Genomic DNA, 57,671 nt, shown 5'->3' on the forward strand with positions numbered 1-57,671 from the left:
CGGCCTTAGCTTTTGCTTGAGTTTCAGCTACTTCTTGAGCTTTAACTGCTTCACGAACTTTAGCTGTATCTTGAACTGTAGTTGTTTTTTCAACTTTAACTACTGGCTGAACTTTAATTGGAGCTTTACCTGTTAAGTAAGGAACATGAACATAAGCTGTTTTTCCGTTATATTCAAATTGAATCCAATCATTTTGTACTTGGTGTGTTGTTTCGATTATATCATCTTTTTTCAACTTACCAAGAATCTCTGAATCTGTGTTTGCACCAGCACGTACGTTTAATACGTTTGCTGTTACGTAGTAAGTGTCTTTTGTATAGTCAGCACTTATGAAAGCTTCTTTACCGCTATTCAATTGAACTTTTGACCAACCATTTTCTGTATGTAAAACATTTACTTTATATCCATCTAATAATTTTCCTACAACTTTTGATTCAGTAGTTGGGTTTTCTCGTACGTTTAGTACGTCAGTCGTTACGATTGTTTCTGCTTTAGCAGATGTTGTGAAAATCCCAAGACCAAAAACCGCTGCTGTTGCTATACCCATAAATTTTTTCATAATAGCCTCCATTGCATTTGTTTTCGTTGACCTCATTATAGCAACCATTATTTTCTTATTTGCGAAAAACATATAATTACAAAGCTTTCGTAACGGAGCATTAATATTCTGTAACAATTCCATAAATATCCTGATAGCGCTTCCTTGTTGTTTTTTGGCGTATCAGGGCATATAAAACACAAAATGAGTAGCATTTCAATTACTGTAACATTAATAATATTACAGTAATGTTTCTTTTGAATGTCTGTAGTGTTACGAGAATGATGTATTTTACTGTTTGAATGAAAAAATAGTTATGAAATGATAATGTTTTTAGGTGTGAAAACATATAAACGAGGTGAAATTTAATAAAATATCGATATAATTGTTACAAAATCAGTCGATGTATGGAAAAAATTACGCCTTGATTTTCGTCTGTTACATAGTATTTTTGCAATAATAGGATTAGATAATAGCCTTAGTACCTATAAATAATGAAGAGTAATAGAATGATAGTTGTAACGTGAAACATATATAATAGAAGAAACTCGATTTAATAGGTAAATAAAAAACGCAGGAGTGTAAACTCCTACGTTTTTGTTTATTCATATCGTAAACATTCAATTGGATCAAGTTTTGCAGCTTTGTTAGCTGGTAGTAGTCCGAATGCAATACCGATCAGCATTGAAATACCTACTGCAAGAAGTCCAAGTTCTTTTGAGACAACGAGTGGCCATCCAGCAAAGATTGAGACGATCCAAGCGAAGAAAATACCGAGCATGAATCCGATGAAACCACCAAGTCCTGTTAAAATACAAGATTCGATTAAGAATTGTGTTAATACTTTACCACGTGTTGCACCAAGAGCTTTACGAATACCAATCTCACGTGTACGTTCTGTTACAGATACGAGCATGATGTTCATTACACCGATACCACCAACAAGTAAGGAGATAGCAGCAATACCACCGAATACCATTTTCATCATACCGATTGATTCGTCTAGTTGTTTCGTAAATTCACCTAAGTCTTGTGCTTCGAATTTGTGCTCAAATTTAGGAGCTTTCAGTTCGTTTAAGACAGAAACGGCTTGTTTTTCTACACTTTTACGTTCTGTCGGAGAGGTCATTGTTAATCTTACGGAGTCATACTCATTTACTCCTGAAATTACAGGTGCATTTTCAAGTGATGTATAACCTTCAGGCATAGGCATTCCAAAGTCGTTTTTCGTTTCGTATACACCGACTATTTTATAAGGCTTTCCTTTTATATCTGTGTATTGGTTTGATTCCCAACCACTAAATAATTTGTTGAAAGCTTCTTCATTTAATATAACAGCAGGGATTGCTTGGTTTAGTTCACTGTCATTTAATTCACGACCGTGAACTAATTTTATTTTCGAATCTTTCATAAAGGCGCCTGTTCCACCTTTTAAATCAAGATTTACATCTTTTGAACCAGCAGATGCTTTTACTTTCATACTTACGTCTGGATATACATCTTTAACGCCTGGTACAGTTTGCAGACGGTTTAGCATATCAGGTGTGATTTTGGCACTATCTGTTCCGTAATCAGGATTGTTGTAGTAAATCGTTACTTCGTTATCTTTTCCTTGGCCTAATTCTTTTTTAAACTTTGCGTTTGTACCATCACCCATTGAAATGATAGTAATAATGGCACTAATACCGATAATAATACCTAGCATCGTTAAGATGGAACGCATTTTATGAGCAAAGATAGAGGAAAGGGCCATGCGTATATTTTCACTCGTATTCAAAATTAACCTCTCCAATCTTGGACGACATTTCCGTCACGAATTACAATTTGACGTGCTGCAGCTTCCCCGATTTCACGGTCATGGGTAATCATAATGATTGTTGAGCCTTGTTTATTTAATTCGTAAAAGAGGTCCATAATTTGTGTACTTGTTTTCGTATCAAGTGCTCCCGTCGGTTCATCGGCTAAAATGAATTTTGGGTTATTTACGATTGCGCGGGCAACGGCGACACGTTGCTTTTGACCACCGGATAATTCGTTTGGTAAGTGAGTAGCGCGATCAGCTAAACCGACTTTTGTTAAAGCGGCTAATGAGCGTTCGCGTCTTTCTTTTTTATCAACTCCAGCGTAAATAAGAGGTAGCTCTACATTTTGAAGTGCTGTAAGTCTCGGTAATAACATGAAGTTTTGGAATACGAATCCGATTTCTTTATTACGAACATGTGCAAGTTCTGTTTCAGACATGTTTGAAATGTTTTGTCCAGCTAGTTCGTACGTACCCGTCGTCGGTTTATCTAAGCAACCAATAATGTTCATTAATGTTGATTTACCAGAACCAGAAGGTCCCATAATAGAAGTGAATTCTCCTTGATTCAGTGTTACGTCAATTCCGTGTAATATTTGAACGGATTCTGCACCATTTTGGAAGGATTTCGTGATGCCTTTTAAGTTAATCACTGGGCGACAACCTCCATACCATCTTTTAAGTCTTTTTCAGGTTTAGAGATAACTTCCTCTCCTTTTTTCACTCCAGAAACTTTTGATTCGCTATCAGTCTCGAATTCAACAGTAACTGCTTGTTCTTTCGCTTTACCGTCTTTTACAACGAAGACAACATTTTTGTCACCTTTTTTCACGATACTGCTTTTCGGAACAATTGTACCAGTTGCTTCGCCAGATTTACTTGTTACGTATACGTGGAAGCCGTTTTGTAGTTCGTCACTATTATCTAATGTGACAGTGAATTGATAGTTAGAAACAGTTTTATTTTCATCCATGCTCTTTAATGGTGTAGAACCGATTTCTGTTACTTTTCCTGTCCAAGTCTTACCAGCGACAGTTTTTGAGGAAACAGTTACTTCTTGCCCAACTTTCATACTAGCAAGCTCATATTCAGAAAGTTGACCTTTTACCTTGAATTGACCAGCGTGACGAAGAGTAATTCCGCTCATACCTGTTTTTTCGTCAGCAGTTTTCACGATATCATCAATTACGCCATCAGCAGGACTTGTTACAGAAAGTGTGTTTACTTTTTCTTTTGCTGCTTTAATCATTTCATCAGCTTTTTCAACTTCAAACTTTTTCATTTCAAGTTGTGATTCTAATTGCCCAACTTCAACTTCTGATGCTTTTAATGCTTCAGAAGGAAGGCCTGCATTTTTATCTTTTTGTAATTTTTGTTTCGCTGCATCAATTTGTTTTTGAAACAACGTTACTTCTTTTTGTGCGATTTTCTTTTGCATTTCTGCTTCTGTTACACCTTGTTTAGCAGTAGGGTCATTGTATTTAAACAGAAGCTGACCTTTTTTCACTTCATCGCCTTTTTTTACAGCTAATTCATATGTTCCTTTTGTTGGATCGAATGAAATAGTTTCAATTCCGTTTGGAATAACTTCGCCACCAAATTTTTGCGCGTTTTGGATTTGTTTTTCAGTTACTTTATATCCGCTATATGCCATTGCTACTTCTGAACCGCCACCACCAGCAAATGCAAAGTATGATCCAGCTGCAATTCCAATTGCTACTACACTAGTAATTAACACTTTATTTTTCTTTTTCATCTATTTATCACCTTTTCGTTCGTTTTAGTATCTACATTAAGTATAGAAGAGGTGAAGAATCTGACAAATCGTTTTAGCTTACAATAACCTTACAGTTTTGTAAGGTATGAATATGTAAATGTAAGGTAGAGGTTGTCCTAGTATAAGCAAATGAATTGACTCGTTGTTTCTTTCTTACAATAATATTGTATGAAGGAGAGGAGGAAGGAAGATGGAAGCTTATTTTAGTGCGCATCCATTAAAATCGTTTATTCCATACTCAAGACAACACGTCCTTATATTATTTATTATGTTGGTGGGGATATTTTTTCTGTATCAATACCAAGATTTATTGCGTCAAAGTGAGTGGAATATAACGGTTCGATATGCGATTGCATTTTTATTTATAGGTAGTGAAATTGGGCTCTATATGTGGGAGTGGAAAGCGGGGATTTTTGAGCTAGCTACTTCATTACCGTTTGAGTTATGTACGATTAGTTTATTATTAGCGTCGATTATGATTGTAACGAAAAGTTATCGCATATATGAGATTGTATTTTTTACAGGAATTATTGGTGCATCACAAGCCATTTTAACGCCGAACTTGCAGTATACTTTTCCACATTTTCGTTTCATTGAATATTTCATCGCACATGTATTGCTCATTTGGGCACCGCTCTTTATGACTTGGGTAGAAGGGTATCGTCCTACATTACAATCTATTAAACGTACGATGATATTTTTAAACATATTGATTCCGATTGTTTCGTTTGTAAATTACAAAACAGGCGGTAATTATATGTTTTTAGCTCATAAGCCAGAAACTGCTTCATTACTCGATATGTTAGGGCCGCATCCTTACTATATTATTTCATTAGAAATAGCTGCGCTTATTGGATGTTACACTTTGTATATGCCGTTTGCGAAAAGAGAGAGGCATGCGCATAAAGAATCACTAGGATCATAGCCTAGTGATTTTTTATCTTTAAAATATTTACAATTCTGAAAATTAAGAATAAAATTAGGGGGTAAATTATATATAGAGAGAAGGGAAAACGTGGTCAAAAAAGTTTTTCTAAATGGAATGGAAGTGACGATTCAATTTCTTATTTCGATTTTGGGGATTATTATTTTAGGGACTTTGCCGAAATTATTTTATGGATTTAAGATGGATGTATCAAAGTACATACAGACTTTAAAAGAAGTGTTTGTGAACTTAATGGATATTTCCAATTTGCAATATGTGAGAGGTAAATTTTTATTTCCACAGTTGTTCGTCCATTATAAAGAAACGATTATTATTTTTTTGGCTGCTTTTTTCATTTCATTATTTGTAGCATTTTGCATTGTTTATGTAATTATGAGTAGTTCACCGCGTATACAACATCGAATTAAATCATTTCTTATCTTCCTAGAATCCATTCCAGATATTCTTCTTATTTTAGTATCACAAATCTTAGTTGTATGGTTTTTTAAACAAACAGGTTTTTTACCTTTTCAAATTGCGTCAATTGGAGGCGAGTCGATTAGAGGGTTGCCAATATTGTGTTTGAGCATCCCGACTACGATTATGTTTGTAAAAATGGTAGTGATTCGTTTTGAAAATGAACTAGAAAAAGATTATGTACTATTTGCTAAGGCGAAAGGACTGGGGCGTTTTCATATTTTAAATCGTCATATTTTACGAAATGTGTTGCTTAGTACATTATTCTTTGCGAAAACGAATATCTTTTTTATGTTATCTAATTTATATATTATAGAATGGATTTTTAATACGGGTGGTATTTTTATGTTTTTGAAATCGTATGAGGGTATTAGAGTTGAGGTTTTCATCGTTAGTATGCTGCTTATATATATCCCGATATTTATTTTATTCAAGCTGTTTCATTATTTCATTCCAACTGCGATGAAGGAGAGATTATAATATGTGGATGTATATAAAACGCGATAAAAGATTTTGGATAAGTATTGGGTTTCTTCTCATATTAGTTCTTTTGAGCATCGGAAATACGTTATGGAATGATGGACACATTAGGCAAGTTACATTGCAATATGATGCAGATGAAAATCCACAAGTGCCACCGTTTTCACCTTCATTACAATTTTTACTCGGGACAGACCGGAAAGGATACGACCTGTTACATTTAGTCATTGAAGGTGCGAAGTGGACGATTGGTATATCTATTTTAATTGCGGCACTTAGAATGGTGATAGGTGTGTTTTTTGGTGTTGTGCTTGGAACATATGTAAAAAGAGGTTTTTCAAAAATTGAGGCTTTCTTTGATAGTTTTACAGTTATTCCAACAGTTATGATTGCGTACTTTTTTCTTCACTTTGCAAATGCATTTGGGAGTGGAGAGGAAACAACAACCTTTTTTGAAAGGGCTTCGTTTCAAGTTTTATTACTTGTAATGCTTGTGATGCCAGTTATTGCACTGTATGTTGCGAAGGAAGTCCGTAAGTTGAGAACCGAAGAATTTATTGAAGCTGCGTGCATATTAGGTGGATCGAGAAGGCATATTGTTATAAAGTATATTTTCCCGCATCTCTATATGACGTTTATACTTGTATTTTTTCAGCAGTTTACGCAAACTCTTACTATTTTACTGCACTTAGGGTTACTAGAAATATTCTTTGGCGGAACAGTTCAGTTTTTAGGACCGATAGAAGAAATAGAATCATACACACATGAATGGTCAGGCTTAATTGGAGTCTATTTTAGATCATTAACAGTGAATCCGTGGATCCCTCTCGTTCCGATTACATTTTTTGGACTTACTATTTTTTCAGGAAATATGATTGTAAAAAGTATAGAAGAGGCGATGTTGAAAGTAAGATTAGGAGGAGAGATAAAGAAGGACGTAGTAGAAGCGGAACAATCTGTTGTGCAGTCAAAAGAAGATTTATTTACTTTTAAACATACGATGTGAAGAGAAAAAGAAGCAAGCATGGATTTCATGCTTGCTTCTTTTTTTTATTTTGTAGAAACTTCACCTGCAGCTTCTGTTTGCGGAATAAAGTATCCAATTATACCACCGATTATTGCTGGAATGATCCAGCCAATTCCTAAGTTATAAAAAGGAATGGTGTGTACGATATTAGCGATAAAATCTGGTATCATTTCCACATTATCAAGTGCATGAATACAGCTAATAATAAACGCTGCGATCATCGCTCCAATGTAGACAGAAGGTTTACGTTTCGTATATTTATCGATAAATGATACGAAAACTAAAATGATCGTAATTGGGTACAAAATAATTAATACAGGTAATGTGATTTTAATTAATAAGCTTAATCCTAAGTTTGAAATAACGAAACTAAAGATACAAACGTATAGTACAAGCTTTTTGTATGAAACATTTGTTAGCACTGTTGTGAAGTAATTTGCAAATGCACTCACAACACCAATTGCCGTTGTTAAACAAGCGAAGATAATGGCGATACTTAATAAAATATTACCGCTTGTCCCAAAGAATTGATACATAACAGTAGCTAATAGCTGCCCACCGTTTTCGAATTGTCCTAAGTTTCCGTTTGAAGCTCCAATATAACCGAGTAAGAAGTAAACAATTGTTAAGAATAGAGCAGCGATACTTCCGCAAATGATTGTATATTTTGCGATAGATTTCTTCTCTTGTATACCATTTTGACGAATTGCATTTACAACAATTGTTGATAGTACGAGAGCCCCAATTGCATCTAACGTTAAAAATCCTTCAAGAAATCCTTTGAAAAACGGGATGTCTTTATAGTCACCGATAGGTTCTGCAAACGTCCCTGGTGAAAGAATCGCTTTTGTTGCCATAATTGCAATAATTACAAGTAAAATTGGCGTTAATATTTTACCGATATGATCTACTAGCTTGGATGGATTTAATGATAAGAAGTAAACGACTGTGAAGAAAATCGCACTAAAAACTAACATAGAATACCATTGATCTGGGAAAAGTGGTGCAATCCCGATTTCATAAGATACAGATCCAGTTCGTGGAATAACAAATAGTGGGCCGATTGAAAGATAAATAATGATAGCGAATACTGCTGCGAATTTTGGATGAACACGGCTCGCTAAAGTGTTAAAACTACCACCAGCAAGGGCAACAGCAACGATAGCAAGTAAAGATAAACCGACGTCTGTAATAATAAACCCTGTAATGGAAACCCACATATTTTCTCCGGAAGAAAGACCAAGAAGGGGCGGGAAAATCATATTACCAGCACCGAAGAAAACTGCGAATAGTAATAAACTAATCGAAAGTATTTGCGCTGGTTTTAAAGTTGTACGCATATAAAGAAAATCCTCCTAATGAGTATTTTTTGTCGAAAATTCAAATAATTTGTCGAGTAACTGTTATTATTTTAAAGGTCTGATGATTAGAAAGCAATAGGGAATTTTGAAAATATTAAAAAATAATGCATTAAATCGAATAAATATACTATTTATATGTTTAATAGGAAGGATTTAACTTTTAACATAAAAAAACACATACCGCTAGGATACATGTTTTAAAAAAATATTTTTTTATCACGTTCTTCTTTTAAAATTTCAACTGCTTCTCGGAAACGTTGTGAATGGACAATTTCTCGTTCACGTAAAAAGCGTAGGCTGTCATTTATATCTGGATCATCTGATAAGTTAATGAGCCATTGATATGTTGCGCGTGCTTTTTCTTCAGCTGCAATATCCTCGTATAGATCGGCAATTGGATCACCTTTAGCCTGTATATAGGTTGCAGTAAATGGAACACCAGCAGCGTTATGGTAATGAAGAGCGCTGTCATGGTCGACGTAATGAGGGTCAAGACCAGCTGCCTTCATCTGTTCAGGAGTCGCATCTTTCGTCAGCTTATAAACCATCGTAGCAATCATTTCAAGGTGAGCAAATTCTTCTGTGCCAATATCAGTAAGAAGGCCAATGACTTTATCAGGAATTGTATAACGTTGATTTAAGTAACGTAGTGCAGCAGCTAACTCGCCATCTGCACCGCCGTATTGCTCAATTAATAATTTTGCAAGTGCTGGATTGCAAGTTCCCACTTTAACTGGGTATTGTAATTTCTTTTCATAAATCCACATAGTTTCTCTCCTTTATATTTGCCATGGCCAAGGACCTTTGCTCCATTCCCAAGGGGCATTAGAATAGCTGTTTCCAAACTGTTGGAGTGGTCCGTATTTTTCTTCCATCTTTTGTTTTAATACTCTCCGTTTATAGGAAAAATCATTAAATTGATTAATCGCAGCGGTGTCATCTGGATGTGTATCTAAATAAAGAGTGAGTTCAACTAGTACAAAGTCCAGTTCTTGAAGCTCCAGTAAAAGCTGATAGTATTCTTCTGGTAGCGATTGAGTCACGTCAGTAGTCACCGCCCTTTTTTATAAGGATTTTCATAATAGTCATAAAAAACAGGCCATAAAGTCCCTTTTTGTAGTGCTTCTTTTGGCGTGAATTGCGGTAAGTTTGGCGGTTGAAAGCCTAAAAATAAATTAGGAGGAGTAGAATAATATTTTTTTCCGATAGGAGGACAAGGATCGAGAGGACTATGATAGGGCACGAATGATCTCATATATTTATTCACGAATAAACCTCCTTAAATGTTCATTACTACGTATTATATTCAGACATAATAGGCCTTTATGACACATATAAAAAAGTAATAAGTGCAGGGGGAATGAATGTGGAGAATGTAAAAAATTTAATTGTGTTAGAAGTAAAGAACTTAAAGGAAACTCTGTATTTTTACGAAGGAATTTTAGGAATAACACCTAGTTCAGAAAGACCACAATTAGATATTACAGGTGTTTGGTATGATGCCGATTCAACGAGAATTAGTTTTGTTATGAATCGCATGTTAGGAGGAAGAGAGAAGAGTGTTACGAATTCATGCGATGGTTTAACATTTTCGATTTCTAACATAGAGAAGTTAAAAAAGAAGCTAGCGTTTTATGAAATTTTATATATGGAAAACAAAAGTGAGAAGAGTATTGTAGTACAAGACCCAGATGGATACAAACTTCAAGTGATAGAGAAGGCCGAATAAAAGGAGGGGATTTAGTGGAGAGAAATTATGAAGAAAGTGCGTTGTTTGAGCATCAATTTTGGCTAAAGGTGCTTACTGATCATTCGCAATTTTTACTTGATGCATTAGCTCCGAAGGAAAAAGAGGATATAAAGAAGGCCGCTTATTTTCTTGAAACATTTACGAATCTTTTAAATAAAGTACATAATGTGAATCTCATTACATTTTCAAAAGAGGCAGAACGAGCCGCAAAGGAAATAAGAATGTTTAAATTAAGTATTATACAGAAACAACTCGAGGGAAAAATCACTATTCATTTTACGCCAACTTTCATCAATCATATGGTAAACGAAGTAGAAGAGTATATAACAGTGTTAGAATTTTTAAAGAAAGGAGAAGTTCCGCCTGTTTTTCATGAATTACATTATCACCTCGTTTGGTTAACAGATGCGGCTGGTCATGCAGGATCTATTTCTGGTGGACTAGATCTTGTTGAAAAAAGATTAAAAGAGAAAAGTGAAGAATTCACGAAGCACTTTGAAAAATTTTACTTAAAGGCAGTTGAGATGACAGGGTATTTACGGACAGAGCTTCATCATTTTCCTGCATTAAAGAAGTTTACAAAAGATGTTTCACTTGAGTTAAAATTATTTTCACATTTTCTCCATGAAGTTGAAGAGCTAGAGTTATCGAATGAAATATTAAGTACATTATCTGCTAGAATGGCGGATCATATGGCAAGAGAAGAATGTTATTACTTATTAAAATTAGCGCAATCATCTGGACTTGAGATACCAAAATGTAATCCGCTTTAAAGAAAAAAGAGGCCAATTTTATTTGGCCTCTTTTTCTGTTTTATTTTCTCTTTTTATTTTCGCTTGTTCAATACTTGCCTGTAATGTCTCCATAATATTGATGATGTTTGGAGTTGGAGAGATTGTTTCGGTTTTTTCCTGTTGTTCAATTTTGTTTTCGATTAGTTCGGTAAGTGCTTCTTTATACTCATCTGTATACATTTCTTGTTCAAAAGGATTTGTAAGGTGGTGGATTAAATTAATTGCTGCTGTGAGTTCTTGTTTTTGAATAGGATAATTTTCATTACTTGGTAAGTTAGGTGTATTTGTTATATCGCGAATTTCATTAGGATAGTGAATAGTTTGTAACATAAGCCCATCTTCAAAGTTACGGATAATAGCTAAATGTTGTTTTTTTCTAATAGAAATATGAATAAGCCCAAGTTTATTTGTACGTTCAAGAGCCTCTTTTAATAATAAATATGATTTTTCATGTCCTGGGGTAGGGCCTATAAAATAAGAACGGTCATAAAGAACAGAATCGATTTCGTTATTTTGGACAAAAGATATAATACGAATGGAGCGTGGTTCGTGAGCTTTTTGTAATTCAGCCAATTCTTTTTCATCTATAATAATGTATTTATGAGGTGCGTATTCATAGGCTTTTACAATATCTGTATCATCGATTTCTTCATCCGTGCAATCGGGAGCAAATTTTTTATATTTAATAGGTGTTAAGCATTCTTTATGGAGACTTAAAAATTTTATATCGTTTTCTTCTACAGCACTATATAGTTTAATTCCTATATTTAATAATCCAAGTGAGAGTGCACCTTTCCATACGGTATGCAAATGAAGTCTCTCCTTTCCTTACAAATGATTATGTATATTATGAGATAGTAAGAAATTTCCTATACGTTTATTTGCTTTTTTAGTGAAGAGTAAGCGGGAGAGCCTGAGATATAAAATATATTGACAAGCCCTTCGAAATATTTTAATGTGAGTGTATAAAATTGTCTATAAAGGGGAGTAACTTATTACAGTAAAGTCGTCATTACAGGGAGAAACCCTCGGCTTTATTGGCAACGTTCCGTTGTTAGTGAGACCTTTACCAGCAATGGTAAAGGCCCCTTATTGTCTTTTTTAGGACCCTTACCATGTTTGGTAGGGTCCTTTTTGTATACAAAGAGAGGAGATATAAAAATGAAAAAACTTATTAGTAGATTAAGAGTTGTATTTCATGTTCGCCGATTTGTTCCATTTCTATTTGACTTTTTCACTTCAAAAGAGGTTTCAATAAAGAAGAAAATTTTATCTATTGCGTTTTTAGTTGGTTATGTTGCGATGCCGCTCGATTTAATTCCAGACTTCTTACCGTTTATCGGTATTTTAGATGATATTGGAATTGTGTTATTTATTTTGAACCGAATTGTAAAAATGGCGCCAGTTCAATTACAAGAAAAGCATAACGTAAACGTAGGATAGGAGTTAAAAATATGGAGCAAATTATTTTAGATATAATCGAGTTTTTAAAGCAGTTTTCTTATTTTGGAGTTGTGTTAGCATTAACGTTTGAATTTATTCCAGCAGAAGTAGTTTTGCCCATGGTTGGTTATTGGGTGTACGAGGGAGATATGAATTTTTGGCTTGCTGTACTAGCCGGAACCCTTGGCGGAACGACAGGACCTTTAACGTTATATGCACTCGGTTATTACGGCGGTCGTCCTCTATTAATAAAATACGGGAAATACTTCTTCATTAAAGAAGAACAAATTCAAAAAGCAGATGATTTCTTTGAGAAATATGGACCGGTTGTAGCATTTGTTGGACGCTTTGTGCCAGGAGTTCGAACGCTTATTTCTGTTCCGTGTGGTATGGCGAAAATGAACATATGGAAATTTAGTATATATACATTTGTAGCAATGTTCCCATTAACGACTTTATATGTTTATTTTGGAATGAAATTAGGTCCTCATTGGGAAAAAGCAGCGGACGTTGTTGGGCAATATATGCTACCGATATTAGGAGGCGTTATTCTTATCGTTGCTAGTATCTTTGTCTATAAATATATGAAGAAAAGAAATAAAACGGAATCTATCTAGTCATTTGAATATTTTTTGAAAATAGATGAATAGTACAGGCAAAAGACTCTGAGGGACATACACATATAGGGAATATAAAAGAGAGAGGGGAAACAACTATGTCTTGTGAGTGCTCAGGGTCAGCATTAACTTGTTGTCCAGATAAAAATTATGTGCAAGATAAAGTGTGTAGTCCGTGGTCTGCTACTGTAGTTGCAACAGCAATTGATAATGTTCTCTATACAAATAATATTAACCAAAACGTAGTTGGTACTGGTTTTGTTAAATATGATGTTGGACCAGGCCCAATTACTGTAGAGGTACTTGATTCTGCTGGGGGTACAATTGATACACAAACATTAAACCCAGGAACGAGTATTGCTTTTACGTATCGCCGCTTTGATAGTATACAAGTTGTGTTACCTGCAACACCTGCTGGAACGTATCAGGGAGAATTTTGTATTACAACACGTTATCCACTTTCATAGCAGAATAGGAGAGGTTCAAAATGGGAATGAGAAGTTCCAGTTTGTCTTGTTGTTCTAATAAAACACTTGTGCAAGACCAAGTATGTACAGACTGGTCTATTACAGGTGCTGGTACTCAAATTGTATATACAAATAATATCACGCAAGAAGTATATGGTTCAGGTTACGTGAAATACGATGTGGGAGCCAACCCGATTACAGTTGATTTTTTAGTAGGGGCAACAGTAGTTGATACAATTACTGTACAACCACAAAGTAGTGGTACTTTCACTGTCAGATATTTTACTACTGTCCGAATTACTACGACAGGAACGACTGTTAATCAAGGTGAGTTTTGTATTACAGTACGTTATCCAATCTCATAAAAAGCATACCGTGAACGGTATGCTTTTTTTGAGAAAGTAATGAAATTGGTATTCTATAAGCAACATGTAAATTCGCAACAGTACTTGCCTTCTAAATATAGTGAAGGATTACTTGTTATATTGATAATACTGACTGACTGTAAGTTTTTTCCTGTGTACGATATTGTATTACCAGGAAACACAGTGAAAATATTGGTTGTGGCTCCAACGATTTGAATTGTAATTGATTCTGTGCTGCTAGTACTATTGTAAACCGAAACAGTACCTGATATAAGTAGTATCCCATCACTTTGCCACAGTATCATTGATTGTGATGCATCTTTGGTAGAAGGAATGGTGTTATTAGTTATAAGGAAATTCCCTGCAAATTCATTTGTTACTCGCTCGCAATTTGGATTTGGAGGAGGGGGCGGTGGACAAGGGGCTGGACAAATAATAGATAAAGGAGCGAAACAGCCGATATTTTTTTTATTCTTCAATACAACCCCTCCTTTTAAGTGGTCTTTTACTACTATTAAATGTAAAAGCATGGCCGATGTGTTAAAAAAAGAAGGAAATATTAAAAATTAAGATTGTCTAATAGGCTTAAACCTTAACTTATCATTAGTGTTATAGAAAAGATTATATGTGAATAGTCATAGGAAAAGAATGATCAGACTCTTTTAGACAAAAGGTGGTTGTATACAATAGTACGAGGAATGTTGGACTTAATTTCTAATTAACTGTATATTTACAAAAATCTAATAAACTTCATTTTTTATTTAAACGACATTAACATGTATTAGATAAAATAGCCCTTGTAATGAATCAATTATTATGAGGAGGATTCACGTGGAAAGAATTGCTTTACGAAAAGTAAAAGGTCTTATTGGATTATTGATGGTTTTTGTATTAGCATTTGTATCATTTCCGTGGAGTACATCAGTCAAAGCGGAAGAGAAAAAGCAAGAAAAGGCACCAAGTGAGAAGAAAATAGTTTTCCCCGTTGTAAGTGATGTTCATATTAAAAATAGTGGAACAGATGATATGTTTCGCTGGAAAAGAGCGATTGAACAGTTCAATACGCTTGCACCAAAGCAAGATGCGTTCGTAATTGTAGGAGATTTTACTGATTCAGGGTCTGTGCAGCAATATGATCGTTTCATGCAAGTGTATAATGACAATGCAAATAAAGATGCGGTACGAATGAATTCTCTAGGTAATCATGATTATTGGAACGGTTTATCAGTAGAGGGAGCACAGAAGCGTTTCTTAGAAAAAACAGGAATGGAATCAATTTATTATCATAAAGTGGTAAAAGGGTATCATTTTATCGTAATGTCTCCAGAAAATGAAACGACACATGGGTATTATTCGGACAAACAAATTAATTGGTTAAAAGAAGAAATGGCAAAGGCGCAAAAAGATGATCCAGAAAAACCGATTTTTGTATTTTTACATCAACATATTAAAGATACAGTGTACGGTAGCCAAGAATGGGGAACGAAGGATAGTGCAAAAATTAATGCAGTATTAAAAGAATATCCACAAGTCATTACGTTTTCAGGTCATTCGCATTATCCATTAGATGATCCAAGATCGATTCATCAAAAGGACTTTACATCTGTTGGTACCTCTTCTGTAAGCTATATGGAGGTAGAGGGTGGCAAAGTGCAAGGGAATATTCCTTCAGAATCGCGTGCATTAAGCCAAGGTTTATTAGTAGAAGTAGACGATAAAGAAGTAACGATTAATCGACGCGATTTCCATACGAATTCTTGGACAGGCGAGCCATGGAAAATTCAGTTGCCATCAAAGAAAGAAACTTTTACACATGTAGAAGATCGTGATAAAGAAAAGCCATCTTTTGCAAAAGATGCAAAGTTATCAGTATCGAATGTAACAGAAAATGCAGCAACAGTAACATTCATGCAAGCATTGGACAACCTTCTTGTTCATTCTTATCGCGTACAAGCTAGAGGTAAGCAAACTGGAGAAATAAAAAATAAATTACTAGCATTTTCAGAGTTTTATCGTGACCCAGTGCCGAAAGAACTGACATTTACACTTGCAGGATTAGATGGCGGGAGAACATATACGTTTGAAGTAGTCGCGATTGATTCATTTGGTAATGAAAGTGTGCAACCGTTAACGGCAGAAATTACTACGAAAAAAGATAACATTGATCCGAATGTGAAAGTACCAAAGGCTGATATTTTTGATGTGAATTTCTCAGATGGTACATTTAAAGACAATTCACCATTTGGTACAAAAGGTGAATTGAAGGGTAATGTGACTATTGAATATGATAAAGCATTGAAAAAGAATGTTATGAAGTTACATGGAAAAGCTAATACATTTGGATATATTCCATTTTCAGCAGCACAAAAAGAGAAAATAGCAAATACGTTTACGTTAGAAACTGTGTTTTCAATGAATGAAATTCGCGGACAAGGTATTTTGCAAAATACAGAGAGCGGCGGAATTGGTTTTGAGTCTACAGGAAGTGGATATGTTGAATTATGGGCTCACATTGGCGGTAGCTACAAACGTGTTGGCGTTCAATTGGAAGCGAACAAAACGTATCATTTAACAGGAACATATAACGGAAGCGAAGTGGCAATTTACGTAGATGGTAAAAAAGTAAATAGTCAGTTAGCTCAAGGAAAAGTTTATAGCCCGAACGTACCATTTGCATTTGGAGCGGATCCTGATAGCAATGGAAATGGCGGCATTCCATTAAACGGTCAAATCGCGCTTGCAAAATTATATAGTAAAGCGTTAAGTTCTTCAGAAGTATTAGCAGCGTACAATGAATTTTCTAACCGTACGAAGTTAGAGCAAGTCAACGCATTATATGAGGAGCTAGGAAAAGTAAAGGAAGTGTTAGATGGTACGTATGAGTTTGGTGGTAAGCCAGGTCAATATTCAAAGGAAGCATTTCAAGAACTAGAAAAAAGCTATAACACTGCTAAGCAAGCATTTGAAAATGTAGGAAGTACTGGGGAACAAATTATTCAAACATATAACGAATTAAAAACAGCTAATGTAACATTCGTACAATCAAAAGTGGCAGAAGAACAACCAAAAACACCGAAAGAAAAATTACAGATCAATATTGAATCTGCAAAAGCAGTAGTGAAGAAAGCGCAAGCTGTAAATGTAACAGATGGTTCAGTGAAATCATTGCAACAAAAAATTACAGTTGCAGAAGCTGTATTAAAAGATGCGAAGGTAAAAGATGCACAGGTAGAAACGATGAATCGTACATTAGAATATGCGATTTCACTCGTTGAAAAAAGTATGAACAAATAAGAGAGAAGAAAAGAAGCTTATCATGATAGGCTTCTTTTTTGTTATACTAAAAGTAGCATAGAAAGAAGGAGCGAATAATTTGGAACAGAAAAAGCTAAAAAGAATTCTTGAATATGTATGGATCGCGGTTGTGCTCCTTGTAGGATATTATTTCTTAAAAGAGAAAAGTATTTGGGTTTTATTTTTAATGACTTTCTTATTAGCAGGACTAGGAACGTTATTTATTAACTTTTTCTTTGATAGTTTGAATGCCTGGAAGAATAAAAAGAAGGGAACGAAGTAAAGGAGGGGATATATGCAAAAGTGGAAGCTCATATATCAAGTAATCATTTTCATAGTGCTTGTAGGTATTGGCGTTTTTAAATATTCTACACCAATAGGAAATTGGGCGTGGTTTACAGCTTGCATCGGCATATTTTTCATTTTACAATCGTTAACGAAAAAATATAATTGTACAGAAAGATAGCTCGCCGCTAAAACGGCGAGCTATTTTGTTATGCTTTTTTCTGTTCATCATTCGTTTTTTCGGTAGCTAAATGGCTATGCTTTCTAGAGTAGAAGAAATAGAAGCATAAACCGACTATAAGCCAAGCTATAAAGCTAATCCATGTCGTTTTAGATAAATTAGCCATCAAATATAAACAGCAAAGAATCGCGACAACTGGTAATACAGGTACGAAAGGTGTACGGAATCCACGTTTTAAATCAGGATGTGTTTTTCGTAAAATAAGTACCGCGCAGCAAACGAATGTAAAGGCTGTTAACGTACCGATGTTTACTAAATTTGCTAGCAAATGTAAATCTAAAAGTCCTGCTAATAAAGCGGCAATAACGCCAGTAATCCACGTATTTAATAAAGGGATTTTTACTCTTTTATTTACACGTGCTAACGCTTTTGGAAGTAGACCGTCACGGCTCATCGCATACGAAACTCGAACTTGTCCATACATAACGACTAAGAGAACGGTTGTCATTCCAGTCATCGCTCCAACAGCGAGTAGTCCTGCAATTGCATCCTCACCAACGAAATGCAATGCAAATGCAACTGGATCAGAAACGTCTAATTGCGTATAAGGAACCATACCTGTTAAAACGAAAGATACGATCATATATAAAACAGTACAAATAAGAAGAGAACCGATAATACCAATTGGTAAGTCACGCTGCGGTTTTTTCGTTTCTTCTGCAGCGGTTGCGATTGCATCAAAACCTAAAAAGGCGAAGAATACAGTGGCAGCTCCGGTAATAATACCGTCGTATCCGAATGGAATGAACGGTGTCCAGTTTTCAGGTTTTACATATTTTGCGCCTGCTACGATAAAGGCAATGATAACAGCTAGTTTAATAAGAACCATAATATTATTAATGCGTGCACTTTCACGTATACCAAAACTTAAAAGACCAGTAATAAGAAGTAAAATGCAGACAGCTGGTAAATCGATGAGACCACCTTTTCCTACGCCGGGGGCCGAGGCGATTATGGCGGGTAGGTGTATATTGAACCCTTGTAGTAATGATTGCAAATAACCAGACCAACCGACAGCTACTGCTGCAACGGCAAGTAAATATTCGAGCATTAAACACCATCCGACGATGAAGGCGACGACTTCTCCGACTGTCATGTATGCGTAAGTATACACACTTCCTGAGACAGGAATAGAAGAAGCAAATTCAGCATAACAAAAGGCTACACAAGCACAAGTAAATGCAGCAATAAGGAATGATAGCATAATACCAGGACCAGAATGTTTTGCTGCAACAATACCTGTTAATACAAAGATCCCTGTCCCAATTACGGCGCCGATCCCTAAAAACGTTAAATCGAGTGCAGTTAATGTTCTATCTAGCTGCTTTGGTGATTCAGTACTAAGCGCTTTTTTTCGTAATAATGACTTCACTTTGGACTCTCCCCCCGTTTTTTCATTTCCATAACTGCGACTATAGTATGAGCCCATTAAAAAAGAGTATGTAAGGAAATGGAGGTACAGTTATGGTATGTAGTTTTTTAAAATTGCTGGATTAATCTTAATATAATTCAGAATATTTTGTCAAATAAAAATATGAAAAATAAAATTCGGATCAATAGGGGAAACTACTTGCAGAAATGAACGGGGGTTAACGACCCACTGATTAAAGTTAAAGTAGGAGCAGATGCTATGTTATTTTATTTTGAACTTGTCGTCATTTTACTTTGTACGAAATTAGCTGGTGACATTAGCGTGAGACTTGGTCAGCCTTCTGTACTTGGTAAGTTAATTGTCGGTATTATTATCGGTCCAGCTGTACTCGGTATTATTAATAGTTCTGAACTAATTGATGAACTGAGTGAGATTGGTGTTTTGTTACTTATGTTTATGGCGGGACTTGAAACAGATTTAGAAGAGTTAAATCGGAATTTGAAATCGTCATTTGCAGTAGCGGCTGGTGGAATTATTTTTCCTTTCATCGGTGGTTATGTAACAGGATTGCTGTTTGGATTAATGCAGTCCCATGCCATTTTTTTAGGATTATTACTTTGCGCAACATCGGTTAGTATTACGGTGCAGACGCTACGTGATTTAGGAAAAATGAATACGAGAGAAAGTACAACAATTTTAGGTGCTGCCGTATTTGATGATGTCATTGTCGTTATTTTATTGGCATTTGTAATGAGTTTTTTAGGAACACAAGATGTAAATATAACACTTGTCATTGCAAAGAAAATTATTTTCTTTGTAAGTATTGTTTTTATTGCTTGGAAAGTCGTTCCTTGGATTATGAAAATGCTTGTCCCGCTTCGTGTAACAGAAGCGTTAATTAGCGCGGCTCTTATTATTTGCTTCTCTTTTTCTTATTACAGTGAAATGATGGGAATTGCAGGCATTATTGGAGCATTTGCAGCAGGAATTGCTATTTCTCAAACAGAGTATAAGCATGAAGTGGAACATAAAATTGAACCGATTGCTTATGCAATATTTGTTCCAGTATTCTTCGTAAGTATCGGAATGGAAATTACATTTCAAGGCATTGGAAGCCAGCTTTGGTTCATTATTATTATGACCCTCATTGCGATTTTCACAAAGTTAATTGGATCAGGTTTAGGAGCGAGATTGACAGGTTTTAATCTCCAATCTTCTATTAGTATTGGCGCGGGGATGGTATCACGTGGTGAAGTAGCACTTATCATCGCAGCAAATGGACTTACGGCGAATTTATTAGCGAAAGAAAATTTCACAGCGATTGTTATTGTTGTTATATTGACGACGATTATTACACCGCCACTTTTGAAGAAATATTTTGTATAGAGAGGAAGGGCTTATCTGATGTAGGTAAGCTCTTTTTTTATTCCAAAAAGCAATGGTCATATAGCATGAAGGGTTTGTAATTATGGTAAAATCTATGTATGTGATATGACAAGGAGAGGGAAGTGTGAAGATTACGAAGGAGAAGGTTATCGGTGTAATCGTACTTATTGCAGTATGTATACCATTTACTGCATGGAAAGAATCAAAAGTGAAAGATTTTCCGGTTTCTATTTTTTCGGAAGAAGCAGATGGTGAGTACGGTCAGAAGCTGAAATATACTGCTTTTTTACCTGATGTTGCGATTTGGATGAACGGTTGGAAAGAGAAGTGGACAGAAGGAGAAAGAACTGTTTATCAAAAAGGGAATCGCATTGTAAATGTGTTTCATCCTCCTGGCGATGATGGTTTTTACCTTCTTGAAGCAAGAGAAAATAAGTGAACGCAACCGTAAGAAGTGGAGGTTAAATAGTGAAAGCTTCAACATTACTATTTAAAATTGAAAGTAATATGGATCAATTTTCACCAGCTGAAAAGAAGGTTGCCATGTACATAATGGAGAATGCAGAGATTGTTCCGAACTTAACGACGAAAGAAGTGTCAACGAATGCAGGCGCAAGTGAGGCGAGTGTCGTTCGTTTTTGTAAGTCGATTGGGATCGGAAGTTTTAAAGCATTTAAGATAGCACTCGTTCGTGAATTAACGATTGCTGATTATAATATTAACGATTTTTCAGTGATGAATACGGAAGATGGACCGTACGATTTGTTTAATAAAGTCACTTATGTGAATAAAGCTGCAATTGAGGCGAGCGTTACTGCGATAGATAAGAAGGAACTTGAGAAAGCTGCAGATCGTATTGTCAATGCGGGCAAAATTATATTTTACGGCGTAGGTGGATCAGCTACGCCAGCAATGGATGGGGCGTATAAATTTACACGGCTTGGATTTACAGCGATGATGCTATCTGATTTTCATATGATGTTGCCGCTTGTGACGAATTTAAAAGAAGGCGATATATTTGTTGCGATTTCAACATCTGGTCGAACGAGAGATGTGCTTGAAATGGCGCAGTATGCAAAGAGACAAGGTGCAACTGTTATTGGAATTACGAAGCTAGATCAATCATCCCCCTTATATAAAGAAGCGGACATTCGTCTTTGTATGCCAGATGTAGAACAAGATCATCGTATTGCAAGTATTGCGTCGAGAATGACGCAACTGAATATGATTGATGCTTTATATGTGATTACTTTCAACCGAATTGGTAATAAAGTATTGGATCAATTTATGGAGACGCGAGAAGAAGCGTTGCGGTTACGGAAGTTAAAGTAGAAGAAAAGATGAGGAGACTCATCTTTTTTATTATCTTTGACACAAATATGTCATGTTGTGAAATTTTATTTCATAAAATAAGAAAGGGATATTGATTTTTAGTTTCTTAAAGTTATAATAAAAGTGTGAAATATAATTTCAAAGAGGGTGACAATATGTTAGAAAATTTATCGACAGAACATCGTAATGAGAAAACAATGAATCTGGATGAAATGAGTATAAAAGAAGTGTTGCAAAGTATGAATGAAGAAGATCGAACTGTTGCGTTAGCAGTTGAAAAAGAGATAGAACAAATTGAAAAGGTTGTACAGACTGTTATTAAATCTTTTGAAGAAGAGGGACGTTTAATTTACATTGGTGCTGGTACGAGTGGTCGTTTAGGTATTCTAGATGCAGTGGAATGTCCGCCGACATTTGGCACGGATGATAAAATGGTGCAAGGATATATAGCAGGTGGGTTGAAAGCGTTTACTAAAGCGGTGGAAGGTGCCGAAGATCGCGAAGAGTTAGCAGAAGAAGATTTAAAAAGTATTGGATTAAATGAGAAAGATACAGTGATTGGAATTGCTGCAAGTGGCAGAACTCCTTACGTAATTGGCGGCTTGAAATACGCACAGAGCGTAGGAGCGAGTACAGCGAGTATTTCTTGTAATAAAAATGCTGAAATAAGTAAATATGCAAAGTTAAATGTAGAAGTAGAGACAGGTGCAGAAATATTAACAGGATCAACGCGTTTAAAAGCTGGTACAGCACAAAAATTAGTGCTGAATATGATTTCAACAGCTTCGATGATTGGTGTAGGAAAAGTATATAAAAACTTAATGGTAGATGTTCAATCCACAAATGAAAAGTTAGTAGAACGGTCAAAACGAATTATTGTGGAAGCAACAGGCGCTAGTTATGAAGTAGCGGCAGAGTATTATGAAAAGGCAGAACGTAACGTAAAAGCTGCCATTGTTATGGTGTTGTTGCAGTGTGAGTATGGGGAAGCACTGGAGAAACTAAAATACGCAAAAGGGTTTGTGAAGAAAGCACTATAAAGTAATAGGAAGGGGGATTCTATTATGAAGAAAGAAGAGAGAATGGCCAAGGAAATTTCGGAGCAACTTGGGGGAATAAAAAATATTCGTAGTATTGCTCATTGTATGACGAGACTACGTTTAACGCTTCATGATGAAAGTAAAGTAAATATGGACCTTTTGAAAAAAGTTGAAGGCGTTATGGGTGTTATAGAAGATGAGACGCTTCAAGTTGTCGTTGGTCCAGGAACAGTAAATAAAGTAGCAGCTGAAATGGAAGGTTTGACAGGACTACGAATTGGTGAGGTAGCAGATCATCACCTTGAAGATATTGGGCAAGAGATGAAATCAGAGATTAAGAAGAAAAATAATACACCGGTGAAAAACTTTTTACGAAAAATAGGAAGTATTTTCATCCCATTAATTCCGGGGCTTGTTGCGTCAGGAATTATAAACGGGGTTGCTAACTTTGCGAAAAATGCTGGTGCTGATCCAAATGCAACGTGGTTACAAATGTTACTACTCATTGGCGGCGGTATCTTTACATTCTTAGGAATTTTAGTCGGCTGGAATACAGCGAAAGAATTTGGCGGGACACCGGTTCTTGGGGCAATTGCTGGTATTTTAATTTTCAACCCGGCGATGGCAAACGTAAAATTGTTTGGTGAAGCATTAGTGCCCGGACGGGGCGGATTGTTTGCAGTTATTTTTGCAGCATGGCTTATGGTTGTAGTGGAAAGACAAGTTCGAAAAGCAGTGCCAAATGCAGTTGATATTATCGTGACACCACTCATTACTGTATTAGTTGTAAGTATCGTAACGATGTTAGCCATTCAGCCATTAGCAGGTTTCTTATCAGATGGTATTACGAGCGGAATTAATGCTATTTTAAATATTGGCGGAGCATTTGCTGGCGCAGTACTTGCGGGAACATTTTTACCTCTCGTTATGGTCGGATTGCATCACGGTTTAACACCAATTCATATGGAATTTATTAATCAAACACACGTAACACCTTTATTACCAGTGCTCGCAATGGCTGGTGCTGGCCAAGTGGGCGCAGCAATTGCGATTTATGTGAAAACAAAAAACAAACGACTTCGAAATGTAATTAAAGGTGGATTGCCAGTTGGCTTTTTAGGAATTGGTGAGCCGTTATTATACGGGGTTACATTACCACTTGGGAAACCGTTTATTACTGCTTGTTTAGGAGCGGCTGTCGGTGGTGCATTCCAAGCAGTTATGCAAACGGCTTCACTTGGAATTGGCGTATCAGGGCTATCTTTAATTCCGTTAATTGCTGACAATAAATATTTACTATATTTCTTAGGTTTAGTAATTGCATATACTTTCGGATTTATCTTTACGTACTTCTTCGGATTTAAAGAAGAAATGGCAGAAAACATATAGAGAAAGGGATTCCTTTCTCTTTTTCTATTAATAGAAAGGGAGATTTATATGATCGGAGTTTCCATTTATCTTTCAAAAGAACGAGTAGAGAAACAAGAAGAGTGGCTAAAAGTGGCGAAGGAAAATGGATTTTTGTCTATTTTTACATCACTTCATATACCAGAGGATGATCCTGGTACGTATAAAGAGTTAATTCAGATACTTGGGAAGCAGGCTCTTGAAAATGAAATGGAGTTAATGGTTGATGTTTCTCCAAAATCGTTACATCATTTAGGGCTAACATATGAAAATGTGGAAGAACTATTGGACTGGGGCATTACCGGTTTAAGAATGGATTACGGCATTGCGCCAAAAGAAATTGCAAGCGTATCTCATAAGATGAAAGTAGCTTTAAATGCGAGTACGATTACAAAGCCATTTTGGAAAGAGTTACTTACAGAACATATACGAGTAGAGAATGTAGAAGCGTTGCATAATTTTTACCCACGTCCAGAGACAGGACTAGCAAAGTCCTTCTTACAAAAACAAAATCAATATTTACAGGAGTGCGGAATAAAAACGATGGCATTTATTCCAGGAGACGCGGAAAAACGTGGTCCGTTATATGAAGGGTTACCAACGTTAGAAAAACATCGCAATATGCGCCCGCTTGAAGCGTACTTAGAACTTGTTCAAGATTGTGGTGTTGATAAAGTATTGATTGGAGATATAAGCGCAAGTTTGGAAAGTATGCAAGAAGTAGCTAGTGCGAGTAGGGGGATTATTCCATTGCGTTACAAATCATTTATAACTGATAAAGAAGTATTAAAAGTGGTGGAGCAAGTGCATACAAATAGACTAGATCCGGCTCGTGATGTTATTCGATCTGTAGAATCAAGGGAAGGAAATAGAGTGGTTTTACAGCCGATGCATACAATTGTAAGAAAGAAAGGCAGCATTACAATTGATAATGAATTGTACGGTAGATATGCAGGGGAGATGCAAGTTGCTACACATGATTTACCTGTAGATGAGAAAGTGAATGTTGTGGGAATGGTTGTGGAAGAGGACGTGTCTTTACTGCCTTATATTGGCGCTGGAAAAATGTTTCAACTTTTTCTATGCGATAGAATAAAAGCTTGAATTAGCGCTATTTTGTAGGAAAACATTATCCGTAAAACGGATAATGTTTTTTATTTTCTTTAAAAAAGTATTTGACGAATGAAATAAAATACCGTATTGTTTTGACTTGTAAATAAAAGTTCACCATAACAAAACAAAAAGGAGAGTTCAAAATGAATCAATATATTGGGAATTTAATTATTCGTATCGTGTTAGGAGTTACGTTCTTTGCACACGGTTTAGCAAAGTTTCAATCAGGTATCGATAATGTAGCAGGATGGTTTACAAGCATCGGTTTACCAGGTGGCCTTGCATACGGCGTAGCAACTGTAGAATTAGTTGGTGGTATATTATTAATTATCGGTTTAGGTGTACGATATGTAGGATTGTTATTCGCTCTTATTTTAGCTGGAGCTATCGTAAAGGTAAATGGAGCAGCAGGTTTATTAGGAGATGGAAAGAATCCAGGATATGAATTAGATCTTGCATTATTATCAATGGGTGCGTATTTATTCGTAGTAAAAGCAGAAGGATATGTAGATCGTTTCTTAAAAGAGAAAGTAATGAAAACGAAGTAAATTTTATTTATAAATTGTTGACTTGAAGAATTATTGTAACTATAATGATTACAACTAATGAATTACGAATGAAACAATTTAAATATTTTTTTACACAAGTTGTAACTACATTGGTTACGTCTTGTGTAAAAATAAATAAACGGGAGGAAGTAATATGCCTAAATCAAATTTAGAAATTATTCAAAGCACGTATGAAGGATCAGCTTCTTCGAATGCAAAGCATTTAGCAGAAGCCTTCTCTGAAAAAGTGGAATGGACAGAGGCAGAAGGTTTCCCATACGGCGGAACATATAAAGGCGTAGAAGCTATAATGGAAAATGTATTTAGCCGTTTAGGATCAGACTGGGATGATTATAAAGCAAGTGTAAATACATATCATGAGGTAGACGGAAAAGATGTAATTATTGCAGAAGGTATGTATTCTGGAGTTTATAAAGAAACAGGAAAATCATTTGAAGCAGAATTTGTTCATGTATGGCAGCTTGAAGATGGAAAAATCGTGAAGTTTAAGCAATATGTAGATAGTCATATTGTTAGGGAAGCGATGAAGAGCTAATGCTTTTTAAATGGATTGTAGGTATATGTATTACCATTATTGTAATCATCTCTTCTATAGTTTGCGGAAAGAAATTGCTTGCATATATGGAAAAAGAAAATAAAAATATTCAAACCGAGCGAGCGGCAAACGAAAAAGAGAAAAAAGCTGCAGAAGAAGTCCCGCAAATTAGTGAAGGTGAAATTATTTCTACCATGCATAAAATGGTGCACCAAAAGGTAAAATCCTCTGAAAAATGGGGATTTGTAGAAATGACAAAAAAGGAAATTTCTAATGTAAAAAGAGATATTGAAAATAGTACAGGTTTTCAATATAAAATGAAGTTATTTTCTATTATAAACAGATGGGAAAAAGGAGATTTTTCTCAAACTGTTGAGGAGCATAACTTTTTATGGAACCTCGAAGGTGGAGATACTGGCAAGGCGACGGAACGTTTATCGCCAGAAGAGGAAAAGCAGTATATAAAAGAAATGAAGAGTAAATAAAAACATCGCCAACCCAGATGACGATGTTTTTTCATTAAGGATGTTTTCGCATTAAAGGTCTAACAGGCTGAACAGCGACAGTTTTGAAATGAGAAAATAAATAACATCCTGTTACAACGACAATTGTCCCTAAAATTTGTATCCACGTTAATTCTTCTCCGAGGAATATGAATGCTAAAATGGCTGTGAAAATTGGATTGAAGTTTAGAAAAATACCTGATGTAGTTGCGCCTAATTTTTGTACGCCAATATTCCAAAATACCATACAAAGAACTGTCGAAATAAGCCCAGTATATAAAAGTGATGTGATGAAAGAAGTATTTATATTTGAAACAGTGAAGCTACCTATGTTAAACGGTAGTAATAAAATAACGCCGAAAATACCAGAGTACAACGTTGCCATAAGTGGTGTAGTTGTTTTTGTTGCCCATTTACTACAAATAGAATAGATTCCCCAAATACAAACTGCTGCAATCATCCATAAATCGCCACTATTAAAATGTAGTGAAAATAAAAGCGAGAAATCACCTTTTAATAGGACGAGGATAACCCCGAAGAATGAAAGAATCATGGATAGGATTTGAAGTGTATTTACTTTTTCTTTTAGAAATAATACTGAAAATAATGCAATTGAAATTGCATTCAAAGTAGAGATAAGACCTACATTCGTAGCGGATGTTTTTTCTAATGCTAAAAATTGAAAGATGTTAAAAAGAGCGACCCCTGAAATTCCCATCAATATTAACGGAAGTATTGCGGTACGTGGTGGAAGGATTTTCTTTTCTTTAAACCATACCATTGGTAATAAACAAACAATCGCAATCATCCATCTTAAATTTGTCAGTGTCATCGGCGATGCATGATCGACGAGTGATTTTCCAACGACAAAATTTCCTCCCCATAATAAGCTCGTTAGTAATAGTAAAAAGACGTAAAAATAAGGCATGATAAAATCCCCTTTTTTGTAATCAATACTTATTGTAAATAATTTTAGCATTTTTCTTTATTGTGTAATATATTCTTTTGTATAATGGTGAAAACTCGATAAAATCTTTAGTGATGAGTGATATTTACGGAATGATATTCAGTTTCGTGTAAGGTATAAGGTGTTTTTTCGAATAATCATCGGTAAGAAAAAAGGGGGAATTGTAATGGAGTCGTCTGTTATTAAAGTGTTGGATGATTTGGATGTACAAATTTTAGATATATTGCAGAAGGAGTCACAAGTAAGTAATGCAGAGCTGGCACGTCGCGTTAATTTATCACCGGCTGCGATGCATGCAAGAATAAAAAGATTGGATGGGGAAGGTTTCATCGATAAGCAAGTCGCGATTTTAAATCAAGAAAAGCTTGGGTTTGATTTATTATGTTTTATTTTTATGAGTACGAATATTCATCAATTTGACAAGTTGGAAGTGTTGGAGAAAGAATTAGAATCGATGCCGGAAGTGTTAGAATGTCACTGTTTAACAGGAGAGTACGATTATTTATTAAAGGTTGCAAATCGTGATCGTAAAGAACTAGAGCAGTTTATTAGAAAGCTGAATAAGCTTGGTATTACAAGGATACAGACAAGTTTAGCACTTCGTGAAATTAAATATTCGACAGTATTGCCGATACGAAATGAGGAACCGAGCATCGATTAGATTGCTTGGTTTTTTGTTTGTATAAATTGATTGACGAGGAGAAAAGAGAGATGTATTATTATATAAAATTATGAATTAAAATTCATTTGAAGTTATAAATATTAATATCGAGGGCAAGGGGATGTAATATGAAAATCTGTAATGCGGTGACGAGTGATGTGAAAGAAATTTATAGTCTTATTGAGGTTTATGCAAAAGAGGGAGTTGTTTTACCGCGATCTCTTTTGTCTCTTTATCAATATTTGCAATGTTTATATGTTATGAAAGAGGACGAGAAAATTGTTGGAGTTGCTGGATTGCATGTATTGGGGGAAGATCTTGCAGAAATACGATCGTTAGTAGTTTCGCATACATATGCAGGAAAAGGGATAGGGCGTATGTTAGTGAACCATGTAATAAATGAAGCAGCGAAAATAAAAGTGAATAGAGTCATTTCTTTAACATATGAAACGGAATTTTTTCAAAAGTGCGGGTTTGATTTTGTGAATAGAGAGGCGTTACCAGAGAAAGTATGGATTGATTGTAGACATTGTCCAAAGGTTGATTATTGTGATGAAGTGGCGATGGTTCGGTATGTTGGGTGAAAGTTTCAGAGAGAGAAAAGTCCCACTATTATTTATGTAATAGTGGGCATCTATATTTTAGGGGAATTAAGAACTTGAATTCGTTTTTCGTACTGCAAAATTAAAAATGGGATTTTTAAGCTCATAGTTATAAGTAGAACCATCGACAAGCCCTACAACTTTATCATTATCATAAAGATCGAGCATAAATTGTGCCATTTGTTTTGCAGTGTGGAATTTTGGTACAACATTATCGTATTGGAATTCATCAATATCAAATGAACGTTTCGCAAATTCTGTTTCAGTTGCAGCAGGAGCTAAAACTTTTGCTTGCAGTTTTGCGCCTTGTTCTTTCAGTTCGTGAGACAGCCCTTCTGTAAAGGCACTTACATAAAATTTCGTAGCGCAATACGTAACAGCATCAGCAACAATCGTGTATCCGCCGCCAGATGAAACGTTAATAAGCTGTGTTCCATCAACCATTGAATAATCTCGAACGAAAAGAGAAGAGAGTATTGTTAGTGCTTCTATATTGACATGCAACATCGTCTCTATTTTATTTAAATTTTGTTCAGCAATTGAGGCGAAATTACCAAAACCTGCGTTGTTAATCCACGTTTCAATTTGAAAAGCTTGTAGGCTTTCATAAAGTTTATAAACATCTTCAGTCACAGATAAATCAGTTTTTCGAATGACAACATCCAACTCAGGATGCATTTCGTTAATTTTCAATTTTAATCCGTTTAATTCTTCTTGTCTTCGAGCTACAAGTACTAAATTTTTTCCGCGAGATGCAAATGCTAAAGCTGCTTCATAACCAATTCCGGAACTTGCGCCAGTAATAACCGTGTATTTCATATAAAATCCCCCTAAATTCAAATTCATTTATGGTTAGATTGTATTTGTTAGAGTATACTCTAAGTCAAATGTTTTTTATAAATTTGATTCGGTCATAAAATATATGAGGGTAAGCATGTGAAGGGAGTTTGAGTATGTACACAATTAGCGAGGTAGCAAAATTATTAGGAGTGAGCACACATACACTACGCTATTATGAAAAGGAAAGTATATTAATTGCAAATCGTGATACAAATGGAAATCGACTTTACGAAGAGTCACATATAAAGTGGTTGCAGTTTGTAATGAAATTAAAACAAACGCAAATGCCAATAGCGAAAATAAGAGAATACGCTAGACTATATACAGAAGGGGAGCATACAACAGAAGCTCGTTTACAGCTTCTAGAAGATCATAGGAAATCTATTCAGATTCAAAGAGAAAACTTAGAAGTTACAGAGAAGATGCTCGAGAATAAAATTAGTGCATACAAAGGCTCATTGGAAAATAAATAGATGTTGTTATGTGATGAAAAATGGATTTGATCTATGAGTATTTCATCATAGTGTGCGGATAAATAAAAAAGAGCAGCTAGCAAAAGCTAACTGCTCCATTCAAGGGATCTCTCCAAGGGGGAGTGGAGAAAATATTATGTTACTAGCATTATTGACAGATTATTAGGAAATATACAAATCTGATGATAGAAATTTTAAATAAACTTTCGGCATTGACAATTTTTAAAATGTTCATGTACAATACATATGAATGACATTCAGTCATTTTTATGTGACAGGATGCATTTAGCTTAGAAATGGAACAAATACAATGGTAAATGAGGATGATAGTTGTTTTTATATAGTATTGATGAAAGAGTATATTTTTTTAAAACAAAAATGACTGATAGTCAGTCATAAGAGGTGAGAGGTATGAAAAATAGAGCTTGGTTATATGTCATATTAACATGTATCTTTGAAATTTTTTGGGTGTTTGGTTTTAATACGGCTAATACTTGGTGGCATTGGATTATTATTTTAGGAGTTATCGCTGTTGATTTTCACTTCCTTTCTAAAGCGTGTGAACATCTTGCAACAGGAACTGTATATGCTATTTTCGCTGGAGCTGGTACGGTAGGTACTTTCTTAATGGATGTATTTCTTTTCGGTGGAAGTTTCAGCGCAGGCAAACTATTCTTCATTCTTATGGTAGTAGCCGGCGTTATCGGTTTAAAGTTAGCTGACAATAAAGAAGAAACTGTGGAAGGAGTTGCTTAAAAATGGGTTGGTTTTTCGTATTTTGTGCTGCAATTAGTGAAATAGTCGGTGTGATAGGACTTAAAATGTATAGTAAAGATAAGACATTAGCCAATGGTGCGATTTATATAGGTGGGTTTGCTACATCCTTCGCATTTTTGTATACTTCCTTCTTATTTTTACAAGTAAGTGTCGCATATGCGGTTTGGATTGGTATCGGAACAGCAGGTGCAGTTTTGTTAAACATGTTCTTGTTTGGTGAGTCGAAAAGTAAAGCGCGTATCATTAGTGTGTTTCTTATTGTATGTGGAGTGACAGGATTAAAGGCACTTTCTTAAAGATATACTGTATCTCCTAACAAGTCATTAGGAGATTTTTATTATAAAAAGTGCACGATAATTGACAGTACAGCTAGTTATTTTATAAAATGAGTGACAGTCATTCAATACGCGTGTGAAAGGGTTTAGATGATGAATAAAAAAGAGAAAATTGTCTATGCAGCTATTGAAGTGTTTCAGGAAAAGGGCGTCGAAAAAACGAAGATTTCTGATATCGTGAAATTAGCTGGCATTGCGCAAGGAACTTTCTATTTATATTTTCCTTCTAAGCTATCTGTTATGCCTGCAATAGCAGAAGTGATGGTTGAAAAGATGATACTTGCAGTGAAAAAAAAAGTACAAAAAGATGTACCTTTTTCAAATAAAGTGGCACAAGTAATCGATGCGGTGTTTCACTTTATAGAGGAATATCGTGAAATACAAGCTTTAATGTATGCAGGTCTTGCATCTACGGAACATATAAAAGAATGGGAAGCTGTGTATGAGCCTCTTTATATGTGGCTAAGTGAATTTTTAAGTGGGGCGAAAGAAGCCGGTGAAATTCGTGATTCAGTTCACGCAGAGCGAACAGCGAAGTTATTTATTGCTCTTGTTGAATCAGCAGCGGAACAAGTTTATTTATATGATCATAAAGATGATGAGCAGGTCGAGCTACAAAAGGCAGAAGTACTAGATTTTTTAACACATGCACTACATATAAAGAAATAGTGAGATGAACCTGTCTGAAAAGGTAGGTTTATTTTTGAGGGGAAATGAATGATAGTCATTCACCTAATATTTATGTATGTGTGGAAGGATAGAGTGAAATTCTAATGAGTGGAGGCATCTCTACTCATGATTAGCCCACAAATAGCAGGATAAAGAAAAAGCTTCTTGGGCATTATTTTTTGAGAGGAGCTTACGGGAAGAGGTGTTAAAAAGTGAAGAAACCGATAAAAGAACAAAAGATGGTATTGGTCATTCTTTTGAGTAATATATTTATCGCTTTTTTAGGGATTGGATTAATCATTCCGGTTATGCCGTCCTTTATGAATGATATGGGTTTAACAGGGAAGACGATGGGATATCTCGTTGCAGTGTTTGCAATGGCCCAGCTCATTACTTCACCTATTACAGGCCGATGGGTTGACCTTTACGGTAGGAAGAAAATGATCATCATTGGATTATTTATTTTTGGTGTTTCAGAACTTCTTTTTGGATTAGGAAAAGATGTATGGATGCTTTATGTAGCAAGGGTATTAGGCGGAATTAGTGCTGCGTTTATTATGCCTGGTGTTACGGCATATGTTGCGGATATTACATCTATTCAGGAACGTCCAAAGGCGATGGGATACTTATCTGCGGCTATTAGTACTGGATTCATTATAGGGCCTGGAATCGGCGGATTTATTGCAGAATACGGTATACGTGTGCCGTTTTTCGTTGCAGCAGTAATTGCTTTTATAGCATGTGTGATTTCGATTTTTATTTTAAAAGAACCGTTAACGAAAGAAGAACTTGCAGAGATTTCTTCTAATACGAAAGAATCAAGTTTTATTGGTGATTTAAAGAAATCATTACATCCAATGTATGCAATTGCATTTATTATTGTATTTGTACTCGCATTCGGATTATCAGCGTATGAAACAGTGTTTAGCTTGTTCTCTGATCATAAATTTGGTTTCTCGCCGAAAGATATTGCAGCGATTATTACAATTAGTTCAATCTTTGGGGTAGTTGTACAGGTATTTATGTTTGGCAAATTGGTAGACATGTTCGGTGAGAAAGTATTAATCCAAATATGTTTAATTGTAGGGGCAGTATTAGCATTCGTCTCGACTGTAGTCTTTAATTATTGGATTGTACTTCTCGTTACTTGCTTCATTTTCTTAGCATTTGATTTACTTCGTCCAGCTTTAACGACGTTTTTATCAAAAGCAGCTGGAAAAGAGCAAGGATTCGTTGCTGGTATGAACTCGACTTATACGAGTTTAGGAAATATCGCAGGACCAGCGATGGGCGGAATATTATTTGATATGAATATTCATTATCCATATGCATTTTCAGGCGTTGTTTTAATAGTTGGTCTCGGCATTACATTTATGTGGAGAGAGAAACAGTTGGCTGAAAGTTTTGCGAAGTAATAAAACCCCTTACGACGGTAAGGGGTTTTTGTTCTATCCTGATTAAAGTTTCATTTTATAAACTTAACCCAAACCGTTTTAATTCAATAAAAATCCCCTCTAATTGCTTTCCTTTATCCGTTAATGTGTACTCTACACGAGGCGGAACTTCTGGATATACTTTTCTCGTTATAATGCCTTGAGACTCTAATTCTTTTAGTCGAAGCGATAATGTTTTTGGACTAATACCATCCATTGATTTTTGTAAATCACTAAAGCGTAATGTTCCTTCGATAAGAAGATCACGAATGATTAAAAACGTCCATTTTGTACTAATTACATCAAGCGTTTTAGCGATGGGACAAGGTATGCCAGGTAAACCTTTCGTTAATTCAACTGGATTTATATCGTTCATGGAACTAGCCTCCATAAAATTTTTTTGGATGAATTTGCTTTATAGTATCACAAAACTATACTTTTGGTAACTATATGAAAAAAATATCACTACTTCCATAAAGGAAGTTAGTGTATATACAATAGTAATACGAAGCAAAAAGGATTTATATAAGGAGGTGGTGATTTCCATGGGGATAAAAAAGTTATTTGGATTTCTTAGTTTGTTTGTTATTTGTATTGTGCTTGTAGCATGTGGTGTGGAACAAAAAACTGAAGTTCAATTATTAAAAGAAATGCCAAAGCCAAAAGCAATGACAATTGATCCCTCACTAAGTAAAAAAGAAGCGACAGAAATGGTTCATGCGGCGCAGCGTTTTTATGCATTTTGGGATACAGGTAAGGAGGAACTTATTCCGCAGACTGTTACTAAAGATTTCTTCGATAATACATTGCCGAAAGGGCGACCACAAGGCATTGAAGGATTAAAGTTTGCAGCGCAAAATTTTCGTAAAGTTGTGCCTGATATACATTGCGAGATTGAAGACTTATTAGTTGTTGGTGATAAAGTAACAGCCCGTCTTTCTTTTACAGGAACACATAATGGTAAGAAAATTAATTTTTTTGCAATTGATATTTTACATGTGAAAGACGGAAAGATAACGGAAGATTGGCATTTAGAAGATAATCTTACACTACAGCAGCAACTCGGCTTAATAGCTGAAGAGTAGATCATATAGGGGAGAGGAAAGCGATGAAAAATATATTTATTATAAATGGACATGAAAAATACGGTACAAAGGAAGGACGATTAAATAAAACGTTAGTAGATTATATGGTTACTGTATTAGGCGAGAATCATCATGTGAAAACAACAACGATTCAAGATGGTTACAATATTAAAGAAGAACAAGATAAGTTTTTATGGGCTGATGTTGTGATTTATCAAACGCCGATTTACTGGTTTAGTGTACCGGGCTTATTTAAAACGTATATGGATGAAGTATATGAATACGGTTTGTTCTTTAAAGGTGCTGATGAATATGGAACAGGTGGTTTATTAAAAGAGAAAGAGTATATGTTCTCTACAACTTGGAATGCACCTGAAAAAGCATTTGGAGATAAGACGAAGTTCTTTGAAGGAGAAAGTTTAGAATCAGCGCTTAGTCATTTACACCGCGTGCAGAAGTTTCTCGGTATGAGTCCGTTAAAGAGTTTTGCTTGTTATGATGTGGTGAAGAATCCGGATATAGAGAAGTATTTAGGGAACTTGAAGAATCATTTAGAAGAAGTCATTCAATAATTAGAGTCATCCCCGTATTTAATGCGGGGATGACTCTATCCATAACTTCGCAAAATTTGCCCAGCCGAATGAATCAGTTGTTACGTTTTTTTAGGAAGGGTGATATGTTATTCTTTTTAAAACGGATCAACTTCAGCTAAATCAGGATTGCTATTTGGGTTTGTTAATAAGACTTTCAGCTCACCTACTTCAGAGAGCGCAACGAGGATATAACCACTAATAAGGACGACGAGTCCGATGACCCTTAATGTTTGCAGTGTGATATCACGGCTATTGTTTTCGGAGTTGTCTTGGGGCGTTGAAGGTGGATTGTTATTCATAAATAGGGCTCCCATCTTTTGTATTTATATATGTGCGAAATCATTATTTAACTTATGGATAGGAATTATATAGTCATTTTCACTATATGAGAACTGCCTATGAAAAGTGATAAGGAATTTTTGGGCGAGAAAAGAGGGGAATCCAAAAGATTATTAAAACTGAACTTTTGGATTCCCCTCTTTTTATTTATCTTGCTATTTGTGGTGGTCGGATTTCCTGCAAACGACCAGTTGGTGAGGGCTAATGAATCAGTGGGGGGATGAATAAAACCCCACTGATTCATTATTTTCATGTAAATAAAAGGAGGTTAGTTAACCAAAGTAGTTATCCTAATATACGCAATGATTCTTTAATAAACGCCGGTATATCTTCTGGTTGTCTACTTGTGACTAGCTGGTTTTGGCATACGACAACCTCTGTGTCATGAAAGTTTCCGCCGGCGTTTTTTAAATCGACTTCAATAGATTTATATCCAGTGACATCACGTCCTTCAAGTGTTTGTGCAGTGATGAGTAGCTGAGGTCCGTGACAAATAGCGAAAACAGGTTTTTTTGCATCCATAAATGCTTTACTAAAGCGAACGAAACGCTCATCTGCACGAAGTATATCTGGAGAAAATCCACCGGGTATGAAGAGTGCATCAAAGTTTTCTGGAGAAACACCATCAATATTTTTATCAATTACGACTTCGCTTTTTTCTTGTTTACCGTGTACCGTTTTACCTTTTTCCATTTCAATAGTTGTTAATTCATATCCCTTCTGTTTAAAAGCTTCTACTGGCTCTGTGTATTCTGTGTCCTCGAAATAATCCGTTATTAAAATAGCAATTTTTTTACTCATTCTAATCCGCTCCTTACATTATATTATCGGTTCCAGAATCGTCCTTGGGCAATGCCTTCTATAAATGACTCAATTGAAGTGTTTGTTAAGTTGTAAACTCCTGCTCCATCCAGTTTAATCTTACTATGGTCCAAAGCATGAGGATTACTAAGAACATGAGCTATCGGTTTAAAATGTTTAAAAGTAGTTTCTGCAAATTCTAAAACAGGGGGGTGAATGACAGACTCACTACTAAACACTAATACTGCATCAAAAAGGGAGGAGTCTGTTGTTGTATAAGTATCAGTTACTTTAATGGAATCATTGAACTGATAAATTTTATTATCTATGATGCTATAGTTAATTCGGTGTTGTACAAAAGCTTGAATCCATTCGGACAGAAGTGAGACGCTTGGGTCACCATTTAATAGAATTGCAACATTTTTGGAATCAGATTTAAAAATAGTATTGGACATACTTAGTGCAGGTGATTTTGCATCTGAATTTACTTCGTGATTTTCCTTAGGTAAAGGAGCTCCAATAATGTTAGCGACTTCTTGTGCTAATTGACGATCGACGTGGTTTAAGAGAGCAATTACATTTGCCTTCACCATGTCTGATTTACACTTCCCAACTTCAAAGCAAAAAGCTTCTTTTATGTGCTGCTTTTCAATAGGGCTCATACTATTGTAGAAAAGTTTAGCCTGAGAATAAAAGTTAAGAAAGCTTTTACTGCGACCTCTAATTTTATGCCCATCAATCTTTTCTTGATAATGTTCATATCCTCCTTGTTCGGCTTGGACGGTTGCAGGTTGATTGTTATTTAATCCATTAGGATGATAGCTTGTTTGACCGCGATGAATCTGCATTTGATGCATACCATCACGTTGATTATTATGAAAAGGACATACGGGCTGATTGATAGGGATTTGATGGAAATTAGGGCCCCCTAAACGAGATAATTGTGTATCTGTATAGGAGAATAATCTTCCTTGCAGAAGAGGGTCATTTGAAAAATCAATACCTGGTACGACATGACCAGGGTGAAAAGCTACCTGCTCTGTTTCAGCAAAGAAGTTATCAACATTTTTGTTCAATGTCATTTTACCAACTAATTTTACGGGAACTTTTTCTTCTGGCCATAATTTCGTTGGATCTAAAATATCAAAATCAAATTTATGTTCATCTTCTTCTGGAATTAACTGTAATCCAAGTTCCCATTCAGGATAATCTCCTTTTTCAATTGCTTCGTATAAATCTTGACGATGAAAATCAGGATTTTTCCCAGCAATCTTTTGAGCTTCATCCCATACTAATGAATGAACCCCGAGGGTAGGTTTCCAGTGAAACTTTACAAAATGGGCTTTTCCTTCTGCGTTAATGAGTCGAAATGTGTGAACTCCAAAACCTTCCATCATTCGTAAACTACGCGGAATAGCTCGGTCGCTCATTTGCCACATGACCATATGAGTGGACTCAGGATTATGCGCAACAAAGTCCCAAAAGGTATCGTGAGCGCTAGCTCCTTGAGGAATATCATTATGTGGTTCTGGTTTAACTGCATGGACAAAATCAGGAAATTTAATAGCATCTTGGATAAAGAATACTGGCATATTATTACCCACTAAATCATAGTTTCCTTCATCTGTATAAAATTTTGTGGCGAATCCGCGTACATCTCTTACTGTGTCGTTGGATCCTTTAGAACCTTGAACGGTTGAGAACCGTACAAATACAGGTGTTTTCTTTGAAGGATTAGTAAGAAAATCTGCTTTCGTATATGTTTCTAAAGATTCATAAAGCTGAAAATAACCATGAGCGCCAACCCCGCGTGCATGAACAATCCTTTCGGGAATTCGTTCGTGATCAAAATGAGTCATTTTCTCGCGAAAGTGGAAATCCTCCATTAAGGTTGGGCCTCTTAAGCCCATCTTTAAAGAAAATTCATCTTCAGCTATTTTTAACCCTTGATTTGTTGTTAAAGCATGTTTGCATTGATTGTCAGTAACGTGATGCTTCAATTGTTCCGTTTTTTTATTCACAATATAGGCCCCTCCTTTACTCTGTTAATTTAATAGATACCCTTTTTATTAGTATGTAAACATGTATTATCGTTTTTGTATGTAAAAATCATAAAATATCGGTTGTTTCAGTGATTCTTGTTTGAGGAAGCAAAATAAAAAAGTCAAGGATAATTTATTTTCTCCTTGGCTTTTAAGATATTTCTTTTCGTTAAAACGAAGAAACGCGTTGCTTCGTTTTTGGTACAATAATAAATTTGATCCAGAGTAACCCGATAATCATAATGATAAAGCTATGTAAAATTTGTCCTGTAGCAATGAGTATAACACTCGAAAATACAATGAGTTGAATACTTAGCAATATAAAGATTAAGCTAAGAAATTGTTTCATTCTTTCTTCAGTATGGATTGGATATAATGCTACAATAATATTTCCCGAAAAATATTTCCACAGTGAACGAAGCTGCATAGAGATCATATATAGAACGATATAAGCGATAGCACCTTTTACGTATATGTTTGGTATAAAATATAAGGCGAAAGCACCGATCAATCCTAAGCGAATATATATACCGAAATAATCATTTCCACGTAAAAATGCTAGTGTATGTAAGTAGAAGAAAGTTGCTCGTTTTTTATGTAATAAAGGTTCAATCCAAGTTGTAAGCCATTTTCTTTTATTTACTTGCTTATTTAGTTGCGGAACATCGGTGAAGATGCTAGCAAATTGATAAAAACGAACGTTCATTTTTTCTTCTTGCTCGATTATGTAATCCCACGGTATTCGCTTTGTAGGCTGTTTTTTCGTATATAGAATTAGGAAAGCAAGTAGTAAGAGTAGTCCGCCCAATATGAGAACATTTGCGGAATAAAACAGCATGTAAATGATTAGGGCGTTACAAGTAATACGAATGATCAGCCATATATTTTTTTCGTGACTATCACGCCACATCCAATGTATGTACATGTTCCAAGCTTTCGTAATCATTAACGCGATAAAGATTGTACATAAAAAAGGTACAGTTAATTGCAATGATTGCATAGCAAGTGGTACGAGAATAAGGAACGTAAATAATAATGGAAAAAGCTGAATGATGTAATTGTATAGAAGAGATTTTTTGAAATAGGATGTTAATTTCTCTTCTAATGCAAGCAAATAGACAGCATCAGGTTTTTGAATAAATGTACGGATAGGGGATCTCGTTATAATGAATGTAAGTACAATCGTGATGAGTAGTAAAGATATTCCTTTAGAAGGAGATGTTTTTAGAAACTGAGCATAGTAGTATGCGCCAACGCATGAAATAAAGATAAAGCTATATAGTAAACCGTTAATCATACGTGCAAAGTATGTAATGATATTTTGAATATGTTGTTGGAAGCGACTGCTCCATAGCGATTCGATTGACATGTTTTTCACCTCTTTGTTCTATTATATATGTTTTACAAAAGAAAAAACGAGCAAATTGCGTTATGCAACTTGCCCGTTTTTCTTTTCGTTATTTTTTTTCTGATCACGATTCATTAATGGATAGAAAGCAAATCCAATTACGAATAAACCAATTCCGAGAAGGAACGTTTTTATATCGGATGCGCCGGTTTTAATAACCCATAGTGCGTAGCAAAGTGCGATCACTGCGACTATACCATCTGTAATTCTTGCCCGCATTTCATTTTTATATGTTTCACCAGTTGCGACTAGTTTTAACTGGAAGATTGGTGAAACGAGATATGGAATGAGGTAGGCCAGTGTTGATACGGTAATAACGAATGTATAAGCTTCCGCAATAGTTCCTGATAATGTTGAGAATAGGAATACTTGCGACATAATGTTTGTTAATCGTAATGAGTAAATTGGACTTCCTTTTTTATTTGTTTTCGTGAAGAAGGAAGGGAAGAAACCTTCTTTTGCTGCTTGATAAGGTACTTCTGAGCTTAATAAAATCCAGCCTAAGATAGAACCGAACAGGGAAGTAAGAGCAAGTAATGCCATAAGTTTCCCGCCGCCATGACCCATTGCAGCGTTTAGTGCATCTGCTAATGGACGTTCCGAAGCTTGTAATTTATCAACATGAAGTACACCCATTGTTAAAATTGTAATTCCTAAGTAAATCGCAACTGTAATAAGTAATCCCGCAACTGTTGCACGTTTTACCGTTTTTGGAGAAACAGCACGGTTTGATAAAAGAACGGCTGATTCAATTCCGATAAACGCCCAAAGCGTTGTAAGAGCAGCTAAATTTACTTGTGAAAGAAGACCGTGTGATACACCTGATTTATCAATCATCGGCGTGTACCATTGTCCAAACTTAGAAGCTTCGAATGCAAATAACGTAACGACGATGAATAAAAGGAATCCAGTTACTTTCGTTGTTGTTGCTAAGAAGTTTAGCTTTCCAGCTCCGCTTACACCATTTGTTAATATAATATGAGTTCCCCAAAGTAAGATGGAACAAATCGTAAATGTAATTAGTTTTCCGACTTCTACGTTAAAAGAACCGATTGAAAATAGTAGTCGCGTATCTTTCATAATTGGGAAGAAGAGCGATAAATATCCCGCAAATGATGTAATGATGGCAACGTTACTTGCCCAGTTTGCAACCCAATATCCCCATACCATACTGAAGCCAGCCATTTTTTTCTTTTTTGGTGTTGAGAATAAAGCATATGCATGACTTTGTGGCCCTGTCGTTAAATCAGGACGACGAATTGCTAAATTACCGAAAACAAGAGCTAGCATTAAAACACCAAATCCTGTAGTTAACCAAGCTAAAGTGACACCGAGTGGGCTTGCTGTTTGTGCCAACGTACTTGGCACCATGAAAATACCAGCGCCAACCATGTTACCGACAACGAAAGCTGTTAGTACCCAAAAGCCCCATTTTTTTTGTTGCATAGAAAATACCTCCAAAGTTAGTATAACCAAGTCAAGCGAGGAGATATGTATGTCTTCCTGAGTCAGGAAGAGAAGTCCCAAACAAAACAAAAAAAGCACGTAATCTGCCGCTACATGCTTTCTATCTTATAAGAAACCCACGACATATCTCTCGATAGCTCTCCACAAACGAAACGTTTGTGACAGTTCTGCACTTATTAAATGCAGACCCAGCAAGCGTGCATGGTGGACACGACTTACTTCGGCAACCATTCCTTTCTCATTCCTTCATCAATGCCACTACATCTCCTGAAATGATACTCTTAATGATTGCAACCTCTACCTCACCGAGATACGAATGAGGATTTAAATATTAAATTAACGTCTTTAAGAGTAACAAATGAATTTTTATACGTCAATGGATATAGTAATAATCAGATTATAGAGAAGAGTTTGTGATTAGGAATGAATAATTATTTGATATAAAAAGAAGCCGATCTAAACTAGATCAGCTTCTACATATAAAATTAAACTAAGTTTAATACTGTTACTTTTTCACGTGTCATAGACTCAAGGCTCTTACGAATACCTTGTGCGCCCATACCTGAACCTTTTACACCAATGAATGGGAAGTGGTCAGGGCCGCGCTCTGTGCGTCCGTTAATTTGTACAGAACCAGTTTCGATTTTGTTAGCAATTGCAAATGCTTTGTTAATGTCTTTAGTGAAGACACTTGCTTGCAGACCGAACTCTGATTTGTTAGCAATTTCAATTGCTTGTTCATCTGAAGAAACACGGATGATTGGAAGGATTGGGCCGAATGGCTCTTCCCAAGCAACTTTCATCTCTTCTGTTACGTGATCGATTAATGTTGGGTAAATTAAGTTACGCTCACGTTTGTTACCGATAACGATTGTAGCACCTTTTTCTACAGCGTCGTCAACTAAACCTTGAACGAAGTCAGCAGACTTGTCGTCGATTAATGGAACGATTGTGCTGTCTTGTTCTGGAGATCCAACTGATAGTTCAGCTACTTGTGCTTTTACTAAGTCAACAAGCTCGTCCGCTACGTTTTCGTGTACAAGTACACGTTTAATAGCTGTACAACGTTGACCAGAGTAAGAGAATGCACCGCTTACGATATGGTTTGCAGCATCTTGTAAGTCAGCATCTTCACGAACGATACCAGGATCTTTACCACCAAGTTCTAATACAAGTGGAATCATTGAAGCTTTTTTCGCTAAATGTTTACCTGTGTTTGTACCACCTGTGAACGATACCATATTGATGCCTTCGTGTTCTACTAAGTAGTCACCAATTACAGAACCGCGTCCTGTAGCTACGTTTACAAGACCTTTTGGAAGGCCAGCTTTGTGAAGTGCTTCCACCATTTTAATACCACTAATTGCACCTTGAGTTGCTGGTTTGAAAATAACAGCGTTACCCATAATTAATGCTGGTGCAAGTTTTGCAGCAGATAAGTTTACTGGGTAGTTAAATGGTGCGATTGCTAATACAACACCAAGTGGTGCGCGTTGGATAATCGCAAGTTTAGATTTCGTTCCGCCAGGGAAGCTATCGCCCATCATGCTTTCTCCGTGCATATGTAAAGCTTCTTCGATCGTGTAACGAATGAAGTCAGCTGTACGAACAACTTCTTTCTTCGCATCTTTATAGCCTTTACCGACTTCTTTCATAATGATATCGGCAATTTCATCCTGCATATTTACGAGCTCATCAGCCCATTTATATAAGTATTTTGCGCGATCTTGTAGGGAAGCTTCAGCCCATGATTTTTGAGCTTCTTTTGCAGATGCAATTGCTTCATCTACTTCTCCGCGAGTAATTGCTTGTACTTGTCCAATTACTTCGTGTAAGTATGGAGATGGAATTTCGATTGTTTCTCCTGAAGAGCTTTCTCTCCATTCTCCGTTTAAATAAAATTTGTACGTATTGCTAGTTGTCATGATTAGTCCTCCTAAAATAGCAACTTGTAAGAGTGAGTATAAGGTGATTGTAGGGGGTTTGATAACATTTTTCAAATGAAATGTTTGTGAAAACGATTTCTTATTCTTTTTTTATTTTGTATGCCCTTTCTTACGGAATATTCTCTTATTTCAAAATGATGTAGCGTATATTTTTATTCAGTTTGTAAAAAAAAAATTGACAGAATACTCAATAAAGTTGTAAGATTATAAATGGAAAATAAATGAAAGGGGTGTGCGTAATGATTGTAATCGTAAATGTAATGGGCTTAGCTCTGTTAAATGGCAGAAAACATTCATATCATTACGCAACCCGTGCGGATATATAAGGCATTCTCTGTCTTATAAGAAGCGTACGTTGCGTATATCGTAACGTACGCTTTTTATGCATTTTTGTGCATATCGTCAAGCGGCGGTATGCTTTTTTTTGTTTATTTTTCCTTGTATGGTTACGATGAAAATTTTGGAAGGTGGAAAAATGTGATGAGATTGTATGGGTTACGAAATGTAAATGTGATGGGTCTGGATAGTGGATAAAGAAGTGAGAGTTAAACGAGAACGAGAAGGGAGAGGTTACATTGTTATCAGTATTACTAAAGCTAAAATGGTTTTTTAAAGAGCATTGGAAGAGATATAGTATCGCTATTGGAGCTCTTTTAATTGTAAATATAGTTGAAGTCATTCCCCCGAAAGTGTTAGGGGTTACGATAGATAATATAAAAACAGGAACGTTAACGAATGCGGAGATTATGCAATTTATTCTCATTTTAATAGGGGTTACGGTAATTGGATATGGTCTTACTTTCGTTTGGCAACACCAGCTGTTTGGGGGAGCATTCGTACTGGAGAAAACGATGCGCTCTAAATTTATGGGGCACTTACTTAAAATGACACCGACGTTTTATCATAAAAATCGTACGGGTGATTTAATGGCGAGAGCGACAAATGATTTAAAAGCAATTGCTATGACAGCTGGTTTCGGTATATTAACGCTCGTGGATTCGAGTTTATATATGCTTACGATTGTCTTTATGATGGGATTTACAATTAGTTGGGAGCTTACATTTGCGGCGCTTATACCGCTTCCGATTATGGCGTATGCGATGAACATATATGGAAAGAAATTGCATGAGAGATTTACAGTCGCGCAAGATGCGTTCGGAGATATGAATGATAAAGTACTTGAATCGATTGCTGGTGTGCGTGTTATTCGTGCATACGTACAAGAGAATGCAGACGAGGAAAGATTTCATCATTTAGGAGATGACGTCTACGAAAAAAATATGAAGGTAGCAAGAATTGATGCATTATTCCAACCAACTGTGAAAATGCTTGTCGGTCTTAGTTATTTAATCGGCTTAGTGTACGGTGCATACCTTGTGTTCCAGTCAAAGGTGACGCTTGGTGAACTCGTTTCTTTTAACGTGTATTTAGGGATGATGATTTGGCCGATGTTTGCAATTGGTGAATTAATCAATGTTATGCAAAGAGGAAATGCTTCGCTTGACCGTGTGAATGAAACGTTAGCGTATGAGCCAGATGTAAAGAATCCAAAACATCCAAAGCTTGTGCAAGATCCGGATTATATTCAGTTTGATGATGTGTCTTTCTCATACCCTTCATCAACTGAAGAAAATTTAAAGAAGGTTTCTTTCACATTAAAGCAAGGAGAAACGCTAGGGGTTGTCGGAAAAACAGGAAGCGGGAAAACGACGCTTGTACGTCAGCTTCTTCGTCAATATCCGCTTGGAGATGGAGATATTGCGGTCTCTGATGTGACATTAGATAAAATAACAAATGAAAATGTACTCGGATGGATTGGGTATGTACCTCAGGAACATATTTTGTTCTCAAAAACAGCGAGAGAAAATATTTTATTCGGAAATAGGGAAGCGACGGAAGAAGAACTTGAGAAAGCAATTGAAATTGCTGCGTTTAAAAAAGACTTAGAGTTTTTACCAGAAGGATTAGAAACGCTCGTTGGAGAGAAAGGTGTTTCTTTATCAGGAGGGCAAAAACAAAGGATCTCGATTGCGCGAGCTGTTATTCAAAATCCAGAAATTTTAATTTTGGACGATTCTTTATCAGCTGTAGATGCTCGTACGGAAGCAGCGATCATTGAAAATATAAGAACAGAAAGAAGCGGAAAGACGACGATTATTACGACGCACCGTTTATCTGCAGTGCAACATGCGGATTGGATTCTCGTTATGGATGAGGGGCAAGTAATGGAAGAAGGTACACATGCTCAGCTTATCCAGAGCGGAGGCTGGTATGCTGAGCAGTTTGAAAGACAACAAGGTGAAAGTGAAAGTGCGGATAGTGGGGTGAAAATATGAGCGTTTCAAAACGATTGTTTCAATATGCGATGAAAGTGAAGGGGACGATTTTTGCAGCGATGCTAATGTTATTTATTTTCGTCATTGCAGAGCTTGCTGGTCCTTTCGTCGCTAAAACGATGATTGATGATCATATCGTCGGGATAGAGAAACCTTGGTATGAAACAGAAAAGAGTGAAGAAGCTGTTTCATATAATGGCGCTTTTTATAAGCGAAGTGATCGCTTTGAACAAGGCGAGACAAAAGATAAAGAAGTACGTGTGATGCAAGTCGGTTTTCAATATTATTTTGTACCGAATAAAGTGAATATTGAAGGGTCACGTACTGTAAAAGGTGATATGATTACCGTTCAAAATGGTAAGGCGGTGCAAGTGTATAAAGCGAAGGCATTAACGAAAGAAGAAGTGTTTGCATTTTATAAACCAGAAATAAACCGTCTATTATTACTTGGTGGTGGCTATTTCGCTTTATTAGTAGTCGTATCATTATTTGCATACGGAAAGCAGTTCTTCTTGCAGAAGGCAGCGAACAAAATTATTCAAATTATGAGGGAAGATGTGTTTTCTCATATTCAAACGTTGCCGATTCGTTATTTCGATCATTTACCGGCGGGGAAAATTGTTTCGCGTGTGACGAATGATACAGAGGCCATTCGTGATTTATATGTAACTGTACTTGCAACATTCGTTTCTAGTATCATTTATATTATTGGGATATTCGCTGCGCTATTTTTATTAGATGTGAAGCTCGCTTCATTATGTTTATTAATTATCCCAATTTTAATTGTTTGGGCGATTCTTTATAGAAAATATGCGTCTGTATATAATCATAAAATGCGTTCACGTTTATCCGATATTAACGGAACAGTGAATGAATCCATTCAAGGGATGCCAATTATTCAAGCGTTCCGTCAAGAGCGTGAAACGAAAAAAGAATTTGAAGAATTAAACGGCGATTATTTTAAGTATCAAAATAAAATTTTAAATTTAAATGCAGCAACTTCGCATAACTTAGTAGCTGTATTAAGAAATATCGCTTTCACAGGAGTGATTTGGTATTTCGGCGGTGCGTCATTAAGTGCTACAGGTATTATTTCACTTGGGGTACTGTATGCGTTCGTCGATTATTTAACACGATTATTCTCGCCAATTACGAATATGGTGAACCAGCTTGCAAACTTAGAGCAAGCGCGCGTTGCATCAGAACGTGTCTTTGAATTGTTAGAGGAAAAAGGAGAAGCGGTAGAAGAAGAACGTATGCCTCGTTTAAAAGGAAATGTAAAATTTGATAATGTATCATTTTCTTATAATGGAAAAGATGAAGTGTTAAAAAATATTTCTTTTGAAGCGAAACAAGGCGAGACAGTGGCACTTGTCGGTCATACTGGATCAGGAAAAAGTTCTATCATGAATGTACTCTTTCAATTTTATGAGTTTGAAAAAGGAAAGCTTACGATTGATGGTCATGATGTAAGAGAAATGCCGAAACAAGCAACTCGTGAGCATATGGGAATCGTACTGCAAGACCCGTTTCTTTTTAGCGGGACGGTCGCTTCCAACGTAAGCTTAGAAAACGAAAAAATTTCAAAAGAGCGCATTGTAAAGGCGCTACGTGATGTTGGTGCTGAAAGATTTGCAAACAATATAAATGAAGAAATTACAGAAAAGGGAAGTACGCTTTCCACTGGAGAACGTCAGCTTATTTCGTTTGCTAGGGCGCTTGCTTTTGATCCAGCTATCTTAATTTTAGATGAAGCAACATCTAGTATTGATACAGAAACAGAGGCGATGATTCAACAAGCGCTGGAAGTTGTGAAAAAAGGAAGAACGACGTTTATTATTGCTCACCGCCTTTCAACAATTAAAAGCGCAGATCAAATTATTGTGCTCGATAGAGGGACGATTTTGGAAAAAGGGTCTCATGATGAACTCATGAAAAAGCGTGGGCGTTATTATGATATGTATAAAACGCAAATGGAAGGCAATCAGAGTGCTTAATAGGTATGGAGGAGAACTTGTGATTTTCACAAGTTCTTTTTTATTGACGAACATGTCGACTCTTTAGCGAATTACGACAGTTAAATAAGAAGTATTGTTTTACCTTTTTCTTTATAAATGCTATATTAAAAAATGTTACTTATTTTTTGTATGTGGCGTTATTTTTCCCTTTTGTTTGATTATGAAGAAAAAGGATAAACTAAATAAGAACATTTTCATTGAAAAATTGTTCAAGATTGCATACAATCAATATAGTTTTTAAATTCCTATCAGAATACTTGGAGGATTACAATCATGAAGAAATTATTTTCAGTGCTTGCAGTAACTACATTAGCGATCGGGATTGTAGCCGGCTGCGGTAAAGAAGAGAAAAAAGATACAGCTAGTCAAGACGCGTTACAAAAGATTAAACAAAGCGGTGAACTTGTAATTGGTACAGAAGGTACATACCCACCATTTACGTTCCACGATTCAAGCAATAAATTAACTGGATTTGATGTTGAATTAGCAGAAGAAGTTGCAAAACGTTTAGGTGTAAAACCTGTATTTAAAGAAACACAATGGGATAGCTTACTGGCTGGCCTAGATGCAAAACGTTTCGATATGGTTGCAAACGAAGTTGGTATTCGTGAAGATCGTCAAAAGAAATACGATTTCTCTAAGCCATACGTTTCATCTTCAGCGGCATTAGTTATTGCAAAAGATAAAGATAAGCCTGCTACATTTGCTGATGTAAAAGGACTAAAAGGAGCACAATCTTTAACGAGTAACTATGCAGATATCGCTAAGAAAAATGGTGCGGAAATTATTGGTGTAGAAGGATTTAGCCAAGCAGCAGAATTATTAGCTTCAGGACGCGTTGACTTCACAATCAATGATAAGTTATCAGTACTAAACTACTTAGAAACGAAAAAAGATGCGAAAATTAAAATTGTAGATACTGAAAAAGAAGCTTCAGAAAGTGGATTCTTATTCCGTAAAGGTAGCACTAAGCTTGTACAAGAAGTAGATAAAGCGTTAGAAGATATGAAAAAAGACGGTACGTATGACAAAATAACGAAAAAATGGTTCGGTGAAAATGTATCTAAGTAGTGCATTGGTTTCAGATCGATTGTCTACTTGGATAGATATTATGCAGTCTTCCTTCATGCCTATGCTGAAGGAAGCTGTTTTTACGACAATTCCATTAACGCTTATTACATTTATTATCGGGATTATACTGGCAACGTTAACAGCGCTCGCACGTATTTCTGGTAGTCGTATTTTACAATGGATTGCTCGTATCTATGTATCTATCATTCGCGGAACGCCACTTCTTGTACAGTTATTTATTATTTTCTATGGTCTTCCAACTCTTAATATTGAAGTTGAGCCATATACAGCAGCAGTTGTTGGATTTTCATTAAATGTCGGTGCATATGCATCTGAAATTATTCGTGCTTCTATCCTTTCCATTCCGAAAGGGCAGTGGGAAGCAGCTTACACAATTGGGATGACATATCCACAAGCATTAAAACGTGTTATTTTACCACAAGCAACGCGCGTATCAATTCCACCGCTTTCGAATACATTTATTAGCTTAGTGAAGGATACTTCATTAGCATCATTAATTTTAGTAACAGAAATGTTCCGAAAAGCGCAGGAGATTGCGGCGATGAACTACGAGTTTTTAATTGTTTATTTTGAAGCAGGTCTTATTTATTGGGTTATTTGTTTCTTATTATCAATCGTACAACAGATGTTAGAGAAGCGTTCAGAACGCTACACATTAAAATAATCCTTTTACAAAAGGAGTTTTTGTTTTTATGATTTCAATTCAGCACTTACAAAAAAGTTTCGGAGATAATACCGTACTAAAGCATATAGATTTAACAGTTGAGAAAGGCGAGGTTGTTGTTATTATTGGACCGTCTGGATCTGGTAAAACGACATTCTTACGTTGTCTTAACGTACTAGAAACACCAAACGCCGGTAGCATTCGCATCGGCAATAAAGAGCTTAATTTTGCTCAAAAAGTATCGAAGAAAGATATTGTAAATCTTCGTACGCAAACAGGTATGGTATTCCAGCACCATAACTTATTCCCTCATTTGACAGCACTTCAAAACGTAATGGAAGGACTCATTACAGTGAAAAAAGTAGGGAAAGAAGAAGCGAAGAAAAAAGCAAACTACTTCCTTGAAAAAGTTGGTTTAGCAGATAAAGTGGATTTATATCCATTTCAATTATCAGGCGGACAACAACAGCGTGTTGGAATTGCGCGCGCGCTTGCGATGGAGCCGGAAGTGTTACTATTTGATGAGCCGACGTCAGCACTTGATCCTGAACTTGTTCAAGAAGTTCTGAAAGTAATGAAAGAACTTGCTAAAGAAGGTATGACGATGGTCATTGTAACGCACGAAATGCGTTTTGCACATCAAATTGCGAACCGTGTTATTTTCATGGATGGCGGTGTCGTTGTTGAACAAGGTACACCAGAAGATGTATTTACAAATCCAAAAGAAGAACGTACGAAGAAGTTTTTACAAATGTTGCAATAAATTAAGGAAGGTCTCAAGGCATATGCCTTGAGACCTTTTTGCCATATATATTTATTTGTGGAATCCGCCAAGGCTTTGCTCAGCCATTGCAACTAGACGTTTTGTAATTTCTCCACCAACTGAACCGTTAGCACGAGCCGTAGAATCTGCTCCTAATTGTACACCAAATTCTTGAGCGATTTCGTACTTCATTTGATCGATTGCAGCTGTTGCACCTGGTACTACTAATTGATTTGAAGAATTTTGGTTTGCCATAGGAATATATCCTCCTTAGAGTTATAAAAGTTTTTTTGGTTGGACTAGCTGGAGTTGAACCAGATTATCGCCCCGGTTGGCGCTAATCCATCGGTAATTAAGTTTGTACTCATAGTATGGATGTTACCTAGAAAGATATACAAAATAATAATTTGTAAATTTTGTCAAAAAAACTTATTGATTTCGTAAATTATGAAATAAGAGTAATCGTTGTATTTTTAAGAAAACAGGCCAAACTAAGGAGGATATTAAATATAATTTTCTCATTGTAGCCTGCTACTTGTAGGCTAATCATTAGCTTCTTATTTATGATTTATTGAAATGAAATCGGTAGCAACTTCATAGTTCTATTTTTAAGTAGGGATGGAGTGACCGCTCCTATGCATGGGTAGGTGCTCTCTTCAATCTAAAAAAGAGAGGCTTTAAACGATAACGTATGGAGGAATCATGATGGGGATTTGCCCGCTTTGCAACGCATTAGAATCACAAACATATTCTTGTCAAAATTGCCAAAGTATACTCCAAGATTATGGGAAGTCTGTAGATTACATAGACGATTATAGTGCCTATATGGATCAAGAATTATTAAATGCAGTAGATGGTTTAACGCATAATAATTCAAATGAATATTGCAATCATATTTTTTATTGCGGAGTATGTAACGTGGAAACAGAGGTTGTAGTAAAACTTGTGTAAATAGAAAACTTCCACCTTATTATCTAGGTGGAAGTTTTTGTTTTTGTATTTGTGAGTGAATCATAGGGGAAGGGATATGTTCGGTATTTGATGAAGCCCCTGATTTTATTTGAGACATTTTTTCTTTTGTATCACGTAAAGAATGTTCAGTTAAGTAGACGGCATATTCGTAAAATAACTGGCGCGTCATTTCACTTTGCTCTTTTAATTTTTCATCTTGGAATACAGTTCGCCCAGGTTTAGAGTTGGCTTCAAAGAGCCACGGATTTTCCTTTGTGTCTAAACCGATATCAAAACCGATTTCTCCAATATTTCCGGTTACTTGTTCATCGAGCGCGTAACTTATTTGTAAGGCAGTATGTTTTAATTTGTTTTCAATTTGAACTTGTTTCGTTGAATCTGGAAAAAGCTCTTGTAGCAATTTTGTATCACCGCCGCTATTTACGTGCGTTGTTAAACTGCCTTTGCCGGCGATTTTGGCGACGATTGCACTAACTATCCAATTACCGAAATGATTTTTATTTGTATGAATGCGGAAATCAACAGGTTGCCCATCGAAGCGAAGTAACGAAATACCTTGCTGTACGATAAATTTTTTTAAATCATGTCCCTTTAATACGTGGTTTAGAAGAGTTTCTAATGATTGATACTTTCTCAGTTTATTTTCTTCATTTTCGCGATAACGACAGTAGTAGCAATTCTCTGTTTGAGAATAAAATATTTGATGAATATTTCTACCAAAGCTCCCGTGTATTGGTTTCATGTACACTGATTTATACGTGCCAAGAAACCGTTCTACTTGTTCAAAATGCTGAAATGCTTCTGTGTTTGGTAATAAGGGTCTAATTGATTCGTCTTTCATAAGAAGTTGATGAACTTCCCATTTATTGAAAAAACCTGGATTAAACCATGGAATGGAGTAGTCTTGTTCTAACTTTCTTTTTGCTCTGACGATTGGTTTGTAATTTTCTGCTTGTCGATTTGGTAATCGATCGTAAATGACATTTGGTAAAGGAACCTTTTTCTTTATCCATTGTTTCTCTTGAAAGAAATATCCTTCAATCGTTTCTTCTTCCCAGTTTATATGTTGAACGCCAAAGACGAATACGAACGGTCGTAATGAGAATGGTGGTGTTAACAACTCACTGAGGGCAATTGAACGATTTCCTAAAGGGATAGAAGAATCATCGTTAAAGCCAGTTGTGAAAATGCCGATTAATGGTCCGAAAATAATTGTTTGGTTTTGTGTGAATGCATGAATAGTGGTTGATTGAGGTAGTAAAAGTTTTTCAGCAATATGTTTTCCGATAATAATTTCGCGAGTAAAGGAATAATGAATTTTCACCTCTTCACTTGCAATGTGACGTATACCGAAGGAGAGGGATGTAATAGGTGGCGTAATAGAAAAAACGTAAGGTAAAGTAATACTATTTGGATGTTCATCTGAAATGTTTAATGTATATATATGTTCTTTCAAAATAGGTTTACCTCCTTTCATTATGGTGTAAAGCGACTGAATTTAAGTGGTCCGTGAAATATCTTTTCAGCTAATGAATCACTATGACGAATGTATTGTTCGTAAGGGGGAATCGTGTTGACATACATAAGCCAAATTGCGCCTTTTTGATCCATAATGGTGGAAAGTTCTAGTTCAAATAACGAAGAATAAGACTGATCTAGTGTTTGGAATACTTCATTTACAATGTCGTGTAAAGCATCTTGCAATAGTTGCACACCCGTACTAGATAGTACGTATTTAATTTTTGAAAATGAATGTAATGAATCATCGTCCGTTGTTGAGGGTAAAAGCTGATTAGGAAATGAGCTTTTTTGTATAAATTGACCGATAACATTCCAAGTTTGTTCTTTGTTTTTTTGCAAAATGGTTCGAATGTGGAGTGGATATGTTAATTGATTTGGTGGTTGTAGCATAGTGTGCGCTATGTAACGGGATGAACGTATGTTAGATTTACACCAAGATATAAATTCGTCTGTCCGTTTGATTGTAATAGAAGTATGGTATTTTTCATTTACTGTATCGATATGAAACGTTTTATTTTTGTAAGCAATTCGATATAAGTTATCCTTAGAATGTATATTAGTGGGGCGTATAATAATATCTTTAGTTTTTAACAACAGTTTGAAAATGTTTTGTATCGTTGCTATTTCAAATTTTGGTATATAAGGAGACAGTTTCTTATTAGTGAGAAATAAATCATGTAGTTCACTTAAATTAATAAGTGTGTTATTTAAAAAGGTAGTGGAAGGACGATTGTGCAAAGAGTGAATAATTGATTTTGCTTTTTCAAAGTCTGTTTCCTCGTGAAAAGAATAACGATCATATATATAAGAAGGAATAGGGAATGTTTGCTCTTTCCATTTTCCTGTATCTGTATCGTAAATAAGACCAGAAACAAGGTCTGTTTTAGGATCAATACAAAATGGCGTAAACTGGACAACGACATTATGATAAAGCCGAGCGCGTTTAGCGATTTCGGTGTAATATGTTTGCTCATAATGAAGTTTAGAAGCTAAAAGACCGAGAACCAACGAAATCACTCCTTTACTACTATTTGCATAATAGGCGAAGCTATATATTGCAAATACGTTTTTATACCATTATACTTTTGTCCGTATGATGATATGCTATAGTTTTGGAGAAGTGAAAGGTTGATTGTAATGAATATATGGTTAAATATGTTAACGACGACAGGACTCGGAGCAATTATTGGGGGATACACGAATCATTTAGCGATAAAAATGTTATTTCGTCCTCATCGCCCTATTTATATCGGAAAGTTTCAAGTTCCATTTACACCAGGATTAATTCCGAAACGTCGTGATGAACTTGCTGTTCAATTAGGGAAAATGGTCGTAGAACATTTGTTAACACCGGAAGGAATCGGAAAAAAGCTAACAAATGAAGAGTTTCAAAAAGGTTTAATCCACTGGGCGCAAGTGGAAGTGGATAAAGTAATTAAGAATGAACAATCACTGCGACATATGTTAGAAAAATGGAATGTAGCGCATGTAGAAGAAGAAGTGACTCAAAAAATTGAATATGTGATTACAGAAAAAATACAGGCATTTTTAGCTGAGTATTATACATATACATGGGAACAGGCTTTACCTCATTCTGTAAATGAAAAAGTAGAGAATGCGATTCCGAATGTCTCGGCGTTTATTTTAGAGCGAGGAATTAGCTTTTTTGAAAGTGAAGAAGGGAAAGGCCGTCTTTCAAAAATGATTGATGATTTCTTTGCTTCTCGCGGAACGCTACTTAACTTAGTCGGAATGTTTTTAGGAAATGTAAGTGTAGTGGATCGTGTGCAGCCAGAAGTTATTAAGTTTTTAGGGCAAGATGGTACAAAGCAGCTTTTAACTGACGTACTGCAAAAAGAGTGGGAAAAGTTAAAAGGAAGAGATGTAAAAGAATTAGAATCGTTTGTAGAGAAAGAAATGATTGTAAGCTCCGTGTTGTCAGCAGTTAAAGTAGAGGAAACAGTGAGTAAGTTTTTAAATCAATCTGTTCAGCAAGTATGTGAGCCAGTTCGAGAAACAATTATTGAAAAAGTGGTTCCAAGCACAGTAACGAAAGGCTTGAAGTGGGGAACAGAAAACGTAGAGAGTATACTAAACAATCTACATCTTGCGGAAATTGTCCAGCAAGAAGTGTCTACATTCTCAACAGAAAGATTAGAAGACTTAGTTCTGTCTATTACGAAAAATGAATTGAAAATGATTACGTATTTAGGAGCATTATTAGGTGGAATAATCGGACTCGTACAAGGATTGTTACTATTGTTTCTTAGATAATAAGGTGAGTACATAGAAATAAAAGTGAAATTTCTTCACATCTCTTGCATAGTTTGATATGGTAAGAAGAGGTGCGTATGTAAATGCACTGAAAAGGCAGTGCGTATGAAAAGCGCTAGCCTTCTAAAGGAGGAAAAATAAAATGACAAAGAACATTCATGATGTTGCATATGAATTACAAAAAGCAATCGCTGAAAACGAAGACTTCAAAACTTTAAAAGAGAGCTACGCAGCAGTTCAAGCCGATGCGGCTTCAAAGAACTTATTTGATGAGTTCCGTACAATGCAACTTAGCCTACAACAAAAAATGATGCAAGGCCAAGAAATCACTGAAGAAGACAACCAACAAGCACAAGAAGTTGTAGCTCGCATTCAACAAGATGCTAAAATTACAAAATTAATGGAAACTGAGCAACGCCTAAACGTTGTAATCGGTGACGTTAACAAAATTATCATGAAGCCACTTGAAGAATTATATAGCGCGCAACAACAAGCGTAATAGTGGAAGACGCTCCTAAAGGGGCGTCTTTTTATTGTTTATGACACAGAGAATCGCGTCTTTTACGTATATAAAAGGTGCGATTTTATATTTTCGTTTACACGCATTTGGATTGCGGTGTCTATAAACGCTCGATTGATTCAGCTAATAATCAGTGTTTTTTCATCGCCACTCACTGTTTATTATTTGAAATTTATATGAATATAGAGCATATTGAGGGAATTCTCTTTCAGCCATCTCCTATCTATTTCGTAGAGGCGCATTAGTATTTCGGTGAAACAATTGTAATTTTTACATATAATGTATGTGCTGCGGAGAAAATTAATAGAGATAAATGGAAGAGGTTAGAATAGATGGAGACCCTTATAGATTTACATAGTTTTAAAACGGAAATATTAGCGAAACATGTACTTCATATGATGATAGAAAATGATTTCTTTTATCAAGGATCGCAATTGGTTGAAAATATTTGGGTAAATGATTCAACTATTTTTATAAATAACGTAAAGATACTTACAAAAGGTATTGAGATTTATAAAAAGAATAATGAATTTTATTTAACACGTCAGCCAGATAGTACTAAAGTAATATTATATTAATATAGTATATATAGTGGGAAAGTAGCTTATAATTCTCAAAAATTTGTGTTATAATTTTTTCCTAATCTAACGATGGTGAGTATATATTTTTATGGGATTCTGATTTTTTAGAAGTGTGTTTAATCTATGTGCTTTTGAAAAATATAGAGCCATTTTTAATGTTTTAGGTGTAAGATAAATAATTCTATATTTATTGAGGAATGAAAAACAAAAAAATTTTAAGAATACCTAGGGAGGGCAATATATATTTTATTTACCTTTGAAAAAATGCGGATTTATTTTCAATGTGAAAGTATAAGGTAAATAATTCTATATTTATTGAGGAATGAAAAACAAAAAAATTTCCTTGGATAATACCTAGGGGGGGCAATGTATATGGTTGCGTTTGCAAAAGGATTTATGCAATGATAGCAAGAATGTGGAAATCTAAGTGGCAGTTGTTGATTCTATTATTTTCACTTATAGTTAGTGTTTATTTCGCTAGTTTAATAAAAGAATATCCTGAGATGGGTATATCTGTAAAAAAAGATTCTAACCAATATGTTATATATGACTTATCAAAATATAGTTGGGCAGGAAAAAGAGATTTCCAAATAGGAGATATTATAGAAAAAATTGATGACGAGTCACCATCTAAACATTTTACAGTTGGATCGTATCATTCAATTGAACAAGCGAAAAAAATCACATTAAATAGGAATGGGGAAATAAAAGAGTATGAGATAAAATATACACCTTATAGTAAGCAATTATTTTATCATTTGTTCATTCCAGTTGGGTTTTATGTAGTATGTTTTTTGATGGCATTCTATCTTTTAATGTTTGTTCCTGAAATGAATCGTAGTACCATTAATCTAGTATATTTTTTAATTTCTCTTGGTGTGAACTTTATTAGTATTATGGCTGTTGAAAGAGATGATATATTCTCTTTTATTGTGGCTTCAATTTCATTAGTATGTTCATTTACTTTCTTTATTCGGTTCATGATGTTGTATTTTTTGAATAATCAAATAAAGTTTTTGATACCAAAGCAATCAAAAGTTTTAAATGCAATATCGATATTCCTTATTATAGTGAGTATTTTCGTATATATAGAACATAATGAATGGGCTAATTTGTTTACGATCATTTTAAGTTTGATATTATTTTGTTGTACAGTATACCTTTTAGTAAGATTTTATTTTAAAAGTAAAAATAGTAGTTACATTAAATATTTAAAAATTATTATTATTAGTTTTTTTGTGTCGGCAACCCCATTTGTTTGTTTATATTTAATTCCAAATTTATATTATGGAGAAGAGTTTATAAGCAGTGAAACAACGGGGATTTTCTTTTTATTTATCCCAGTGTGCTTGTTTTATTTAGTAATTGCAGGGAAGTTGTTTAATTTTAGATTTATTATTCAGCGACTACCGCATTATATTATTTTATCTGTAGGGATTAACATATTTTTGGCAGTATTAACTATGGTAATTTTTGAAGAGAGTGAGGCAAGTCTATTAGAGTGGATAAAATTTAGAATTATTGCTATTATTATCTGTATTTGTTTTTTATATATTAAGGATTATATAGATTTTAAGTTGAGAAAAAGTTTAT

Annotated in this window: 65 protein-coding genes and 1 riboswitch (1 of these 66 running past the window's edge); of the genes, 42 read left to right on the top strand and 23 right to left on the bottom strand. The window is 35.5% G+C overall.

Going from position 1 to position 57,671, the window contains the following annotated elements; genetic code table 11:
* The 4 genes from MR160_RS10635 to MR160_RS10650 all read right to left on the bottom strand — a co-directional run.
* The coding region (locus tag MR160_RS10635) for an SH3 domain-containing protein (RefSeq protein ID WP_242297330.1) at positions 1-682 on the bottom strand (682 nt) is incomplete at its 3' end.
* 457 nt (positions 683-1,139) lie between these two features.
* On the bottom strand, positions 1,140-2,291 hold the full coding sequence (locus MR160_RS10640; protein ID WP_003309116.1) for an ABC transporter permease: 1,152 nt from the start codon (positions 2,289-2,291) through the stop codon (positions 1,140-1,142).
* A gap of 26 nt (positions 2,292-2,317) precedes the next feature.
* Positions 2,318-2,992: an ABC transporter ATP-binding protein gene (locus MR160_RS10645; protein ID WP_000609101.1), complete on the bottom strand. Its 675-nt coding sequence runs from the start codon at positions 2,990-2,992 to the stop codon at positions 2,318-2,320.
* The gene (locus tag MR160_RS10650; protein ID WP_000728803.1) at positions 2,989-4,095 is read right to left on the bottom strand and encodes an efflux RND transporter periplasmic adaptor subunit; all 1,107 of its coding nucleotides are present in this window, start codon (positions 4,093-4,095) and stop codon (positions 2,989-2,991) included. The genes MR160_RS10645 and MR160_RS10650 overlap by 4 nt, the downstream gene beginning before the upstream one ends.
* Before the next feature lie 211 nt (positions 4,096-4,306).
* Between MR160_RS10650 and MR160_RS10655 the strand changes: the two genes are divergently transcribed.
* From MR160_RS10655 to MR160_RS10665, 3 genes are all read left to right on the top strand, one after another.
* Positions 4,307-5,041, top strand: coding sequence for a YwaF family protein (locus MR160_RS10655; protein WP_000388717.1), 735 nt, complete (start codon positions 4,307-4,309; stop codon positions 5,039-5,041).
* Positions 5,042-5,131: 90 nt separating this feature from the next.
* Positions 5,132-5,998 (top strand): ABC transporter permease subunit, encoded by an 867-nt coding sequence (locus tag MR160_RS10660; RefSeq protein ID WP_136804448.1) that lies wholly within the window; start codon positions 5,132-5,134, stop codon positions 5,996-5,998.
* A gap of 1 nt (position 5,999) precedes the next feature.
* Complete coding sequence (locus tag MR160_RS10665) at positions 6,000-7,004, top strand: ABC transporter permease (RefSeq protein WP_079245096.1); 1,005 nt, start codon at positions 6,000-6,002, stop codon at positions 7,002-7,004.
* Positions 7,005-7,048: 44 nt separating this feature from the next.
* Here MR160_RS10665 and brnQ2 read toward each other — a convergent pair whose 3' ends face one another.
* From brnQ2 to MR160_RS10685, 4 genes are all read right to left on the bottom strand, one after another.
* Entirely contained in the window at positions 7,049-8,365 is a 1,317-nt protein-coding gene (brnQ2, locus tag MR160_RS10670) for a branched-chain amino acid transport system II carrier protein BrnQ2 (protein WP_001260933.1), read from the bottom strand.
* A 218-nt stretch (positions 8,366-8,583) separates the two neighbouring features.
* Positions 8,584-9,153 carry a spore coat protein CotJC gene (cotJC, locus tag MR160_RS10675; protein ID WP_000265275.1) on the bottom strand — a complete coding sequence of 190 codons (570 nt, stop codon included), beginning with the start codon at positions 9,151-9,153 and terminating at the stop codon, positions 8,584-8,586.
* Positions 9,154-9,165: 12 nt separating this feature from the next.
* Positions 9,166-9,429: a spore coat protein CotJB gene (locus MR160_RS10680; RefSeq protein ID WP_000194492.1), complete on the bottom strand. Its 264-nt coding sequence runs from the start codon at positions 9,427-9,429 to the stop codon at positions 9,166-9,168.
* An 8-nt stretch (positions 9,430-9,437) separates the two neighbouring features.
* Complete coding sequence (locus MR160_RS10685) at positions 9,438-9,653, bottom strand: spore coat associated protein CotJA (protein ID WP_001046257.1); 216 nt, start codon at positions 9,651-9,653, stop codon at positions 9,438-9,440.
* 93 nt (positions 9,654-9,746) lie between these two features.
* On the opposite strand from MR160_RS10685, the gene MR160_RS10690 reads away from it, so the two are divergent.
* Together MR160_RS10690 and MR160_RS10695 are read left to right on the top strand one after the other, a co-directional pair.
* Complete coding sequence (locus MR160_RS10690) at positions 9,747-10,115, top strand: VOC family protein (RefSeq protein ID WP_003257386.1); 369 nt, start codon at positions 9,747-9,749, stop codon at positions 10,113-10,115.
* Between the two features lie 14 nt (positions 10,116-10,129).
* A complete protein-coding gene (locus MR160_RS10695; protein ID WP_000440984.1) occupies positions 10,130-10,909 on the top strand; it encodes a DUF2935 domain-containing protein in 780 nt (259 codons plus the stop codon).
* An 18-nt stretch (positions 10,910-10,927) separates the two neighbouring features.
* On the opposite strand, the gene ku is transcribed toward MR160_RS10695, so the two are convergent.
* A complete protein-coding gene (gene ku, locus MR160_RS10700) occupies positions 10,928-11,740 on the bottom strand; it encodes a non-homologous end joining protein Ku (RefSeq protein WP_000557750.1) in 813 nt (270 codons plus the stop codon).
* A 351-nt stretch (positions 11,741-12,091) separates the two neighbouring features.
* On the opposite strand from ku, the gene MR160_RS10705 reads away from it, so the two are divergent.
* The 4 genes from MR160_RS10705 to MR160_RS10720 all read left to right on the top strand — a co-directional run bounded on the left by MR160_RS10705 (position 12,092) and on the right by MR160_RS10720 (position 13,822).
* On the top strand, positions 12,092-12,373 hold the full coding sequence (locus tag MR160_RS10705) for a YkvA family protein (protein ID WP_000733844.1): 282 nt from the start codon (positions 12,092-12,094) through the stop codon (positions 12,371-12,373).
* Between the two features lie 11 nt (positions 12,374-12,384).
* The gene (locus tag MR160_RS10710; RefSeq protein WP_000435017.1) at positions 12,385-12,990 is read left to right on the top strand and encodes a DedA family protein; all 606 of its coding nucleotides are present in this window, start codon (positions 12,385-12,387) and stop codon (positions 12,988-12,990) included.
* Positions 12,991-13,088: 98 nt separating this feature from the next.
* Positions 13,089-13,457 (top strand): DUF3992 domain-containing protein, encoded by a 369-nt coding sequence (locus MR160_RS10715; RefSeq protein ID WP_001277542.1) that lies wholly within the window; start codon positions 13,089-13,091, stop codon positions 13,455-13,457.
* Between the two features lie 20 nt (positions 13,458-13,477).
* Positions 13,478-13,822: a DUF3992 domain-containing protein gene (locus tag MR160_RS10720; protein WP_000525819.1), complete on the top strand. Its 345-nt coding sequence runs from the start codon at positions 13,478-13,480 to the stop codon at positions 13,820-13,822.
* A 53-nt stretch (positions 13,823-13,875) separates the two neighbouring features.
* Here MR160_RS10720 and MR160_RS10725 read toward each other — a convergent pair whose 3' ends face one another.
* Positions 13,876-14,259 (bottom strand): S-Ena type endospore appendage, encoded by a 384-nt coding sequence (locus MR160_RS10725; protein ID WP_223838136.1) that lies wholly within the window; start codon positions 14,257-14,259, stop codon positions 13,876-13,878.
* Between MR160_RS10725 and MR160_RS35100 the strand changes: the two genes are divergently transcribed.
* From MR160_RS35100 to MR160_RS10745, 4 genes are all read left to right on the top strand, one after another.
* Entirely contained in the window at positions 14,144-14,392 is a 249-nt protein-coding gene (locus MR160_RS35100; protein ID WP_003276823.1) for a hypothetical protein, read from the top strand. The two genes, MR160_RS10725 and MR160_RS35100, sit on opposite strands and share 116 nt — an antisense overlap.
* A 261-nt stretch (positions 14,393-14,653) precedes the next feature.
* On the top strand, positions 14,654-17,116 hold the full coding sequence (locus MR160_RS10735; protein ID WP_242297332.1) for a LamG-like jellyroll fold domain-containing protein: 2,463 nt from the start codon (positions 14,654-14,656) through the stop codon (positions 17,114-17,116).
* Between the two features lie 79 nt (positions 17,117-17,195).
* The gene (locus MR160_RS10740; protein ID WP_000435797.1) at positions 17,196-17,399 is read left to right on the top strand and encodes a hypothetical protein; all 204 of its coding nucleotides are present in this window, start codon (positions 17,196-17,198) and stop codon (positions 17,397-17,399) included.
* A gap of 12 nt (positions 17,400-17,411) precedes the next feature.
* Positions 17,412-17,582 carry a hypothetical protein gene (locus tag MR160_RS10745; protein WP_001174833.1) on the top strand — a complete coding sequence of 57 codons (171 nt, stop codon included), beginning with the start codon at positions 17,412-17,414 and terminating at the stop codon, positions 17,580-17,582.
* Positions 17,583-17,610: 28 nt separating this feature from the next.
* Here MR160_RS10745 and bcaP read toward each other — a convergent pair whose 3' ends face one another.
* Positions 17,611-19,071 carry a branched-chain amino acid transporter BcaP gene (bcaP, locus tag MR160_RS10750; RefSeq protein WP_003276830.1) on the bottom strand — a complete coding sequence of 487 codons (1,461 nt, stop codon included), beginning with the start codon at positions 19,069-19,071 and terminating at the stop codon, positions 17,611-17,613.
* A gap of 201 nt (positions 19,072-19,272) precedes the next feature.
* Here bcaP and MR160_RS10755 point away from each other — a divergent pair, with 201 nt between their 5' ends.
* From MR160_RS10755 to MR160_RS10795, 9 genes are all read left to right on the top strand, one after another.
* Positions 19,273-20,400: a cation:proton antiporter gene (locus MR160_RS10755; RefSeq protein WP_000899807.1), complete on the top strand. Its 1,128-nt coding sequence runs from the start codon at positions 19,273-19,275 to the stop codon at positions 20,398-20,400.
* 124 nt (positions 20,401-20,524) lie between these two features.
* On the top strand, positions 20,525-20,839 hold the full coding sequence (locus MR160_RS10760; RefSeq protein ID WP_000704960.1) for a hypothetical protein: 315 nt from the start codon (positions 20,525-20,527) through the stop codon (positions 20,837-20,839).
* A gap of 29 nt (positions 20,840-20,868) precedes the next feature.
* Positions 20,869-21,732, top strand: coding sequence for a MurR/RpiR family transcriptional regulator (locus MR160_RS10765; RefSeq protein ID WP_000648168.1), 864 nt, complete (start codon positions 20,869-20,871; stop codon positions 21,730-21,732).
* 155 nt (positions 21,733-21,887) lie between these two features.
* The gene (murQ, locus tag MR160_RS10770) at positions 21,888-22,772 is read left to right on the top strand and encodes an N-acetylmuramic acid 6-phosphate etherase (RefSeq protein ID WP_000892355.1); all 885 of its coding nucleotides are present in this window, start codon (positions 21,888-21,890) and stop codon (positions 22,770-22,772) included.
* Positions 22,773-22,796: 24 nt separating this feature from the next.
* The gene (locus MR160_RS10775; protein WP_000711295.1) at positions 22,797-24,161 is read left to right on the top strand and encodes a PTS transporter subunit EIIC; all 1,365 of its coding nucleotides are present in this window, start codon (positions 22,797-22,799) and stop codon (positions 24,159-24,161) included.
* Positions 24,162-24,209: 48 nt separating this feature from the next.
* Positions 24,210-25,283, top strand: a complete 1,074-nt coding sequence (locus MR160_RS10780) for a DUF871 domain-containing protein (RefSeq protein WP_000580615.1) — start codon at positions 24,210-24,212, stop codon at positions 25,281-25,283.
* 152 nt (positions 25,284-25,435) lie between these two features.
* The gene (locus MR160_RS10785) at positions 25,436-25,840 is read left to right on the top strand and encodes a DoxX family protein (RefSeq protein ID WP_001077751.1); all 405 of its coding nucleotides are present in this window, start codon (positions 25,436-25,438) and stop codon (positions 25,838-25,840) included.
* Between the two features lie 154 nt (positions 25,841-25,994).
* Positions 25,995-26,396, top strand: a complete 402-nt coding sequence (locus MR160_RS10790; RefSeq protein WP_001126695.1) for a nuclear transport factor 2 family protein — start codon at positions 25,995-25,997, stop codon at positions 26,394-26,396.
* Complete coding sequence (locus MR160_RS10795; RefSeq protein ID WP_063674991.1) at positions 26,396-26,881, top strand: PRK06770 family protein; 486 nt, start codon at positions 26,396-26,398, stop codon at positions 26,879-26,881. Before MR160_RS10790 ends, MR160_RS10795 begins: the two co-directional genes overlap by 1 nt.
* Before the next feature lie 34 nt (positions 26,882-26,915).
* Here the strand turns inward: MR160_RS10795 and MR160_RS10800 are convergent, their stop codons facing one another.
* Positions 26,916-27,827, bottom strand: a complete 912-nt coding sequence (locus MR160_RS10800; protein WP_017762824.1) for a DMT family transporter — start codon at positions 27,825-27,827, stop codon at positions 26,916-26,918.
* Positions 27,828-28,032: 205 nt separating this feature from the next.
* On the opposite strand from MR160_RS10800, the gene MR160_RS10805 reads away from it, so the two are divergent.
* Positions 28,033-28,527 carry an Lrp/AsnC family transcriptional regulator gene (locus MR160_RS10805; RefSeq protein WP_000446097.1) on the top strand — a complete coding sequence of 165 codons (495 nt, stop codon included), beginning with the start codon at positions 28,033-28,035 and terminating at the stop codon, positions 28,525-28,527.
* 128 nt (positions 28,528-28,655) lie between these two features.
* Entirely contained in the window at positions 28,656-29,111 is a 456-nt protein-coding gene (locus MR160_RS10810) for an N-acetyltransferase (RefSeq protein WP_000686659.1), read from the top strand.
* Between the two features lie 66 nt (positions 29,112-29,177).
* On the opposite strand, the gene MR160_RS10815 is transcribed toward MR160_RS10810, so the two are convergent.
* Positions 29,178-29,948 carry an SDR family NAD(P)-dependent oxidoreductase gene (locus tag MR160_RS10815; RefSeq protein ID WP_000878080.1) on the bottom strand — a complete coding sequence of 257 codons (771 nt, stop codon included), beginning with the start codon at positions 29,946-29,948 and terminating at the stop codon, positions 29,178-29,180.
* A 134-nt stretch (positions 29,949-30,082) separates the two neighbouring features.
* Here MR160_RS10815 and MR160_RS10820 point away from each other — a divergent pair, with 134 nt between their 5' ends.
* From MR160_RS10820 to MR160_RS10840, 5 genes are all read left to right on the top strand, one after another.
* Entirely contained in the window at positions 30,083-30,442 is a 360-nt protein-coding gene (locus MR160_RS10820; protein ID WP_000288075.1) for a MerR family transcriptional regulator, read from the top strand.
* 411 nt (positions 30,443-30,853) lie between these two features.
* On the top strand, positions 30,854-31,198 hold the full coding sequence (locus MR160_RS10825; RefSeq protein ID WP_000796019.1) for a DMT family transporter: 345 nt from the start codon (positions 30,854-30,856) through the stop codon (positions 31,196-31,198).
* A 2-nt stretch (positions 31,199-31,200) separates the two neighbouring features.
* Positions 31,201-31,515: a DMT family transporter gene (locus MR160_RS10830; RefSeq protein ID WP_000539671.1), complete on the top strand. Its 315-nt coding sequence runs from the start codon at positions 31,201-31,203 to the stop codon at positions 31,513-31,515.
* Between the two features lie 129 nt (positions 31,516-31,644).
* Positions 31,645-32,223, top strand: a complete 579-nt coding sequence (locus tag MR160_RS10835; RefSeq protein ID WP_184121589.1) for a TetR family transcriptional regulator — start codon at positions 31,645-31,647, stop codon at positions 32,221-32,223.
* Between the two features lie 212 nt (positions 32,224-32,435).
* Positions 32,436-33,638, top strand: coding sequence for an MFS transporter (locus MR160_RS10840; RefSeq protein WP_000742945.1), 1,203 nt, complete (start codon positions 32,436-32,438; stop codon positions 33,636-33,638).
* Between the two features lie 55 nt (positions 33,639-33,693).
* On the opposite strand, the gene MR160_RS10845 is transcribed toward MR160_RS10840, so the two are convergent.
* Positions 33,694-34,032: a winged helix-turn-helix transcriptional regulator gene (locus MR160_RS10845; protein WP_000997917.1), complete on the bottom strand. Its 339-nt coding sequence runs from the start codon at positions 34,030-34,032 to the stop codon at positions 33,694-33,696.
* 169 nt (positions 34,033-34,201) lie between these two features.
* On the opposite strand from MR160_RS10845, the gene MR160_RS10850 reads away from it, so the two are divergent.
* Together MR160_RS10850 and MR160_RS10855 are read left to right on the top strand one after the other, a co-directional pair.
* Positions 34,202-34,741, top strand: a complete 540-nt coding sequence (locus tag MR160_RS10850; protein ID WP_000511560.1) for an ester cyclase — start codon at positions 34,202-34,204, stop codon at positions 34,739-34,741.
* Positions 34,742-34,764: 23 nt separating this feature from the next.
* Positions 34,765-35,313: an NAD(P)H-dependent oxidoreductase gene (locus tag MR160_RS10855; protein ID WP_000789180.1), complete on the top strand. Its 549-nt coding sequence runs from the start codon at positions 34,765-34,767 to the stop codon at positions 35,311-35,313.
* 116 nt (positions 35,314-35,429) lie between these two features.
* Here the strand turns inward: MR160_RS10855 and MR160_RS10860 are convergent, their stop codons facing one another.
* A complete protein-coding gene (locus MR160_RS10860) occupies positions 35,430-35,633 on the bottom strand; it encodes a hypothetical protein (RefSeq protein ID WP_001063872.1) in 204 nt (67 codons plus the stop codon).
* A gap of 99 nt (positions 35,634-35,732) precedes the next feature.
* Here MR160_RS10860 and MR160_RS10865 point away from each other — a divergent pair, with 99 nt between their 5' ends.
* Positions 35,733-35,897: a hypothetical protein gene (locus tag MR160_RS10865; RefSeq protein ID WP_017762826.1), complete on the top strand. Its 165-nt coding sequence runs from the start codon at positions 35,733-35,735 to the stop codon at positions 35,895-35,897.
* A 61-nt stretch (positions 35,898-35,958) separates the two neighbouring features.
* On the opposite strand, the gene MR160_RS10870 is transcribed toward MR160_RS10865, so the two are convergent.
* The 5 genes from MR160_RS10870 to gapN form a co-directional block, all read right to left on the bottom strand.
* Positions 35,959-36,474 carry a type 1 glutamine amidotransferase domain-containing protein gene (locus MR160_RS10870; protein WP_000037536.1) on the bottom strand — a complete coding sequence of 172 codons (516 nt, stop codon included), beginning with the start codon at positions 36,472-36,474 and terminating at the stop codon, positions 35,959-35,961.
* Positions 36,475-36,497: 23 nt separating this feature from the next.
* Complete coding sequence (locus MR160_RS10875) at positions 36,498-38,495, bottom strand: catalase (protein ID WP_001036526.1); 1,998 nt, start codon at positions 38,493-38,495, stop codon at positions 36,498-36,500.
* Between the two features lie 190 nt (positions 38,496-38,685).
* Positions 38,686-39,885 carry an ABC transporter permease gene (locus MR160_RS10880; protein ID WP_242297334.1) on the bottom strand — a complete coding sequence of 400 codons (1,200 nt, stop codon included), beginning with the start codon at positions 39,883-39,885 and terminating at the stop codon, positions 38,686-38,688.
* Positions 39,886-39,945: 60 nt separating this feature from the next.
* Positions 39,946-41,370: an amino acid permease gene (locus tag MR160_RS10885; RefSeq protein WP_001186317.1), complete on the bottom strand. Its 1,425-nt coding sequence runs from the start codon at positions 41,368-41,370 to the stop codon at positions 39,946-39,948.
* Positions 41,371-41,517: 147 nt separating this feature from the next.
* Positions 41,518-41,699, bottom strand: a riboswitch (Lysine riboswitch).
* Positions 41,700-41,876: 177 nt separating this feature from the next.
* Positions 41,877-43,316 carry an NADP-dependent glyceraldehyde-3-phosphate dehydrogenase gene (gene gapN, locus MR160_RS10890; RefSeq protein ID WP_000213629.1) on the bottom strand — a complete coding sequence of 480 codons (1,440 nt, stop codon included), beginning with the start codon at positions 43,314-43,316 and terminating at the stop codon, positions 41,877-41,879.
* 596 nt (positions 43,317-43,912) lie between these two features.
* On the opposite strand from gapN, the gene MR160_RS10895 reads away from it, so the two are divergent.
* From MR160_RS10895 to MR160_RS10915, 5 genes are all read left to right on the top strand, one after another.
* Entirely contained in the window at positions 43,913-45,673 is a 1,761-nt protein-coding gene (locus tag MR160_RS10895) for an ABC transporter ATP-binding protein (protein ID WP_000953777.1), read from the top strand.
* Entirely contained in the window at positions 45,670-47,670 is a 2,001-nt protein-coding gene (locus tag MR160_RS10900; RefSeq protein ID WP_242297336.1) for an ABC transporter ATP-binding protein, read from the top strand. Before MR160_RS10895 ends, MR160_RS10900 begins: the two co-directional genes overlap by 4 nt.
* 294 nt (positions 47,671-47,964) lie before the next feature.
* Positions 47,965-48,762: an amino acid ABC transporter substrate-binding protein gene (locus tag MR160_RS10905; protein ID WP_000732844.1), complete on the top strand. Its 798-nt coding sequence runs from the start codon at positions 47,965-47,967 to the stop codon at positions 48,760-48,762.
* Complete coding sequence (locus MR160_RS10910) at positions 48,749-49,447, top strand: amino acid ABC transporter permease (RefSeq protein WP_000281496.1); 699 nt, start codon at positions 48,749-48,751, stop codon at positions 49,445-49,447. The genes MR160_RS10905 and MR160_RS10910 overlap by 14 nt, the downstream gene beginning before the upstream one ends.
* 28 nt (positions 49,448-49,475) lie before the next feature.
* Entirely contained in the window at positions 49,476-50,210 is a 735-nt protein-coding gene (locus tag MR160_RS10915) for an amino acid ABC transporter ATP-binding protein (RefSeq protein ID WP_000623613.1), read from the top strand.
* A 51-nt stretch (positions 50,211-50,261) separates the two neighbouring features.
* Here the strand turns inward: MR160_RS10915 and sasP are convergent, their stop codons facing one another.
* Positions 50,262-50,465: a small acid-soluble spore protein, SasP family gene (gene sasP, locus MR160_RS10920; protein ID WP_000013338.1), complete on the bottom strand. Its 204-nt coding sequence runs from the start codon at positions 50,463-50,465 to the stop codon at positions 50,262-50,264.
* A gap of 450 nt (positions 50,466-50,915) precedes the next feature.
* Here sasP and MR160_RS10925 point away from each other — a divergent pair, with 450 nt between their 5' ends.
* The gene (locus MR160_RS10925; RefSeq protein ID WP_000510472.1) at positions 50,916-51,161 is read left to right on the top strand and encodes a hypothetical protein; all 246 of its coding nucleotides are present in this window, start codon (positions 50,916-50,918) and stop codon (positions 51,159-51,161) included.
* 19 nt (positions 51,162-51,180) lie between these two features.
* Here MR160_RS10925 and MR160_RS10930 read toward each other — a convergent pair whose 3' ends face one another.
* Positions 51,181-52,638, bottom strand: coding sequence for a YheC/YheD family endospore coat-associated protein (locus MR160_RS10930; RefSeq protein ID WP_000658095.1), 1,458 nt, complete (start codon positions 52,636-52,638; stop codon positions 51,181-51,183).
* A 20-nt stretch (positions 52,639-52,658) separates the two neighbouring features.
* Complete coding sequence (locus MR160_RS10935; protein ID WP_242297337.1) at positions 52,659-53,711, bottom strand: YheC/YheD family endospore coat-associated protein; 1,053 nt, start codon at positions 53,709-53,711, stop codon at positions 52,659-52,661.
* A gap of 129 nt (positions 53,712-53,840) precedes the next feature.
* Between MR160_RS10935 and MR160_RS10940 the strand changes: the two genes are divergently transcribed.
* The 4 genes from MR160_RS10940 to MR160_RS10955 all read left to right on the top strand — a co-directional run.
* Positions 53,841-54,977 carry a DUF445 domain-containing protein gene (locus MR160_RS10940; protein WP_012614747.1) on the top strand — a complete coding sequence of 379 codons (1,137 nt, stop codon included), beginning with the start codon at positions 53,841-53,843 and terminating at the stop codon, positions 54,975-54,977.
* A 142-nt stretch (positions 54,978-55,119) separates the two neighbouring features.
* A complete protein-coding gene (locus MR160_RS10945; RefSeq protein ID WP_000164612.1) occupies positions 55,120-55,476 on the top strand; it encodes a YlbF/YmcA family competence regulator in 357 nt (118 codons plus the stop codon).
* A gap of 353 nt (positions 55,477-55,829) precedes the next feature.
* On the top strand, positions 55,830-56,075 hold the full coding sequence (locus MR160_RS10950; RefSeq protein WP_000449033.1) for a hypothetical protein: 246 nt from the start codon (positions 55,830-55,832) through the stop codon (positions 56,073-56,075).
* Between the two features lie 404 nt (positions 56,076-56,479).
* Positions 56,480-57,671, top strand: the 5' portion of a protein-coding gene (locus tag MR160_RS10955) for an ATP-binding protein (RefSeq protein WP_012614748.1). It continues 1,109 nt past the right edge of the window; only the first 1,192 of its 2,301 coding nucleotides appear in the window; its start codon is at positions 56,480-56,482; its stop codon lies off the right edge, out of view.

Source organism: Bacillus cereus group sp. BfR-BA-01382 (assembly GCF_022663475.1).
GTDB classification, from domain to species: domain Bacteria; phylum Bacillota; class Bacilli; order Bacillales; family Bacillaceae_G; genus Bacillus_A; species Bacillus_A thuringiensis_S.

Excerpts from the sequence above, each read along its gene's own strand:
- MR160_RS10860 (WP_001063872.1), bottom strand. The coding sequence starts at position 35,633 with ATGAATAACAATCCACCTTCAACGCCCCAAGACAACTCCGAAAACAAT.
- MR160_RS10850 (WP_000511560.1), top strand. The coding sequence starts at position 34,202 with ATGGGGATAAAAAAGTTATTTGGATTTCTTAGTTTGTTTGTTATTTGT.
- MR160_RS10825 (WP_000796019.1), top strand. The coding sequence starts at position 30,854 with ATGAAAAATAGAGCTTGGTTATATGTCATATTAACATGTATCTTTGAA.
- MR160_RS10865 (WP_017762826.1), top strand. The coding sequence starts at position 35,733 with ATGAAAAGTGATAAGGAATTTTTGGGCGAGAAAAGAGGGGAATCCAAA.
- MR160_RS10870 (WP_000037536.1), bottom strand. The coding sequence starts at position 36,474 with ATGAGTAAAAAAATTGCTATTTTAATAACGGATTATTTCGAGGACACA.
- MR160_RS10640 (WP_003309116.1), bottom strand. The coding sequence starts at position 2,291 with ATGGCCCTTTCCTCTATCTTTGCTCATAAAATGCGTTCCATCTTAACG.
- MR160_RS10780 (WP_000580615.1), top strand. The coding sequence starts at position 24,210 with ATGATCGGAGTTTCCATTTATCTTTCAAAAGAACGAGTAGAGAAACAA.
- murQ (WP_000892355.1), top strand. The coding sequence starts at position 21,888 with ATGTTAGAAAATTTATCGACAGAACATCGTAATGAGAAAACAATGAAT.
- MR160_RS10650 (WP_000728803.1), bottom strand. The coding sequence starts at position 4,095 with ATGAAAAAGAAAAATAAAGTGTTAATTACTAGTGTAGTAGCAATTGGA.
- sasP (WP_000013338.1), bottom strand. The coding sequence starts at position 50,465 with ATGGCAAACCAAAATTCTTCAAATCAATTAGTAGTACCAGGTGCAACA.
- MR160_RS10910 (WP_000281496.1), top strand. The coding sequence starts at position 48,749 with ATGTATCTAAGTAGTGCATTGGTTTCAGATCGATTGTCTACTTGGATA.
- bcaP (WP_003276830.1), bottom strand. The coding sequence starts at position 19,071 with ATGGGCTCATACTATAGTCGCAGTTATGGAAATGAAAAAACGGGGGGA.
- MR160_RS10755 (WP_000899807.1), top strand. The coding sequence starts at position 19,273 with ATGTTATTTTATTTTGAACTTGTCGTCATTTTACTTTGTACGAAATTA.
- MR160_RS10775 (WP_000711295.1), top strand. The coding sequence starts at position 22,797 with ATGAAGAAAGAAGAGAGAATGGCCAAGGAAATTTCGGAGCAACTTGGG.
- MR160_RS10785 (WP_001077751.1), top strand. The coding sequence starts at position 25,436 with ATGAATCAATATATTGGGAATTTAATTATTCGTATCGTGTTAGGAGTT.
- MR160_RS10790 (WP_001126695.1), top strand. The coding sequence starts at position 25,995 with ATGCCTAAATCAAATTTAGAAATTATTCAAAGCACGTATGAAGGATCA.
- MR160_RS10885 (WP_001186317.1), bottom strand. The coding sequence starts at position 41,370 with ATGCAACAAAAAAAATGGGGCTTTTGGGTACTAACAGCTTTCGTTGTC.
- MR160_RS10925 (WP_000510472.1), top strand. The coding sequence starts at position 50,916 with ATGGGGATTTGCCCGCTTTGCAACGCATTAGAATCACAAACATATTCT.
- MR160_RS10655 (WP_000388717.1), top strand. The coding sequence starts at position 4,307 with ATGGAAGCTTATTTTAGTGCGCATCCATTAAAATCGTTTATTCCATAC.
- cotJC (WP_000265275.1), bottom strand. The coding sequence starts at position 9,153 with ATGTGGATTTATGAAAAGAAATTACAATACCCAGTTAAAGTGGGAACT.
- MR160_RS10940 (WP_012614747.1), top strand. The coding sequence starts at position 53,841 with ATGAATATATGGTTAAATATGTTAACGACGACAGGACTCGGAGCAATT.
- MR160_RS10715 (WP_001277542.1), top strand. The coding sequence starts at position 13,089 with ATGTCTTGTGAGTGCTCAGGGTCAGCATTAACTTGTTGTCCAGATAAA.
- MR160_RS10900 (WP_242297336.1), top strand. The coding sequence starts at position 45,670 with ATGAGCGTTTCAAAACGATTGTTTCAATATGCGATGAAAGTGAAGGGG.
- MR160_RS10830 (WP_000539671.1), top strand. The coding sequence starts at position 31,201 with ATGGGTTGGTTTTTCGTATTTTGTGCTGCAATTAGTGAAATAGTCGGT.
- MR160_RS10945 (WP_000164612.1), top strand. The coding sequence starts at position 55,120 with ATGACAAAGAACATTCATGATGTTGCATATGAATTACAAAAAGCAATC.
- MR160_RS10835 (WP_184121589.1), top strand. The coding sequence starts at position 31,645 with ATGATGAATAAAAAAGAGAAAATTGTCTATGCAGCTATTGAAGTGTTT.
- MR160_RS10950 (WP_000449033.1), top strand. The coding sequence starts at position 55,830 with ATGGAGACCCTTATAGATTTACATAGTTTTAAAACGGAAATATTAGCG.
- MR160_RS10720 (WP_000525819.1), top strand. The coding sequence starts at position 13,478 with ATGGGAATGAGAAGTTCCAGTTTGTCTTGTTGTTCTAATAAAACACTT.
- MR160_RS10820 (WP_000288075.1), top strand. The coding sequence starts at position 30,083 with ATGTACACAATTAGCGAGGTAGCAAAATTATTAGGAGTGAGCACACAT.
- MR160_RS10855 (WP_000789180.1), top strand. The coding sequence starts at position 34,765 with ATGAAAAATATATTTATTATAAATGGACATGAAAAATACGGTACAAAG.
- MR160_RS10845 (WP_000997917.1), bottom strand. The coding sequence starts at position 34,032 with ATGAACGATATAAATCCAGTTGAATTAACGAAAGGTTTACCTGGCATA.
- MR160_RS10815 (WP_000878080.1), bottom strand. The coding sequence starts at position 29,948 with ATGAAATACACGGTTATTACTGGCGCAAGTTCCGGAATTGGTTATGAA.
- gapN (WP_000213629.1), bottom strand. The coding sequence starts at position 43,316 with ATGACAACTAGCAATACGTACAAATTTTATTTAAACGGAGAATGGAGA.
- brnQ2 (WP_001260933.1), bottom strand. The coding sequence starts at position 8,365 with ATGCGTACAACTTTAAAACCAGCGCAAATACTTTCGATTAGTTTATTA.
- MR160_RS10690 (WP_003257386.1), top strand. The coding sequence starts at position 9,747 with ATGAATGTGGAGAATGTAAAAAATTTAATTGTGTTAGAAGTAAAGAAC.
- MR160_RS10915 (WP_000623613.1), top strand. The coding sequence starts at position 49,476 with ATGATTTCAATTCAGCACTTACAAAAAAGTTTCGGAGATAATACCGTA.
- MR160_RS10805 (WP_000446097.1), top strand. The coding sequence starts at position 28,033 with ATGGAGTCGTCTGTTATTAAAGTGTTGGATGATTTGGATGTACAAATT.
- MR160_RS10880 (WP_242297334.1), bottom strand. The coding sequence starts at position 39,885 with ATGTCAATCGAATCGCTATGGAGCAGTCGCTTCCAACAACATATTCAA.
- MR160_RS10745 (WP_001174833.1), top strand. The coding sequence starts at position 17,412 with ATGCAAAAGTGGAAGCTCATATATCAAGTAATCATTTTCATAGTGCTT.
- MR160_RS10905 (WP_000732844.1), top strand. The coding sequence starts at position 47,965 with ATGAAGAAATTATTTTCAGTGCTTGCAGTAACTACATTAGCGATCGGG.
- MR160_RS10710 (WP_000435017.1), top strand. The coding sequence starts at position 12,385 with ATGGAGCAAATTATTTTAGATATAATCGAGTTTTTAAAGCAGTTTTCT.
- MR160_RS10800 (WP_017762824.1), bottom strand. The coding sequence starts at position 27,827 with ATGCCTTATTTTTACGTCTTTTTACTATTACTAACGAGCTTATTATGG.
- MR160_RS10795 (WP_063674991.1), top strand. The coding sequence starts at position 26,396 with ATGCTTTTTAAATGGATTGTAGGTATATGTATTACCATTATTGTAATC.
- MR160_RS10665 (WP_079245096.1), top strand. The coding sequence starts at position 6,000 with ATGTGGATGTATATAAAACGCGATAAAAGATTTTGGATAAGTATTGGG.
- MR160_RS10810 (WP_000686659.1), top strand. The coding sequence starts at position 28,656 with ATGAAAATCTGTAATGCGGTGACGAGTGATGTGAAAGAAATTTATAGT.
- MR160_RS10705 (WP_000733844.1), top strand. The coding sequence starts at position 12,092 with ATGAAAAAACTTATTAGTAGATTAAGAGTTGTATTTCATGTTCGCCGA.